This is a genomic window from Lewinella sp. W8 (genome assembly GCF_004375085.3).
Classification (GTDB): Bacteria; Bacteroidota; Bacteroidia; order Chitinophagales; family Saprospiraceae; genus Neolewinella.
The window spans coordinates 57,672-115,342 of the sequence record NZ_SNAQ03000009.1; the positions used below are offsets into that span (position 1 = coordinate 57,672).

General features: G+C 57.4%; 45 protein-coding genes (2 of these 45 cut by a window edge). 24 read left to right on the forward strand and 21 right to left on the reverse strand.

All coding sequences use genetic code 11. The annotated features are described in order from the left end of the window. The 4 genes from E1J53_RS11605 to E1J53_RS11620 all read right to left on the reverse strand — a co-directional run. Positions 1-2,926, reverse strand: the 5' portion of a protein-coding gene (locus E1J53_RS11605; RefSeq protein ID WP_134273117.1) for a S8 family serine peptidase. The gene continues 5 nt to the left of window position 1, outside the view; the window shows 2,926 of its 2,931 coding nt (coding positions 1-2,926); it begins with the start codon at positions 2,924-2,926; its stop codon lies beyond the left edge, outside the window. Positions 2,927-3,095: 169 nt separating this feature from the next. Next, entirely contained in the window at positions 3,096-3,530 is a 435-nt protein-coding gene (locus E1J53_RS11610; protein ID WP_173021455.1) for a DUF1801 domain-containing protein, read from the reverse strand. 212 nt (positions 3,531-3,742) lie between these two features. After that, positions 3,743-4,246: a hypothetical protein gene (locus E1J53_RS11615; protein ID WP_134273119.1), complete on the reverse strand. Its 504-nt coding sequence runs from the start codon at positions 4,244-4,246 to the stop codon at positions 3,743-3,745. A gap of 66 nt (positions 4,247-4,312) precedes the next feature. Beyond that, positions 4,313-7,312, reverse strand: a complete 3,000-nt coding sequence (locus tag E1J53_RS11620) for a M1 family metallopeptidase (protein WP_134273120.1) — start codon at positions 7,310-7,312, stop codon at positions 4,313-4,315. 164 nt (positions 7,313-7,476) lie between these two features. Here E1J53_RS11620 and E1J53_RS11625 point away from each other — a divergent pair, with 164 nt between their 5' ends. The 7 genes from E1J53_RS11625 (at position 7,477) to E1J53_RS11655 (ending at position 16,738) form a co-directional block, all read left to right on the forward strand. Next, positions 7,477-9,012 (forward strand): trypsin-like peptidase domain-containing protein, encoded by a 1,536-nt coding sequence (locus tag E1J53_RS11625; protein ID WP_134273121.1) that lies wholly within the window; start codon positions 7,477-7,479, stop codon positions 9,010-9,012. A 320-nt stretch (positions 9,013-9,332) separates the two neighbouring features. Next, positions 9,333-9,797 (forward strand): DUF2141 domain-containing protein, encoded by a 465-nt coding sequence (locus tag E1J53_RS11630; RefSeq protein ID WP_216650039.1) that lies wholly within the window; start codon positions 9,333-9,335, stop codon positions 9,795-9,797. 15 nt (positions 9,798-9,812) lie between these two features. Further along, positions 9,813-10,385, forward strand: coding sequence for a pentapeptide repeat-containing protein (locus E1J53_RS11635; RefSeq protein WP_134273122.1), 573 nt, complete (start codon positions 9,813-9,815; stop codon positions 10,383-10,385). Between the two features lie 60 nt (positions 10,386-10,445). After that, positions 10,446-11,093 carry a TetR/AcrR family transcriptional regulator gene (locus tag E1J53_RS11640; RefSeq protein ID WP_134273123.1) on the forward strand — a complete coding sequence of 216 codons (648 nt, stop codon included), beginning with the start codon at positions 10,446-10,448 and terminating at the stop codon, positions 11,091-11,093. 14 nt (positions 11,094-11,107) lie between these two features. Then, positions 11,108-12,475 (forward strand): TolC family protein, encoded by a 1,368-nt coding sequence (locus E1J53_RS11645; protein WP_134273124.1) that lies wholly within the window; start codon positions 11,108-11,110, stop codon positions 12,473-12,475. A gap of 34 nt (positions 12,476-12,509) precedes the next feature. Beyond that, positions 12,510-13,613, forward strand: coding sequence for an efflux RND transporter periplasmic adaptor subunit (locus E1J53_RS11650; protein ID WP_134273125.1), 1,104 nt, complete (start codon positions 12,510-12,512; stop codon positions 13,611-13,613). Positions 13,614-13,681: 68 nt separating this feature from the next. Further along, positions 13,682-16,738, forward strand: a complete 3,057-nt coding sequence (locus E1J53_RS11655; protein WP_134273126.1) for an efflux RND transporter permease subunit — start codon at positions 13,682-13,684, stop codon at positions 16,736-16,738. Positions 16,739-16,849: 111 nt separating this feature from the next. On the opposite strand, the gene E1J53_RS11660 is transcribed toward E1J53_RS11655, so the two are convergent. Beyond that, complete coding sequence (locus E1J53_RS11660; RefSeq protein WP_134273127.1) at positions 16,850-17,929, reverse strand: quinone-dependent dihydroorotate dehydrogenase; 1,080 nt, start codon at positions 17,927-17,929, stop codon at positions 16,850-16,852. A 202-nt stretch (positions 17,930-18,131) separates the two neighbouring features. Then, entirely contained in the window at positions 18,132-21,110 is a 2,979-nt protein-coding gene (locus E1J53_RS11665) for a PQQ-binding-like beta-propeller repeat protein (protein WP_173021456.1), read from the reverse strand. Positions 21,111-21,308: 198 nt separating this feature from the next. Here E1J53_RS11665 and E1J53_RS11670 point away from each other — a divergent pair, with 198 nt between their 5' ends. Then, complete coding sequence (locus E1J53_RS11670; protein WP_134273129.1) at positions 21,309-22,742, forward strand: hypothetical protein; 1,434 nt, start codon at positions 21,309-21,311, stop codon at positions 22,740-22,742. A 194-nt stretch (positions 22,743-22,936) separates the two neighbouring features. On the opposite strand, the gene E1J53_RS11675 is transcribed toward E1J53_RS11670, so the two are convergent. Continuing rightward, a complete protein-coding gene (locus E1J53_RS11675) occupies positions 22,937-23,749 on the reverse strand; it encodes a universal stress protein (protein WP_134273130.1) in 813 nt (270 codons plus the stop codon). Between the two features lie 407 nt (positions 23,750-24,156). On the opposite strand from E1J53_RS11675, the gene E1J53_RS11680 reads away from it, so the two are divergent. The 4 genes from E1J53_RS11680 to E1J53_RS11695 all read left to right on the forward strand — a co-directional run bounded on the left by E1J53_RS11680 (position 24,157) and on the right by E1J53_RS11695 (position 29,680). Further along, positions 24,157-25,302, forward strand: coding sequence for a hypothetical protein (locus tag E1J53_RS11680; protein ID WP_134273131.1), 1,146 nt, complete (start codon positions 24,157-24,159; stop codon positions 25,300-25,302). Positions 25,303-25,322: 20 nt separating this feature from the next. Next, on the forward strand, positions 25,323-26,684 hold the full coding sequence (locus E1J53_RS11685; RefSeq protein ID WP_134273132.1) for a regulatory iron-sulfur-containing complex subunit RicT: 1,362 nt from the start codon (positions 25,323-25,325) through the stop codon (positions 26,682-26,684). Between the two features lie 63 nt (positions 26,685-26,747). Next, positions 26,748-28,151 carry a dihydrolipoyl dehydrogenase gene (lpdA, locus tag E1J53_RS11690; protein ID WP_134273133.1) on the forward strand — a complete coding sequence of 468 codons (1,404 nt, stop codon included), beginning with the start codon at positions 26,748-26,750 and terminating at the stop codon, positions 28,149-28,151. A gap of 890 nt (positions 28,152-29,041) precedes the next feature. After that, a complete protein-coding gene (locus E1J53_RS11695) occupies positions 29,042-29,680 on the forward strand; it encodes a porin family protein (RefSeq protein ID WP_134273134.1) in 639 nt (212 codons plus the stop codon). Between the two features lie 445 nt (positions 29,681-30,125). On the opposite strand, the gene E1J53_RS11700 is transcribed toward E1J53_RS11695, so the two are convergent. The 8 genes from E1J53_RS11700 to E1J53_RS11735 all read right to left on the reverse strand — a co-directional run bounded on the left by E1J53_RS11700 (position 30,126) and on the right by E1J53_RS11735 (position 41,474). Next, the gene (locus E1J53_RS11700) at positions 30,126-31,178 is read right to left on the reverse strand and encodes an endonuclease/exonuclease/phosphatase family protein (protein ID WP_134273135.1); all 1,053 of its coding nucleotides are present in this window, start codon (positions 31,176-31,178) and stop codon (positions 30,126-30,128) included. A gap of 5 nt (positions 31,179-31,183) precedes the next feature. Further along, the gene (locus E1J53_RS11705; RefSeq protein ID WP_134273136.1) at positions 31,184-32,179 is read right to left on the reverse strand and encodes a rhomboid family intramembrane serine protease; all 996 of its coding nucleotides are present in this window, start codon (positions 32,177-32,179) and stop codon (positions 31,184-31,186) included. Between the two features lie 309 nt (positions 32,180-32,488). Next, positions 32,489-33,355 (reverse strand): rhomboid family intramembrane serine protease, encoded by an 867-nt coding sequence (locus tag E1J53_RS11710; RefSeq protein ID WP_134273137.1) that lies wholly within the window; start codon positions 33,353-33,355, stop codon positions 32,489-32,491. A gap of 265 nt (positions 33,356-33,620) precedes the next feature. Then, positions 33,621-35,537 (reverse strand): DNA mismatch repair endonuclease MutL, encoded by a 1,917-nt coding sequence (gene mutL / locus E1J53_RS11715; RefSeq protein WP_134273138.1) that lies wholly within the window; start codon positions 35,535-35,537, stop codon positions 33,621-33,623. A gap of 88 nt (positions 35,538-35,625) precedes the next feature. Then, entirely contained in the window at positions 35,626-35,964 is a 339-nt protein-coding gene (locus E1J53_RS11720; RefSeq protein ID WP_134273139.1) for a hypothetical protein, read from the reverse strand. 560 nt (positions 35,965-36,524) lie between these two features. Continuing rightward, entirely contained in the window at positions 36,525-39,428 is a 2,904-nt protein-coding gene (gene clpB / locus E1J53_RS11725; RefSeq protein ID WP_134273140.1) for an ATP-dependent chaperone ClpB, read from the reverse strand. Positions 39,429-39,529: 101 nt separating this feature from the next. After that, positions 39,530-40,879 (reverse strand): hypothetical protein, encoded by a 1,350-nt coding sequence (locus E1J53_RS11730; RefSeq protein ID WP_134273141.1) that lies wholly within the window; start codon positions 40,877-40,879, stop codon positions 39,530-39,532. Between the two features lies 1 nt (position 40,880). Further along, a complete protein-coding gene (locus tag E1J53_RS11735; protein WP_134273142.1) occupies positions 40,881-41,474 on the reverse strand; it encodes an RNA polymerase sigma factor in 594 nt (197 codons plus the stop codon). A 239-nt stretch (positions 41,475-41,713) separates the two neighbouring features. Here E1J53_RS11735 and E1J53_RS11740 point away from each other — a divergent pair, with 239 nt between their 5' ends. Next, positions 41,714-43,315, forward strand: a complete 1,602-nt coding sequence (locus E1J53_RS11740; protein ID WP_253931540.1) for a TonB-dependent receptor — start codon at positions 41,714-41,716, stop codon at positions 43,313-43,315. A gap of 985 nt (positions 43,316-44,300) precedes the next feature. Here E1J53_RS11740 and E1J53_RS11745 read toward each other — a convergent pair. Continuing rightward, the gene (locus E1J53_RS11745; RefSeq protein ID WP_134273143.1) at positions 44,301-44,813 is read right to left on the reverse strand and encodes an RNA polymerase sigma factor; all 513 of its coding nucleotides are present in this window, start codon (positions 44,811-44,813) and stop codon (positions 44,301-44,303) included. Positions 44,814-45,246: 433 nt separating this feature from the next. Between E1J53_RS11745 and E1J53_RS11750 the strand changes: the two genes are divergently transcribed. Both E1J53_RS11750 and E1J53_RS11755 read left to right on the forward strand, forming a co-directional pair. After that, positions 45,247-45,573 carry a thioredoxin family protein gene (locus E1J53_RS11750; protein ID WP_134273144.1) on the forward strand — a complete coding sequence of 109 codons (327 nt, stop codon included), beginning with the start codon at positions 45,247-45,249 and terminating at the stop codon, positions 45,571-45,573. Positions 45,574-45,588: 15 nt separating this feature from the next. Beyond that, on the forward strand, positions 45,589-46,122 hold the full coding sequence (locus tag E1J53_RS11755) for a response regulator (protein ID WP_134273145.1): 534 nt from the start codon (positions 45,589-45,591) through the stop codon (positions 46,120-46,122). Between the two features lie 75 nt (positions 46,123-46,197). Here E1J53_RS11755 and E1J53_RS11760 read toward each other — a convergent pair whose 3' ends face one another. Beyond that, positions 46,198-46,758 carry a helix-turn-helix transcriptional regulator gene (locus tag E1J53_RS11760; protein ID WP_173021457.1) on the reverse strand — a complete coding sequence of 187 codons (561 nt, stop codon included), beginning with the start codon at positions 46,756-46,758 and terminating at the stop codon, positions 46,198-46,200. Between the two features lie 220 nt (positions 46,759-46,978). Here E1J53_RS11760 and E1J53_RS11765 point away from each other — a divergent pair, with 220 nt between their 5' ends. From E1J53_RS11765 to E1J53_RS11785, 5 genes are all read left to right on the forward strand, one after another. Further along, positions 46,979-47,377, forward strand: a complete 399-nt coding sequence (locus tag E1J53_RS11765) for a hypothetical protein (RefSeq protein WP_134273147.1) — start codon at positions 46,979-46,981, stop codon at positions 47,375-47,377. A gap of 122 nt (positions 47,378-47,499) precedes the next feature. Next, on the forward strand, positions 47,500-47,886 hold the full coding sequence (locus E1J53_RS11770) for a hypothetical protein (RefSeq protein ID WP_134273148.1): 387 nt from the start codon (positions 47,500-47,502) through the stop codon (positions 47,884-47,886). After that, positions 47,879-48,382, forward strand: coding sequence for a hypothetical protein (locus tag E1J53_RS11775; protein ID WP_134273149.1), 504 nt, complete (start codon positions 47,879-47,881; stop codon positions 48,380-48,382). Before E1J53_RS11770 ends, E1J53_RS11775 begins: the two co-directional genes overlap by 8 nt. Before the next feature lie 136 nt (positions 48,383-48,518). Further along, complete coding sequence (locus E1J53_RS11780; RefSeq protein ID WP_134273150.1) at positions 48,519-48,890, forward strand: PRC-barrel domain-containing protein; 372 nt, start codon at positions 48,519-48,521, stop codon at positions 48,888-48,890. Positions 48,891-48,989: 99 nt separating this feature from the next. Next, positions 48,990-49,727, forward strand: coding sequence for a phenylalanine 4-monooxygenase (locus E1J53_RS11785; RefSeq protein ID WP_134273151.1), 738 nt, complete (start codon positions 48,990-48,992; stop codon positions 49,725-49,727). A gap of 144 nt (positions 49,728-49,871) precedes the next feature. Here the strand turns inward: E1J53_RS11785 and E1J53_RS11790 are convergent, their stop codons facing one another. Genes E1J53_RS11790 through E1J53_RS11805 form a run of 4 tightly spaced genes read right to left on the reverse strand, consistent with a single transcriptional unit; the run spans position 49,872 to position 52,867 of the window. After that, a complete protein-coding gene (locus E1J53_RS11790; protein ID WP_134273152.1) occupies positions 49,872-50,642 on the reverse strand; it encodes a hypothetical protein in 771 nt (256 codons plus the stop codon). 4 nt (positions 50,643-50,646) lie between these two features. Continuing rightward, on the reverse strand, positions 50,647-51,462 hold the full coding sequence (locus E1J53_RS11795) for a hypothetical protein (RefSeq protein WP_134273153.1): 816 nt from the start codon (positions 51,460-51,462) through the stop codon (positions 50,647-50,649). Positions 51,463-51,482: 20 nt separating this feature from the next. Beyond that, positions 51,483-52,304 (reverse strand): hypothetical protein, encoded by an 822-nt coding sequence (locus tag E1J53_RS11800; RefSeq protein ID WP_134273154.1) that lies wholly within the window; start codon positions 52,302-52,304, stop codon positions 51,483-51,485. After that, positions 52,301-52,867: an RNA polymerase sigma factor gene (locus E1J53_RS11805; protein WP_173021458.1), complete on the reverse strand. Its 567-nt coding sequence runs from the start codon at positions 52,865-52,867 to the stop codon at positions 52,301-52,303. The genes E1J53_RS11800 and E1J53_RS11805 overlap by 4 nt, the downstream gene beginning before the upstream one ends. A gap of 179 nt (positions 52,868-53,046) precedes the next feature. Between E1J53_RS11805 and E1J53_RS11810 the strand changes: the two genes are divergently transcribed. The 4 genes from E1J53_RS11810 to E1J53_RS11825 all read left to right on the forward strand — a co-directional run. Further along, on the forward strand, positions 53,047-53,610 hold the full coding sequence (locus E1J53_RS11810) for a TetR/AcrR family transcriptional regulator (protein ID WP_173021459.1): 564 nt from the start codon (positions 53,047-53,049) through the stop codon (positions 53,608-53,610). Between the two features lie 10 nt (positions 53,611-53,620). Next, entirely contained in the window at positions 53,621-54,577 is a 957-nt protein-coding gene (locus tag E1J53_RS11815; RefSeq protein ID WP_134273157.1) for an alpha/beta hydrolase, read from the forward strand. 583 nt (positions 54,578-55,160) lie between these two features. Then, positions 55,161-55,811 (forward strand): peroxiredoxin, encoded by a 651-nt coding sequence (locus E1J53_RS11820; protein WP_134273158.1) that lies wholly within the window; start codon positions 55,161-55,163, stop codon positions 55,809-55,811. Positions 55,812-55,987: 176 nt separating this feature from the next. Continuing rightward, positions 55,988-57,671, forward strand: the 5' portion of a protein-coding gene (locus tag E1J53_RS11825; protein ID WP_134273159.1) for a zinc-dependent metalloprotease. The gene runs 761 nt beyond the window's last position; 1,684 of the gene's 2,445 nt are visible here — the first part of the coding sequence; the start codon lies at positions 55,988-55,990; its stop codon lies off the right edge, out of view.

The window sequence follows — 57,671 nt, forward strand, 5'->3', positions numbered from 1 at the left end:
TTTTAACCACCACCTTACGCACACCGCTACGCCCGTCTGCGGTGAGGAGACGAACGAAGTACAGACCCGCAGGCAGTGCGTCCACCCGGAAAGCTATCCGGTCAGTCTCCCCTCCCGGAAGAAAATTCAGTAGCCGTCCGTCCGGCGCGTAGAGATAACATTCCGGACGGAGAAGGTCGTGCCGCCAACTGACCGTGAGCTGGTCAACGGCGGGATTGGGGCCCAAAGACCAACTGGAGGGATTCAGCGCAAGGTCACGGGTAAAGGTGCAGTCGTCCATGAAGCGGAAAAGGCGAAACTCTCCCACGGCTTCGTCGCACTGACTGGCCACTTCCACTTCGTAGGCCGCGCATAAGTTAAGGCCCGCAATGACCACCTGGTTGGTGCTCACGCTTAGCTCCGTCCAGGCGTCGGTGGTTCCACGCAGCCGGTAGCGGGCCACGTATTCACTTCCGGGTGCCGCGGAGGCTGACCAGACCAGGGTGGTAGTACCGTTGTCTTCGTCGAAACTTGCCGTCAGGTTTCGGGGGGGTGGGCACCCATCCACGGCCCCTACCCGAATACAGTAATCTTCAATTTCTCCTTCCCCGGAAATATTCGGGCAGGCACCTCCCCTAATGGTGGGGTACTGCATGACGATTCGCATCCGCGTCAGGCCCGGGTCCGCGTTCTGCGGAACGACGATCTCTTGTTCAAAGGAGCCTCCGAGGGGATTGTTCCCCTCCGCCGCGACTTCGTTGGAACTGAAAAATCCGTCCTGGTTCCAGTCCACGTACACCCGGAAAGCCTCCGATTCCTCATTTTCGGAAAAGCCCGGGGTGACGGTAATCGGGTACACCCCTCCGGGTACCAGCAACTGCGAGGATCGCTCCCCGAAATCACCGTAGCCGTTGCCGTTGGCTCCACTGTTGTTGTTGAACAAGTTGGCCAGATTGACGGACTGAATCCACTCCCGGTTGTTGTCAAAAGGTACGGGCTGGCAGTAGTCCTCTTCGACGCAGGCACCACAGCCGGTGGACAGTAGCTGCTGCCGATCGCCAAACGCCAACACGGTGGTGTCACAGTCGGTACTGAACTCTAGTTCGTATTCCGTGCAGGCCTCCAGGCCGGAAATGATCAGGATGGACTGCGTGGTAATACTCGTATCCCACACCATGGTGCCGACGGGTCGGTAGCGCACGCGATAGCGGCGGGCCGCCAGCAGATCCGTCCAGCTGGCAAAAAACCGCTGGTCGGACAAAGCCTCCACCCGAAAATCTTCGGGGATCACGCAACACCCGTCGGTGGAAGCGGTGATAATTTCCGTGGCGACCTCATCTTGTTCGCAGGCCCCGAGGAGCTGTACGTCATAGGAGGTACAGGTGGGTAATTCTTCGATTAGGAAGGGAGCCGTGGCGTTGGCCACGGAAGTCCAGTCTTCCGTCCCCGTCAGGCGGTACCGTAGGGTGATGGGCTCCACGTCTTCAATCGCACGCCAATCAATTACTAACCCATTGGGCGAATCCGTAACGGGTTGTACGGTAAAGCTGGTGGGCGGCAGGCAATCGTCGCAGCGGCTCATCATTTCGGTCATGGCAGCTCCCAGGTCAAGTACTCCCTCCGTGACGGTCAGCCCCGCCAGATCAGCGTTCTGTCGGGTAGTGGATAGGATAACCTCCCGTACAAACAGGGCCGCAGCGGGAGGGTCAGCACGAAGCAGTTGCTGAAAGCGATCGCAGGGCGCGGAAAAGAGCAGGCCAGCGGCCCCGGTGACCATGGGCGTGGCGAAAGAGGTGCCCGTTTCGTTGCCGTAGGTGTTTCCGTACTGTAGGGAGAACACGTCCCGCCCGTAGGCCGACAGATCGATGGATACCGCACCGAAGGCCGAACCATTTTCCCGTTCGTCGAAGGTCGTCACGCTGGATACTCCGATCAGGTATTCGGAGGGACAGGTGGTGGGCAAATCACCCTCTACCTCCACGTCCAGGTTAATGTTGGCCGCTGCCCCCATATTCAAAATCCCCCTCCGTCCGAGAGAATCGTAGAGCGCACACCAGATCGGACTTTCGTCGGCCTGTCCCCGGTTACGCCCCCAGCTGGCGTTGGTGGCCACCACGTAGGCTCCGGCCGTTCCTCCGCTGGCGTCATAATCTTTCCGGGCGTCCAGGGCATAGCTGTAGGCTTCCACCACCTCGCTTTCCGAGGAATTGAAGTTGTTCCGTACCTGCATCACCTTTACCGTCCAGTTGATGCCCGCAATGCCAATGGAATTATCCCCGCGGGCACCAATGATGCCCGATACGGCACTGCCGTGGCTGTCTCCTCCCGCATCGACGTTGTTATTGTTGTTGGCCGTGTTCCAGCCAAAGACGTCGTCGGCATAACCATTGTTGTCGTCATCCATTCCGTTGCCCGGAATTTCGTCGCGGTTGATCCAGGTGTTGTCCACCAAATCTTCGTGGTCCAGGTCAATACCCGCATCAATCACGCAAATGACGATGGTGTCTCCGGCTCCGGTCAGCCCTCCCGTCGTGGTATCCCAGGCAAGTTCCGCGGCAATGTCGGCACCGGTAACGCCGCCGATCTGGCCGACGTTCCGGAAGTACCATTGATCATTATAACGCTGATCGTTGGGGCGGCGGCGCATCTCGACCAGATGATTCAACTGCACGTTGACTACCCCCGCGTCGCGCCAGTAGCGCTCCCGGAGGTGGCGCTCCCCGAACCGATCGTGGTCGAAGTACACCAAATACGTATTCATCGTCCGGCCAAGGAGCCGCCAGTCGTCAATTTCGGGATGCTGTACGATCCAGGTTTTGCCGTCTACGTCCGGTGAGAACTGGACGATGAGCTCTCCCTGGCGATAGTCCAGCTGTTGAGCCGTCAGGGCAGGTGCGGTGAAGAGGAGAAGTAAGAAACCGAGAGCGACCGATAGACGCAAATACATGAGGGAAGAGTTAATAACGGTTCATGGAACGCTGGTGACCGGAAAGACAAATACTTGTACACCATCTGCGGCGCACTTTGTCACTTGGCGTCGTGGAAAAGTAAGACAATTGAGGACAATTCCCACCATGGATTACCGCTTGTGTCCTGATTATGACTCGGAAACCTCATCAGTCTTTGGGCCTTCGCGTAACCCGGTAGGGGGTGGTTTCGTCCAGAAGAACGGCTTCGTGGATGACTTCGATCATTTCTTCGCGGGGAAAATCCGCCAGTTGGTAAACTTCGATACCCGCCACCTGTACTCTCTCCCGATGATCCAGCACCCCCTGGTGATTGGACAACTCCTTACCCCGGACGAAGGCAAATTCAATACCCTCATTTTTGATGGGGTTCAGGTAACAGATCCAGGTGCGGCCGTAATAGAAGGGAATCTTGTACCGAATTTTTGCCTCCAGATGAAATTCCTCCGTCAGCAATTCATGCAGGTACCGCAAAATCTTGCGCTGGGCCCCGTCGAACCGATAAATGAAATTGTCCACCTGTTCCATGGGCGCAAACATTTTTACCGTGAGGATGGCCCCCTGGCGACACTCAAAGGACCTCAATATCTGTGATTTTTCGGACGCTTCGAGAACGCAATCAATCGTTTGGTTTGTTCTCGATAATCCTTTGATGGCCATCTACCCCCTAACCTCAAATCGTTTAGGATTACCCGAAAATACTACGGCCGCCGGAAGAAAGCTTGCACCGGTACCGGCTGAGCCGAGTATTCCGTTTCACTTCACACCCCGTGCAAAAAAATACCGCGGGGAATCCCCTACTTCGCCATGCGGCGCCAACCAAACCGAATCAGGAAAAGCAGCACCAGGAAAATCAGCAGTAAGTACTGGATGGGCATGTAGCTGAACACGACGATCCGCACCCGTTCGATGAACCACATGATGGCCAGCGCGCCGGCGATCATCATCACCAGTCCGCCAAGCCGGTTAAACCCGGGCAGCGCTTCGATCCGTACCTGCCGCTTGACGATGTAAAAGGTGAGCAACATACTGGCCAGGGGAAGCACCTGCACGAGAAGATTGGCGTTTAGAATACTGCCCCGCTCAAACAGCCACTTGTAGACCGTGAAGGCCAGCGACAGGATGGCCGGAACGGCCACCAGGTACACTAGGGTGCTGTAGAGGTAATTCCAGGGGGGAAGGTGTCCTTCTTCACGCTCCATCCATCCAGCCAGCAGGGCCGCGAACGGGATGAGGCAGAAGTAAAACACGACGTTAGCGGGGTGGTCGAGGGTGTACTGAAAAAAATCGTTGATGGTCATGTCGAAGTGTTCGGTGGCTTGGCGAGGCGCTTTTCTGGCCCGAAGATAGCCACGGAGCCCACTATTCTAAAAAACCTCATCCATCCACTTCCAGGGAAGCCAGTCGGCGAGGCTGATCCGGAAACTGATTCGCTCGGACAGCCCGCCCCGTTGTTCCAATAGTAGTCGGGTATCCGGATCACTAACCAGGGGCAGGTAGGCGCCAATTCGGCCGTCCAGTACCGTCACCGAAAGTCCTCCGACCCAGCGAAATTCTCCCCGAGCGGGTTCCGAGCTCGTGGGGCGAAAGCCGTAGGTGCCCGCGTCGAGAAAGACGCCGAAGGGAAAGCGCTCGGGCTGGAAGGGAAGCGTGGCGTCCAGGTTGACGGCCAGGAGGTAGTCGTTACTGCGGCCGAAGGTGAAAGCCGGGGCAATCGGTGCCCGGAAACCTCCCTGCCGGGTTTCCAGCTGCTGGGCGTAGATACCCGTTCCGCCACGGCCCAGGAAAAGGCCGTCGGCGGCGTAATCACTGCTGGCATTATCCACCAGCGACAGGGCCGTATTGGGATAACTTGCCCGCTCCCGGAGGTCATTGTCCAGGAAATACCCGCCGTAGAATCGCCAGCGAAAGAAGCGTTCGGGCTCGTACTGGTAGCCCCCGCTCCATTCCGTATCCAGGCGGAGGTGAGCAGTCTCCAGCGGGGAATCGCGGCGTGAATCTTCGGTTTTGTACTCCAGGCGGATTGTCCAGCTCCTCGAGTTGATCTCCCGGTCTTTCCTTTGCGCGTAGGCCAGTCGGAAGAACTGGTTCTCCCGGCGGTCGGTTCCGATCAGGTTGCCGCTGTTTCCGAAGCGGGGGCGGAATCGGGAAAGGTTAATCAACTGGAAGCTCAGCTGCCGGTGACGCTCCGTGAGGGGATGGTCCCTGAAGGTGAGCTCGGCCCGCAGGGCCGCACGGGTATAGTGATAATTCTCCTCCGCAAAGCTGAAGTCGTGAAATCCCTGGGTTCCCGCCGAGAGCATCAACTGTCGGGCGAAGGGGAAGGGTTCCCGCAGGCGCCACCGCAGTCCGGCAAAGCCCACCAGGGCGTCGCTGGCGAAACTGTACATGGGCGCCAGGGCCCATTCGAGGCGTTTGGGTTCGAGCGTGCGGTTGTGCAGCCCCGCCCCCAGCATCACCCGATCGGTGGCGTTGTAGCCCAGCAGCGGGGTGACAAACAACTGTCGTCCGCCGGGGCGCTCCGGGGCGGTGAGCAGGCTCAGTCGGAGCGCATTGTTTCCCTGGCGGTTGTTGTGCAGGTACAGGTCCAGGGGATTCAGGGCGGCCGGAAGCTCCACCCCGAGAGAAAGGGGGAGGTCCTCGGCCAGGTACTGCTCCTGAGGATCGACCGTGACGGTAGACCCCGCTCCTTTTTCGGCAAGAATTAGTTGCGCGGTCGCAGGTGCCATGCGGTCCCCGAGTTGCCAGAAACGGGCGGTGGACGGATCGCCCGGCGTCCAGTCTGCGACGTTCCAGTCGCTGATCTTACGGGTGGCCATCGCGTCGCGGAAGGCCCGGCCCAGGGCCGGGCTCAGGGTACCCTCCAGGGTCCGGAAGAAGTCCTCGGGGCCCGGGTGACGAAATTTCCAGGTGGCGTAGTAGAAACGCATCGCCTCATCCAGGGCATGCTCCCCGGTGTAGGCCGCGATTTCCTGCAGCGCCAAAGCCGGTTTGCTGTAGGCGGCAATCCAGTAGTGCATGTCCACGAGGCTGTCGCTGCGGGTATCGGGCGCCAGGTCACGTCCCAGCAACGCCATATAGCGGTATCCCAGGCGGTGAAAATCGACGGGTTGCCCCAGGAAGTCGAGGTCCCCTTCTTCCTCCGGATAGTATTCCCGGAGGTACCGCCATTCGTAGTAGCTGTTCAGCCCTTCGTCCATCCAGGGGTGGTCCCGTTCGTTACTCCCCAGAATACCGTAAAACCAGTTGTGCCCCACTTCGTGAGCGAGTACCTGATCCAGATCTTTTTCCGTATCGTTGAGGCCGATGACCGTAATCATGGGGTACTCCATCCCCCCTCCGGCGCTGAGGGCCGATTGCACCCCGGTCACCTGGGGGTAGGGATAGACGCCAATGTGGTCCGAATAAAAGCGGGTGGCGCGCTTCAGATAGGTCAGAGAATTCTTCCAGTAGGCGGCTTCCGTTTCGGTGAAGAACGACCAGACGTCCACCGCACCGGCCCTCTCCGTCAGCTGCAGCGTATCGTGGAGCACCTTGAACCGCTTGTCGGCAAACCAGGCAAAGTCGTGTACGTTTTCGGCCGAATACCTGATGGTTTTTTGTTCCCTTTCCGAAGCGGGGAAGGCTTCGTAGAGGAAGTAGTCTTCCAGGTCCTGCCGGACCGCCAGGTCCCGGCGGTCGGCGACGGCCAGCTCCCGCAGCCACTGGCGCTCCGCTGCCGTTTCCAGCGTGCCCGTGGCCGCCACGCGATAATTTCTCGGTAGCGTAATGGATACGTCAAAGGAGCCGAATTCACCGTAAAACTCCCCCCGGTCCAGATAGGGCATTGCGTGCCAGCCGTCCCGGTCATACACGGCGGGTTTGGGGTACCACTGCGTCATTTGGTAGGAAGTTTCCACGTGGCCGAGCCGGGAAAAACTCTCGGGGATTTTGACCCGAAAGGGCGTGGAAAGGGCAATTGAGGTACCCGGCAGCAGGGGTTCGGGCAGGGCAACCCACACGATGTCTCGGTGGGTTTCGTCCGTGGCGTGCTCCGCCGGCCGGCCATTGGCGGTGAAGGAGAGGCTGTCGAGGTTTCCCCGCGCGGAGGGCGGGGCGAAGTGGAAGTCAGTGTTGCCCTGTCGCAGCAGTTGGGCGGCCAGGGCCGTTTCGTCGGAGGCGTAGGCCCGCGGCCAGCAGTGGAAGGCGATTTGCCGCAGGGTGTCCGGAGAATTGTTTTCGTAGGTGAGGTCCAGTTGGGCGTGCAGCAGGTGCCGCTCATCGTCGAGCTCCGCCTGGATGGCGTACGCAACCTTTTGCTGGAAGTAATCGTCGTTCTGAGCGTAGAGGTTGGCCGTCAGAAACAGGAAAATCAGTAGCGTCCGCATGGATGGATATTGGGTAGCTGCGAAGGTAGTTCCCGGAGAGAAGACCCCCGGGCGTTAAATATTGTTAATGAACCTTAAGGAAACCAACCAAAAGGCCGATCAAATGGTCTTACCCCTGTGTTTTCTATTGAGATTCCCCACTTAAGGAAAATAAAACCAATCAAATGAAAAAATTTCTGTTCATCGTGCTGGCCGCCGTAGTCGGTGGTCTCGCCGCCCTCGGCGGCGCTCAGTTATTTGGCTGGAACGAGCAGGTTAAATACGTGGAGGTGGCCCCCCAGCCCGCCACGAACTACGCCAACTTTGCGGACCCCGCCACCACCGTTAACGTTAATCCCGCCCCCACGGAAGGTTTTTCGGTGGCCGCCGAAAAGGCCGTACCCGCCGTGGTGCACATTAAGGCCAGTAAGCAGGCCTCCGGTGGACGGGGCAACGGGCTGCCCTTCGGCATGACGCCCGACCAAATTCCCGATGCCTTCCGCGATCTCTTCGGCAATCCCGATAGCGAGGGCCGCAGCCCCCGCCGGGAAGCGCCCCTGCAGCAGGGGAGCGGCTCTGGTGTGATCATCAGTCCCGACGGCTACATCGCCACCAACAATCACGTGGTAGAGGGCGCCGAAAACCTGGAAGTAGTCCTGGACGACCAGCGTACCTACGAGGCTGAAGTCATCGGCACGGACCCCACGACGGACATCGCCCTCATCAAAATCAAGGGGGAGAACCTGCCCACGATCAAGTTTGCCAACAGTGACGAAGTCAAGATCGGTGAATGGGTCGTAGCCGTGGGCAATCCCTTCAGCCTGACGAGTACGGTGACGGCCGGTATCGTCTCCGCCAAGGGGCGGAGTATCGACATCGTTCGCCGCAGTGGCGGCGAGCTGGCCATCGAATCCTTCATCCAGACGGATGCCGTGGTCAACCCCGGCAACAGTGGTGGTGCCCTGGTCAACATCAACGGTGACCTGATCGGCATCAACACCGCCATCAGCAGCCCGACGGGCGTATTCGCGGGCTACAGCTTCGCGGTGCCCTCGGCCATCGTAAAGAAAGTCGTGGAAGACCTACGCGAATTTGGTGTCGTGCAGCGTGGACTGCTCGGTGCCCGCATCATTGAACTGAACACGGCCTTTGCCGACGAGCAGGGCATCGACCGCGACAACGGCGTCTACATCAGTGAGGTAACCCCCAACAGTGCCGCGGAAGAAGCCGGACTACAGACGGGCGACGTCATCCTGGGGGTCGACGGGGTTACGACCCTGCGCAACAGTGAACTGCTGGAGCAACTCGGTCGCCGCCGTCCGGGTGATCAGGTGACCCTGACCTACGAGCGGGCCGGCAAGGAACGCACCGCCGTGGCCACGCTGAAAAATGAAGACGGCACCACGGACGTAGTTCGCCCCAAGGCTCCGGAAGAGGAAGTCATGGAACTGGGCGCTGAATTCGTTAACCTGGATGAAGATACCGCCGAAGAAATCGGCGTGGTTGGCGGCGTAACCGTAGCCGACATCAACGAGGGCATCATCTCCGAGCAGACCAAAGTCCGCCCCGGATTCGTGATCACCAAGGTGGATGGCCGCAACGTAAAGGACGTTGAAGACTTCCAGAAGACCATCAAAAACCGCCGTGGGGCGATCCGCCTCGAGGGCGTTTACCCCGACGATCCCGATCGCACGGTCAGCTACGCCATCGTAAAACAGTAAATCCCGCGAGGATACTAAAGATCTCAAATGGTTTGTTGCGCCCCGTTCCGTCCCGGAACGGGGCGCTTTTTTTGCCTGCTTCAGGGATAAACGCGGCATCCTGCGCTCCGTCGCCAATCCAAAAAAAATGGAGCATGACTCAAGCCCCCTTACTCAGCAGGAAAGGTCAATTACTTCCAATCACGTAAACGTATTGTTTCAGCCCATGTGGGGCCTTTAGAAAGATCTTTTTGCTGCTAGCCGGGTGTTTCCGTCGTTAAATGACATATTTCATCCCGACCCCACGCATCCATTTGGCCCAATTTCCCGTACTTAGTAGTATGCGATCAAACGCCGCTTTTTTACTGACCTGCCTGGGTATGATGACCCTGTTTTCCGTCTTACCACCGGAGAAAGAAGGTCGTGTTGCGGCTACTGGAGCTCTGGCCCTGGCCGTCACCAACGTACAACAGGCCAGCGGGACCATCTGGGTGGGCGTCTACGAATCCAGCGAAGACTTTCTGAACCGCGACAAGGCCCGCCTGGTGGCCTGCCGCGTCAACGCTACGGGAAGCGTAACCATGGACATCGACGGACTTGTGGAGGGTAAGGAATACGCTCTGGGCCTTTTTCACGACCTGAACGACAACGGTGAACTGGACACCAACTGGCTTGGCCTTCCCGCCGAACCCTGGGCCTTCAGCGGTCAACTGCGCAGTAAGTTGCGCCTGCCCCGCTTCGGGGAAGTCAGCTTCGTCTACCGCCGGGATAACCGGCACCAATTGCTGCGGTTGCGCAAGTGGTAAGTGGTATCTTGCCGCATGTCCCAGCCGTTCATCGCCGACCAGACCTTCCACCAACAAGACTACACCGAACGGGCCCTCCCGCCCGGCAAATACGATAATTGCCGGTTCACCCACTGCCGCTTCGGAAATGCGACGCTGGACGGACGGGAATTCTCCGACTGCACCTTCGACAACTGTGACCTCACCGGGGCAACCGTCGGGGGCACCGCCTTCAAAACCGTGCACTTTCAGGATTGCAAATTACTGGCCCTGCGGTTTGAGGATTGTCGTGATTTTCTTTTTGCCATCCACGGCAGGGGCTCCACCTTTGACTACAGTAGCTTTGTGGGCCTCGACCTACGGCAATCGAGTTTCAGCCAGTGCATCTTCCGGGAAGTCGACTTCACGGAGGCCAATCTGCGCAAGTTATCGCTGGAGGAATGCGACCTGACCCGCGCTACCTTTCAGGATACCGATCTGCGGGATACCGACCTGTCTTCCGCCCGTGGCTTCGACATTGATCCGCGGCAAAACCGGATTCGCGGGGCCGTTTTCTCCTCCGACGGGCTATCCGGCCTGCTACAATCCTTTGGCATCGTCATTCGCTAGGACGAAAAAAAATTACCCGCTAATGAACGCTGTTCATTTTTATAGCGTTGTTCAGGGCAAATGGGTATACAAGAAAGAAAAGAACGGGAAAAAGAGGCCCTCCGCCGTCGCATCATTGAAGCGGCAACGGGACTCTTTCGCGAAGAGACTTACGCCAACGTCAGTATGCGTAAGATCGCCGCGCGGATTGAGTACAGCGTTGGCACGCTATACCTCTATTACCGCGATAAAGACGAGCTCTTTCTTGCCGTGCAGGAGGCCGCCTTCGAACGGGCCTTCGACTTTATTCAGCGCTTACCCAATGCCGAAGACCCTCTGGAACGCCTGCGGGGACTTGGGGAGCGGTACATTCAATTCGGACTAGAAAACCCGGATCTGTACCGACTGATGTTCATGATGGAACACCCCATGCAGGCGCTGGAAGAAAGCGATGGCTGGCGAGCCGGCATCAAGCTGCATTCTCTACTTTCTTCCCTGGTGGAAGAATGTATGCAGAAGGGGCGTTTGCCCCAAAAGGACCCGCTGAAGATGAGTTTTATGTTGTGGTCCATGGTACACGGAATGGTTTCCCTGAAGATCACCTGTCGGCTGGACATCTATAACGGTACGCATTTACCCGGTTGTGAGAACCTGAATCTTGACGTTGACGACATGATTCAGGGCACCAACAACATGGTGATGGCCCTACTGAATGACCTTGCAGAATAAAAAATTTTGGCACAATGCTGAACACTGTTCATAAAATGATTGCCGTCCATTTGCTGGCGATTTTACCGCTGTTGCTCTTTGGACAATCGCCCCAAATCGACGGTTACGTCGAGCGGGCCCTCGCCGAAAACCCCACCCTGCTGGCCCAACGGCTGGTGGAAAATGAACGGGCACTGGCCATCGAACTGGCCGCGGCCAACAAACGGGCTACGGTCGACCTCAAATCGGACTACCTGATTTCGTTCGGGGGCCGCCGCATTAACTTCCCGGTGGGCGATCTCTTCAACCCTACGTACGCCACGCTGAACCAGCTGACCGGGGAGGAACGCTTCCCGACCAACCTGGAAAACGTCGACGAGCAGCTTACCCCCAGCAACTTTCACGACACCCGTCTGGAGGCACGCCTGCCGCTGCTGCAGCCGCTGATTGGCCGGGAAATTGCCCTGCGGGAAGCCCAGCTGCTGGAAGCCGGCAGCGCCACTAAAGTGCTCGAAAATCAGCTACGACTGCAGGTCAAGGACTTATACTTTGCCCACCTCCAGGCCAGAGAGGGTCAGCGCATTATTGACAGTTCCCGCGAAGCCCTGAATGAGCTGCTGCGGGTCAACCGGGTGCTGGTGAGCAACGATAAGGCCACCCCGGAAATCGTCTCGCGTACCGAAGCCGAAATTGCCCAGCTCGACGGGCAACGGGCCACCTACGAACAAAGTGCGGCGGTAACCGCCGCGGCCCTCAACCGCCTGCTCAACCTCCCCGCCGAAACACCGCTGCAGGACGAGTTTGCCGCTACGGAAATTGACACCAGTTTGCTGCTGCTCGAATACGCATCCCTCAGTGAGCTGGCCCGGCGGCAGCGGCCCGAGCTCGCCCAACTCCTGGCCGGACAGGAAAGCCTCGTTCGCCTGGAGGACCTCCAGGATGCTGAACGCCGCCCCACGCTGGGCGCCTTCGCCCAGGCCGGGGCCCAGGGCTTCCTCGACGGAGACTTTGGTGATCAGCCCTACTTCACCGTCGGACTGGGCTTCACCTGGAACCTCCACGACGGCGGAAAACGCAACCTCCGCAAGCAGCAAACCCGGATCCAGCGGCAACAGCTGGCCCTCCGCCAGCAAGACACGGAACGCGCCATCGACCTGGAAACCTGGCGGGCCTGGCAACGGATTCAGAGCGAACGCCTTCAGCTGCGGGCCGCCCGCAGCGGATCCCGCGCCGCCGAGGCCACCTACCAGATCATTGATCAGCGTTACCGCAACCAGCGGGCCATCCTGATCGAGCTCCTGGACGCCCGCCAGCAGTGGACCACCGCGCGGCTGCGAGAAAACCTGGCACTCTTCCGCTTGCTCCAGGCCTACGCCGCCCTCGAAGCCGCAACGGCTTCCTGATCTCCTCCTTCCCATCGCCCAAAATTTATTCTTCGTGAAAACGCCATCCTCACTCCCCTATCTTTCCCTCAGCGTATTTGGCCTCCTGCTGTTCCTCTCGGGATGCAAAACGGATTATCCCGGGCAGGAACCCGAAGTGGCCGATCCCAATGCCCCCATTCCCGTACGGATGACGACCATCGCGCCTTCTTCCGCCCCCATCCCGATTGAAGTAGGCGGCACCATCGGTGCTCGGGAGGAAGCTCGCCTTTCCTTTAAAATTGGCGGCATCGTCAATCGGATCAACGTCGGGGAAGGCGACTACGTCCGGCGGGGCACCACCCTGGCGAGTCTCAAGACCACCGAAATCGACGCCCAGGTACGAAAAGCGGAGCGCGCCGTTGATAAATACCAACGCGACCTGGAGCGCACCAAAAACCTCTACGCCGAAAAAGCCGCGACCCTGGAGAACGTGCAGGATCTGGAGACGGCACTTTCCGTCGCCACCTCCGACCTGGAAATTGCTCGCTTCAACCAGCAGTACGCCCGAATCGTAGCCCCGGTCAGTGGCCGGATCGTGAAGCAATTTGCCGAACGCGGCGAGTTGGTCGGACCAGGCAATCCCGTATTCTTCCTGATCGGGGAGGGGCAGCGCAGCTACGTCCTGCGGGTCGGGGTAGCGGACCGCAACGTCCTCCACCTGGCCGAAGGGGATCGGGCGGAGGTTCGCCTGGACGCCTATCCGGAAGCCCCGATTGCCGCAACGGTAACCGAAATTGCGGCGGCGGCGGACCCCAGAACCGGCACCTTTGAAGTGGAACTTACCCTGGATGCACAGGGAAAAACCCTGCGCAACGGCTTCATCGGCCGGGCGAGCATCTTCCCCTCCCGCCAGCCGGCACACTACCGGCTGCCCCTGGATGCGCTGGTGGAAGGAAACGGTCAGAAAGTCAGGATTTTTTATCCGGACGAGAACGGCCAGGCCGCCAGCAAAGAAGTCCGGGTGACTTCCCTACTCGATCAATCGTTCGTCGTTCCGGCCAGTGAGCTGGCCGGCATTACCCAAGTCATTACCAGCGGTGCGGCCTACCTCCAGGAGGGCAACGCGCTGAGCATTACCACCACAGAGACCAACGAGACCCAGGCGGCCATCCAGTAGCTCCCCCATTACCCCGCTCCGCTTCCGCAGGCCAGGGGCCTGCCCCATCAATTTAAATGCTTCGAACCATGACTTTGCCCAACTGGTCCATACAAAACGGTGCCTTCGTGCTGGTACTGACGCTGATTGCCACCACGATCGGTCTGCTCTCCTACCGAAGTATGCCACGCTCGGAAGATCCCAGCATCAACCTGCCCACCTACATCCTAACGGTGGTTTACCCCGGCACGAGTCCGGAAGACATGGAAGAGCTGGTCGTCGACCCCATCGAGGATGGCATTGAAGAACTGGACGACATTGACGTCGTCGTCACGGAAATCTTCGAGGGGGTTGCCCTCATCCGGATTGAGGCGGACTTCGGCATTCCCGACTGGGACGATAAGTACGACGAAATTGTCCGGGAACTCGGTCCGCTGCGGGATGAGCTTCCCGCCGGAATTGTGCTTTACGAAATCGAGCAATTCAAGCAGGAAGACCGCGCGGTTGTCCACCAGATTGCCCTTACTTCACCGGCTACCCCCTTCCACCAACTGGAAGACATTGCCGAGGAAATCGAACTTGGGGTGGAACGCACGCCGGGGGTAAAAGAAGTAAAAATTGAGGCCTTCCCGGAACGCCAGGTACGGGTCAGCGTTGACTTCCAGCGTTGCGCCGCCCAGAACATCCCTCCGACCTCCATTCTGAACATCCTGTCGAGCAACAACGCCAACGTCCCCGGCGGAGACATCAACGCCACGGACCAGAACTTCAGCATCAAAACCAGCGGCAGCTTTGAGACCCTGACCGAAATTCGCGAGACCGTCGTGGGCAGTGCCGAAGGAAAGCTGGTGTACCTCCAGGACGTCGCTGACGTCCGCTTCGCCTACGAAGACGAGCGCTGGCGGGCGCGTTATCGGGGGGAACGGGCGCTGCTCCTCTCGGTATTCATCGAAAACACCAGCAATATCGTGGACGTCAATGCGGGCATTCACTCCGCCCTGGACGAACTGCGCCCCACCCTTCCCCCCACGGTGCAGCTCCATACGGCCTTTGAGCAGGCCCCCGCCGTGAGTGCCCGGATTACCGATTTCTTCGGTAATCTGCTGCAGGGGGTCATCCTCGTTGGCGTCATCATCCTGCTCTTTCTGGGTTTCCGGGCCGCAGTAATCGTGATGACGGTCATTCCGCTCTGCATCCTGATCGCCCTGGCCCTGCTCAACGCCAACGGCTTTGCCATCCAGCAGATCAGCATCGCCGCACTCGTCATCGCTCTGGGTTTGCTGGTGGATAACGGCATTGTGGTCATTGAGAACATCAATCGGTACTTGCGGGAGGGGCTGACGCCCGCGGCCGCGGCCGCGAAGGGTACCGCGGAGGTCGGTTGGGCCATCGTAAGCTCCACCGTTACCACCCTGCTGGCGTTCTTCCCCCTCACCCAGCTGGGGGGTGGCCCCGGTGAGTTCCTCATCTCCCTGCCCGTCACCGTGATGCTTACCCTCGGCATCTCTCTGCTCCTGGCCCTGAGCTTTTCTCCCTTACTGGCCAGTAAGATTCTTAAATACCGCGCCGACCGGAAGTCCCCCGCCCCCCAGCGGGCCCTGGAGTACGTGGTGGAGAAAATTTACCGGCCGGTCCTGGACTTTAGCCTCCGCCGGGGTGCCCTGATCGTGTTGCTGGCCGTAGGCCTGCTGGTCGGTGCCGTATCCCTTTTCCCCAGTATCGGGGTCAGCTTTTTCCCCACCGCCGACAAGCCCCTCCTCCTCGTAGACATTTCGACCCCGCCCGGCAGCAGCCTGGACGCCACGGATAAGGCCGTCGCCTACGTGGAGTCCATCCTGGATACGACAGACTACGTGCGGGACTACACCGCCAACGTCGGGCACGGTAATCCCATGATCTACTACAACCGGATTCCGGAGTCCTTTCAGAAGAACAAGGGGCAGGTACTCGTCAACTTTCGGGAGTGGGACCCCGGAAAATTTTACGCCACCCTGGCGACCTTCCGCAAAGAATTTTCCGCTTATCCGGGCGCAGAAATCCGGTTTCAGGAGCTGAAGAACGGCGCTCCGGTCAAGGCCCCCATCGAGTTTCGGGTCAGCGGCCCCCAACCCGATACCGTTGCCCGCATCGTCAACGACATCGAAAAACTAATGCGCAACACCGCCGGAGTAATCTCCGTGGAAAATGAACTCCTCGACCGGAAAACCGACCTGAGCGTAGAGCTCAACCGGGACAAAGCCGGGCTGATCGGGCTGGCCACCCTTGACTTTGATCAGACCATCCTGGCCAGCCTCTCGGGTTTAACTTTTGACCAGGTCAGCCTCGAAGACGGGAAAGAATATCCGCTGAACGTCAGAATTCCCTTTGACGAAGCGCCCGGCATCGAAGACTTCGACCAGGTCTACTTTACCACCCAGACCGGCGCCCAGGTGCCCCTCCAGCAGGTGGCCGACCTCCGGTTTTCCTCCAGTCCCGCGGTAATCAACCACTATCAACTGGAGCGCATTGCCAGCATCACGGCCGACGTAACGAATGCCGACCAGACGGTCCCCATTACCCAGGCCCTCATCGACGACATCGAGCAGCTGAACTGGCCCGCGGGCTACCGGTATTCGGCCGGAGGGGAATACGAAGATCAGCAGGCCACCTTCGGCACGCTGGGCATCATCCTCGTGCTGGCCATGCTGGCCATCTTCGCCGTCCTGGTACTCCAGTTTCGCTCCCTGTTGCAACCATTAATTGTCTTTTCCGCCATTCCCCTTGCGGTAACCGGCAGTTTTGTGGCCCTGTGGCTCACCGGATGGTCCTTCAGCTTCTTCGCCTTCGTGGGCTTCATTTCCCTGGTGGGCATCGTGGTCAATAACAGCATCATCATGGTGGACTATATGAATCAGCTGCTGGAGGAAGGCCTCCCCATCGGCGAAGCCATTCGCCGGGGCAGTGAGCGTCGCTTCGCCCCCATCGTCCTCACTACCCTCACGACCATCCTTGGCTTGCTGCCGCTTACCGCCCAGGCCACCAGCCTCTGGTCTCCGCTGGGTTGGACCATCATCGGGGGCATGATCAGTTCCACCCTACTCACCCTGCTCGTCGTTCCGGTCCTCTACGGCTGGCTGAGTAGAAGAAAGGCGGTGCGGGTGGAGTAGATGATCATCAGGGCGTGGCCGCAGGTGCCGGGGAGGTTCCGGAGGAGCAAGGCCCCGGTGGCTTCCACCCCGGCATGCATTAGCCCCAAAAGACTACTGGTTCTTGAGAAATTACAGCAGCGACCGCTTGATGTCCCGCACCAGTCCCGGTCCGGCGTATACCATCCCGCTATATACCTGAATCAGTTTGGCTCCCGCGTCCAGCTTTTCCTGAGCGGATTCCGGGGAGTCAATTCCTCCCACCCCGATGATGTTGAGGTGCCCTTCGCTCTTTTGGTGGAGGTATCGGATCACTTCCGTGCTCCGGTCCCGCACGGGCGCTCCGCTCAGGCCACCGGCCCCGATGGCGGCCACCGCCGCCTGCGGAGTGGTCAGGGGCTCCCGGGCGATGGTCGTGTTGGTGGCGATGATGCCGGCAATACCGGTTGCTTCCACGATGGCCAGGATGTCGTCTAACTGCCCCTCCGTCAGGTCGGGAGCAATCTTCAGCAGAATCGGCTTGGCGTGCCACAAATCCCCGGGCTTTCCGAGATCTTCCATCGGACGAAGGCTGGACTTCACCATCCGCTGGTTCAGCTCCTGCAGCGTCGATAGCAGGGCCGTTAGGGGTTCCTTGTCCTGCAGCGCCCGCAGATTTGGGGTGTTGGGGGAACTTACGTTGACCACGAAGTAATCCACCAGGGCGTATAACTTCTTGAAGCAGTCGACGTAATCGTCTACGGCTTGCTCGTTGGGCGTCGTTTTGTTCTTGCCGATGTTGCCGCCCAGAATCGTCTTTCCCGGCCGGCCATATCGCAGTAGCCTTCCGGCCAGAGCATCCACCCCCTCATTGTTGAAGCCCATCCGGTTGATCAGCGCCCGGTCCTTAGGTAATCGGAACAAGCGCGGTTGCGGGTTCCCGGCCTGCGGCCGGGGCGTGACGGTCCCCAGCTCCAGGAAGCCAAACCCCAGACTCGCCATGTGACGGTAGTACTTACCGTCCTTATCGAAGCCCGCCGCCAATCCGACCGGATTGGGAAACGGCAGCCCGAATACCTGCCGCTCCAGCGAAGGATCCTCCAGTCGATAGGTAGCCCGAAAGGCGTGGCTCAGGCCGGGAACGGCCAGGGTCGCGGCCAGTCCCTTTACGGTCAGGTGGTGGGCCCGCTCGGGGGCTAATTGAAACAGCGCGGGCTTGAGCAGCTGGTACATGACGGGGGTTTCTCGCAAAGGTAGAACAACTTCCACGCCACGCCCCCTTTCCGGCGGGCAAAAAAAAAAGCCCGACTGCATAGCAGTCAGGCACAAACAATCATAATCTCATGAAAAAAAGACGACCTAAAAAAGTTCTTCTGGCGGGCGCTGCCGCCGATTTATCTTAATTAACACCTTAACGATCAAATCGTTGGGTATATTATGGCAATATTAAGCTTCCTGAGCCGATCAGGTAGCCTCCACCGGTCACCTCATAAAAGTAACTGCCGGAAGCAAGCTTTTGACGGAGGAATTCCATTTGGTCACCGCGGAACCGTTGTTCGTGGACCGTTTGCCCGCTTGCACTGAAGAGGCGGAAGGTGAATTCCGTGTCAATTGTAGTCCATCCTTCGAGTCGTACCGTTGTACGCTCGGTAGCCGGATTAGGACTAAGGTATAGTTCAACACCCGTCGCTCTCGGTAAGTTCCGCGTGGAAGTCAGCAGGCAATCTTCGGCTAAGAAGTTGTCACAGCCGACTACGTGCGTCACCACCTCGGAGAAGATTGGTGTTTCGTAGTCAAAATAAACGGCAGCACGATTTCTGATTACGGCACCCCTTGTAGTATTCGGTTTTTGGGATAGTCGAAAAGAGACATAGCCCCTTTTGAGTGCCGCGTCAGCTTCCCCCGCGCCGCCGTCTGAAAAAATTCGGATTGAATCAAACGTGATCTTAAGGATACCGTCCTGGTAAAGGACGAAATCATAGGGATGGCTCGCAGCACCCATCTCCAGGCTGTTGAAATCCAACAGGTCGGGAAGGGTATCGCGGATGACCACGCGTTCAAATGTATCGTTGGCTGGTGGTGCAAAGAAAATGGTATATTCAATGTCAGTTTTTGGGATAATGATCGAGTCTCGATAGCCTCGGGGATAGGCCGTCAAGGAAACGGGGGCACCATCATCCAGCACAACGATTTCCTGGGTTAGTATGTCAAGGTTAAGGTTCCCGTCGTTATCGGGAAACTGAGCCACCTGTCCGGTGGTAAACGGCTGACCTTCCTCCACGTTACATCCTTCCGCCACTGCCGTGGGAAAAAGGTTGCCGGGGTGGCCGGGCGATTGCTCGGCGATCAGTCGGTAAGTACTCAATGGTCCGTCCTGGAGATTGACTGGCACCTCAATGTCTTGGCCTCCCTCAAGAAGGAAGTCTGACCGCTGAGTGAGCACGATGTCCTCCACCACTACGTAGCTGGCAGCCTGCGTCATCGGATTATCACTCACGTTTTGAATCGTGAAGGTCAATCCGGTTTCGGGGTCGCAGCGACTCGTAACTACGATGCTCGATCCGTCCCAGTCGGGATCTACCGGTGAGCAATCATAGATTGGGTAAACGTTGGCCGTGGTCTGAAGGGCTTGTCCTTCGACAACTCCGTTACAGGCCATTTGCACCCGAATCGTGATGCTTCCTCCCGCGCCGGGCTCCAGATCACCGAGTTCGTAGCTCAGTAACTGTCCGTCCCGTACGGTTGGTGCAGGTTCCGCCTCCACGAAGGTGAGGTGGGGATCCAGGGTTAGTTCGACACGACTATCCGTCGAGGTAGCGGCTCCGGTGTTTCCGAAGGTTACCGTCAGAATCTGGTCTTCACACTGGATGGCCGGGGTTGCGCTGACCGACACTTCGAGAAGCGGGCAGTCAATCGCGGGCTGCAGGGCGAAGTCGTGGAAATTACTGTCGTAAGGCTCGGTAAGATCCACCACCAGGGGCTCGGGGTCGCAAAGATTCCAGCGATCGTTCTTGCGCAGCAGGCTCAGGGTGTATACGCCGCGGTCAACCCGCAGATCATAGTTACCCAGTGAGTCCGTGCTGCCAAAAAAGGTAGCCGTGTCACTTTCTGCCCGTACCAGCCAACCTTCTAAGCCAAGATCACCCTCCTGGTAAGGAGCGCAGTCATTTGCGGCGGGGTAGTACACCTTACCGCGCAGGTAGTTGGTTTGCAGGCCTCCGAGGTTGTCCGTTTTAAACAACGTCATGTCGTTGAAAAGGACCGTACCCCGAGAGTTAAAGGCAGCCAGGGCGTAACCTCCGTCCAGCGTGGGTGCCAGATCTTCCGCTACGTCCAGGGCGTCGTCGTCACCCAGTCGGCGCTGCCAGAGCAGTTGGCCGTCCGAGCTACGAACTTTAACCATTAGTACGTCAAGGTTGGCACCGGTGGGAACCGTTTGGCCAACGGCCACCAGGTTTTCCCCATTATCCTCCTCGATCACTCCCCGTAACTCATCGTCAAAGGGGGCCGCATCGATTTGGCGGTACCAGAGCGTATCTCCGTTGAGATCCGCCTTAGCAATTAATGCTTTATTGAATCCATCCGTCGACCCTACGAAGACCAGTTGGCCGTCTTGGGTGCGGATGATATCCTCAATTTGTTCGTTTTCCGTAGTCGTTCCGTAAACCTTCGTCCACAGGGGCTCGCCGTTGGCGTCCAGGCCATAGAGGGCGATGTCGCTGTCTACTCCGATGAAGTCCTGGATGTTGGCCCCGATAATGTAGGAGCCATCATTGCCAGCCACCGCACCGATGGCTTCTCCCGAGCGGTAATCGCCGAAGGTGCTGCGCCATTCGATCTGTCCGTCCTCGTCAATTTTGGTGACCAGGATGGCATTCCGACCGGTGGCGATGTCCTGGCGGTACCCCGTGATGAGGTAGCCATTGCCGGGGAGCCGGATAATCTGCCGACCGCGCTCGTTGCTTCCAGCTTCACCGTAACTTTCGGTAAACTCCTTTTCGCCCCGACGATTAATCTTTAATAAGAAGGTCTCTTCTTCGGAGGAAACGGTGGCTTGCCGAAATCCGACGATCAGGAACCCGCCGTCGGAAGCCTGGGTAACGTCAGTACCCTGCTCAATGAAGCCTTCGTCGTAAGTCTTGGACCATACAATGGTTCCGTCAACGTCCGTACGAACTACGAAAATGTCAAAGTCATTGTCGTCCCCGAGTTCTCCTTCCGAACCACCTACCTCTAGGTAACCGTGATCTTTTGTTTGGAGCACTGCCCGACCGAAGTCGTCTTTTGGGCCGCCGAATGATTTTTCAAATCCTCCTTGGGCACCGATCGGAAAACAAGCGCAAAGCAGGGCCAGGGCCAGGAACGCGCGGCGGACCTGACGACCGATGGCCGTTACCTTAGGTCGCTGTTTCATTTTCGATGTTTGAGGATGGCTATCCGTTGATTGCATGACAAAGATGAAGTCAGAATGAAGCGTCACAAAGAACACAATCGTTCACTTGTTGAAAAAAAAGTCCTATTTTTAAGTCGTCAATCTCTCGGAAAAACCGTGAAAGCCCCATAAATACTGGCTTTCTTGAGCCGTTGGCTAAATATAATTCGTTGAAAATCTATGCAGGGCTCCGTTGAAAAAAATCCGCTTATTTTAATTTATCGATCCCTGAATAAGTCGGAAAGCCGACGCCTGGGCAAGTGGCTGGACAGCCCGGCCCATAACCAGCGAGACGACGTCAAAGCGCTACACGCCTATCTGACTGGGGGCGAAGACCGCCTGGAAAAGGCCAGTGCACTGGGAAAAGAACGCATTTATCGACGACTTTTCCCGGGAACGACCTACGATGACGCCCGCCTGCGCCAAACTTTCCATTGGGCCCTCAAAGCTACGGAAGGTTTTTTAGCTTACGAACAATGGAGCAGTAAAGAAATTGATGCCCAGCTGTCATTAATCGCCGCCCTGCGCCAAAGAAACCTCTCCTCTCCCCTCCAGCGGAGCCTCAAAAAGGCGGAACGGATGCAGGAAACCACCCAGATTCGTAACGAAGACTTCTACCGCAGCCAGTACCGGCTCGAGCTGGAACTGGACGAATACCGGGTCTACCACAAACTGAACGAAGACCCCAACTTCCAACAGATCGCCAACAACCTGGACGTGGCCTACCTGATCGAGAAACTGAAGGTAGGCTGCAATATGCTCTATCAGACCCGGGTGTTTCGTACCCAGTTCGACCTGCGGTTCCTCGACGAAGTGGTCAGCTACGTCGAACAATATGACCTGGATCAGTATCCGGCCCTCGCCATCTATTATTACGTCTACCGCGGATTGACGGGACAAGCCGAAGAAGAAGGGAGTATTTCGCGCCTACGGTCACTCATCCTGGAGCACGGCGGACTGCTGAAGTCAAACGGCCGCCGCTACGTCTTTCTGATGGCCATTAACATTTGCATCTCCCACATGAACCGCGGCCGGGAGCCCTACACCCGGGAGGCCTTCGAATTCTACCGCCTCGGTTTTGCCGAAGGCATCATTTCCGAAGACGGCAAGCTCACCCGGGAAACCTACCTCAACGTCGTCAGCATCGCCCTCAAGCTCAAGGAATTCGACTGGGCCGAACACTTCATCCGCGAACAGGCCAGTGCCCTGGAAGCCGACATCCGGGAAAACACCCAGCGCTTTGCACAGGCCCGCCTGGGATACGAGCAAAAGGATTTCGACACCACGATGCGCCTACTCGTCCAGGTCGACTTCCGTCACCCGGTCTACAACCTGTTGGCCAAAACCATGCTCCTCAAAATCTACTACGAACTGGATGAGTTTGACGCTCTGGACAGCCTCCTCGACAGCATGACCACCTACATCCGCCGGAAAAAACTCTCGGACCTCCACCGCGATCACTTCGGTAACGCCGTCCGCCTGGTCCGTCAACTCAGCCGGATCAACACCCGCGACGAAAAGAAAATCATGGCGCTGCGGACAAGAATAGAAACCACCAGTCCGCTGGCCGAAAAGAAGTGGATGCTCGAACAACTCGCCCTGCAAACGGCCTGATCTCCGTGTCTCCATCCCCGCTCGGCCGACCAGTCAGCTCGTGCCTCGCGCCTGGGCGGACGAGCTCTTCTCCCTCTTCTTTCTTCTCCTTCAGCCTAAATCCTGAATCCTCAATCCTGAATCCTAATTCCTTAAGCCTATCCATTGCACCTGCGCGCCGCGCCCGCTTTTCCTTCGGCGGCCACCGGTGACGATTACGCCTGATCCGGAAGCACCAGCAGGGGCGCATCGCTGGTGAACACGAAATCGCTGACCGTACTGCGGTTGAGCAATTTGGCGAAAAAGCCATGATTGCGGAAGACCATCGTTAACAGGTTCGCCTTCTGGCTCTCCATCGCCCGGCCGATGCCAGCGGCCACCGAGCCGTCTCCGATGCTGATCTGGAAACGGTAGGGGACCGACATCAGGTAATTCTCCAGGTTCTCATCGTAGGTACTCTTCCCCTCCTCATTGGCTTCGTGGAAGACGATAACCTCCGAGCCGAAGGCTTCGGCCAGCTGCACCAGCGGTTCCACCAATTCGGGACGAATGGGTTTATCGTCGGCGGCCAGCAAAATTCGTTTCGGGGGCACGTACTGGGCCGCCTGCGGGATGATGAGCAGCGGCACGGTTGATTTCTCCAGGGTAGCGTTGGCCACGCTTCCCGTAAAAAACTCCTTGGCCGTGGAGGACCCCTTGGTGCCCATCACAATCAGCTCGTAGTCCTTGGCCAGGGCAATCCGCGGCAACACGACGTCCGGGTCACCGTCAATGGTCCGGACTTCCACCCGGGCGCCGTTGATCAGTTTGGGCTGAATGCGCTCCACTACCCTTTCCATCACCTCCCGCGCTTCGTCGCGCATGTGTTCCTTGAGGCTTACCAGGGAACCAGCCCCACTGGAATAGGGCTCATCAAGGGCGGATACCAGGGTGAGCAAACTGCCAAACTGATTGGCCAGTTCCACGGCATAGTCAACCGCATTACCCGCGGCTTCAGAATTATCGGTGGCTACTAGAATCTTTTGCATGGGCTTTCTTGATAAAACAATTTTCGTGACGGTGGGGTTGGGCGATCAATTATCGGGTCTCCTTGCCCGCATTACATCTCCATGGCTTACCTTTGGTGGTGAGTATACGGAAGTCTTACCAAATTCCGTTTGCTCCGGGGAATCAGGTCCAGACGGACCGGGCATCCCGGTAGTGACCAACAGGTCCAGGTTAATAAGCAATCGCTTCCCTCAGGAAGCCTTGAATATAACATAGGTCCGGCGGGCTTTTTGGGCCCACCCACCATTCCTTCGCGTCTTTTGCCACTTATTTTGGCGAGGTCGCAGGTGCCGGGTACCGCCCGGGGAGCCAGGCCATGATGGCTGCTACCGACTTCGTCCGATCCGATCGGGCCAGTATCCTCCGAGGACTACTGAGTACCGCATCGATGAATTTCGACCAACTTATTCACCAGCCTCCGGGCCTTCACCAGTTGCGACGCATGGCGGCGGCAGACCGCCTGCCCCACGCCAATTTGCTGCTGTCCGCTCCCGGCACCGGCGGCCTGCCGGCCGCCCTGGCCATCGCCAACCTGCTGCTCTGCGAAAATCGTCAGGGTGAGGGAGGCGACACGGCCTGTGGCAGTTGTCGGGCGTGCCGCAAAACCAAAGGGTACGTCCATCCCGATTTTCATTTCGCCTTCCCGACCGTAGGCAGCAAAATGACCAGTGACCCCTTCCTGCCCCAGTGGCGGGAAGCGCTCCAGGAGCGCCCCTACCTGGAAGCCAACGACTGGCTGCAGCGGATCGGCGCGGAGAACAAGCAGGGCAACATCACCCGGGAAGCCTGCGCCAACATCATCAAGAAACTCAACCTGAAAATTTTCGAGGGCCGCTACAAGATCATGCTGATCTGGCTGCCCGAGTACCTGGGCAACGAGGGTAACCGGCTGCTGAAGATGATCGAGGAGCCCCCGGAAAACACCGTCTTCTTTCTGGTTGCCGAACGGTCCGAACTGATTCTGAACACCATCCTCAGCCGCTGTCAGCTGACCAAGCTAAGTCCGCCCACCGACGAGGAGATCGTCGCCGGCCTCGGCCAGGTCGGCATTGATCCAGCGGCGGCGGCGGCCGCCGCCCGGCTGGCCGATGGCAACTTCAACGTGGCCCGGGCCCTGGCCGATGGAGACAGCGTCAACCACGGCGAGCGCTTCCTGGCCTGGATGCGGGTGTGCTTTCAGGGCAGTGCGGCCAAACTGACCGACTGGACCGACGACTTTGCAAAACTCGGCCGGGAAAACCAGAAGCATTTTTTGCGCTACGCCCTTCACTTCTGGCGGGAGTTTCTCCTCCTCAGCGTTACCGACAACGCCGCCGGGCGGGTACGCCTACCGGAAAATGAACTGGCCAGTGCACGAAAAATGCTGCCCCTCGTATCTCACGAACAACTCGCGGACATCAGCGAAATCCTCAGCGAATGCATGGAGCACGTCGAACGCAACGCCAATCCCAGAATTCTTTTCCTCGACGCCGGTATTCGCCTTCACCAAATATTCCGCCAACCCAGACCCGCCGTCGGGACCGGATCGGCGTAAACCATATAATGCAGTAAACTATGGGATGTAAATCCTGCGGAACAGGAACGGACGAAAACGGAGTGCCCCGCGGCTGCGGCAGCAAGGGCGCCTGTGGCACCGGCTCCTGCAATAAAATGAGCACCTACGACTGGCTGGCGGATCTCGGCATCGACGATCCCTACGCCACCAACATTGTGGAAGTCAGCTTCAAGGATGGTGCCTCCAAAGACTTCTTTCACGCCCCCCGGGAACTTCAGGTATTCACCGGAGATAACGTCGCCGTTGAAGCCAAAAACGGCTACAACATTGGCCGGATCACCCTCAGTGGAGAACTCGTCCGGTTGCAGATGAAAAAGAAAAGGGTCAAGGAAAGCAAGGTCACCGACTCCGTCCTCCGGCGGGCCAACCAGCGCGACATGGAAAAACTCGCCGCGGCCCGGGAGCTGGAGAAGGAAACGCTGGTCCGCGCGCGGGCCATCGCCCGGTCTTCTCACCTGAACATGAAGATTTCCGACGTCGAATACCAGGGCGACTGCCGCAAAGCGACCATTTACTACACCAGCGACGAGCGGATTGATTTCCGGGAGCTGGTGCGCCAGTATTCCCATCAGTTCCGGGTGAAAATTGAAATGCGGCAGATCGGCCCGCGGGTCGAGTCGGCCCGCCTCGGCGGCATCGGCAGCTGTGGGCGAGAGCTCTGCTGCTCCACCTGGCTGAGTGACTTCAAACCCGTCAACACCGCCGCGGCTCGCTACCAGAACATCGCCATCAACCAAACCAAACTCTCCGGGCAGTGCGGCCGCCTGAAGTGCTGCCTGAACTACGAGTTGGACACCTACATGGAAGCCATGGAGGCCTTCCCGAAAAAGGCGGACAAGCTGCGCACGGAGGCCGGACTGGGCATCCTGATCAAGACCGACATCTTCAAGGGCATCATGTACTACACCTACAAGGAAAACCGGGGGGCGCTGTTCCCGATTCCGGTGGCCAAAGTACACGACATCATCGCCCTCAACAAAGCCGGCCAGAAACCGGAGAGCCTCAAGGCCTTCCAGCTTTACGAAGAGGAGACCGAAGAAATCTTCGGCTACGAAGACGTCACCGGAGCCGTGGAACTTCCCGCCGAGAAGCGGAGTAAGCGCCGCCGAAAGAAGAAATCCGGCCGGAGGCCCTCCGGCAAATCGGGGAATAAACCCTCTGCGGGCAAGACCCCCGAAGCCAAAACCACGGGCAGCGAGGGAGGTTCCCCGGCAAAACGGAGCCGCCGCCGCCCCAAAAAGAAATCCGCCAATCAGGGAGGAGAAGCTTCCGCTAACGGACAAAACACCGGCCGTAAGTCGCGCAAATCCCGCCGCGGACGGCGGAAAAAATCCGGCGGACAAGGAGACAAGAAGGACTAACCTTTCCTCCGTCTGAGCTGTTTACCCAATGCATCCAACGACAACTGACAACTGATTTTTCCTATGCAATATGACGTAACCGTTATCGGTAGTGGCCCCGGAGGCTACGTTGCCGCCATCCGTGCCGCCCAACTGGGGCTGAAAACGGCCATCGTGGAACGGTACAACAGCCTCGGAGGCACCTGCCTGAACGTCGGCTGTATTCCTTCGAAAGCCCTGCTCGACAGTTCGGAGCACTACCACGCCGCTCACGAAAAATTTGCGGAACACGGCATCAAGATTAGCAATCTCGGGGTAGACATGCCCCAGATGATCAAGCGGAAAAATGAGGTCGTGGATCAGACCGTCAAGGGCGTACAGTTCCTGATGAAGAAGAACAAAATCGACGTCTTCTACGGTCACGGCACCTTCACCAGTCCCACGGAACTCCACGTGGCCATGAACGAAGGCGAAGATCAAACGATCAGCAGCGACAAGTTCATCATCGCTACGGGGTCGAAGCCCATCACCCCGGACTTCATGAACTACGACAAAAATCGGGTCATCACCAGTACCGAAGCCCTCAACATCGACAAGGTACCCAAGCGGATGGTCATTGTCGGTGGCGGCGTGATCGGCCTTGAGCTGGGTAGTGTATACGCCCGACTGGGCACGGAAGTGGAGGTCGTCGAGTTCCAGGACCGGATCATTCCCACGATGGACAAGGACTGCTCTAAAGAACTGATGCGGGCCCTGAAGAAGACCGGCGTCAAGTTTCACCTGAAGCACAAGGTGACCGACGTGAAGGGGTTAAAAACCAAAGTGAAGGTCTCCGTGGAAAAGCGTGACGGTGGCGAGGGTTTTGAGATCGACGCCGACTACTGTCTCATCGCCATCGGCCGACGGCCCTACACCAACAATCTTGGCCTGGACAAGGCCGGCGTTGCGCTCGACGACCGGGGTCGGGTAATCGTGGATGATCACCTGCGGACCAACGTGCCCAACATCTACGCCATCGGTGACGTCATCCGGGGTGCGATGCTGGCCCACAAGGCCGAAGAGGAAGGGGTTTTCGTAGCCGAAACCATTGCCGGACAGCGCCCCCACGTAGACTACAACCTCATTCCCGGGGTGGTGTACACCTGGCCGGAAGTCGCGGCCGTGGGGCAGACCGAAGAGCAGATCAAGGAGGCCGGCATTCCCTACAAAGTGGGTAAGTTCCCCTTCAAGGCCCTCGGCCGTGCTCGCGCCAGTACCGACACCGAAGGCATGGTCAAGGTGATCAGCCACGCCGACACCGACGAAATCCTGGGCGTCCATATGGTGGGCCCCCGCACGGCGGACATGATTGCCGAAGCCGTTGCTCTGATGGAGTTCCGCGCCAGCGCCGAAGACGCTGCCCGCATGAGCCACGCCCACCCCACCTACACCGAGGCATTCAAGGAAGCGGCCCTGGCCGCGACGGGAGACCGGGCACTGCACGTCTAAACCTTATGCATTTCCGTGAGATTTCATTAGCGATTCCTGCGGAATCGCGGCCGTTCAGTGGGGCAAACAGTAGCGGCAAGGCATGTGTTGGTTAGCACAAAGTTGTAACCCATGTAGTGGCGTTGAGTTACGACTGTATATTGCATTGTACTCTGTGTCCCATGAAGTATTTCCTTTGCTACCTTCAGGTGTGTCGGATCGTCAGTGAACCGTAGCCATTAGTCTAATGAGTTAATCACCTATTCTGAATTATTCCTCTTGAGGAAATTAGCAAATAATTGAGGTTAAATGGTGTTTCCTTTCCCCGAAAGGAAACCGAATCAGACTGGGACAACTAAAGGACCTTCCGCAAAAGAATGTGACAAATCGATCTTGTCTAATCTTATTTTCTTTGCTGGTGTGGTCGCCTTTCGGGGAAAGGCGACACCAAGATTTTCCAAAGGGTGGGTGATTTCGACCTTCAGATGATCATACCTATCAAGACGCCCGGAACCTAAAAATTTAGACTACAATATTACTGGACGCAATTTAGCCTCTAGAAGGTGTATAACTCTAGGCCATCCCATACATGCCTTGCCGCTACTAGAAAATTCAAGGGATTAAAGGCCAAATGATTAATTCACGGAACAGCCTATGTCTAAATTCTTTACCCGAAGGATCGCCCTGAAATCGGCTATCCTGCAGTTCGCAGGGATGGCCGATTTTCGTTTTTCCTTAACGCCACGAAGTAATTGCGGTCTGCAGATTTACGCTATCTTTCGACCAGCAATTCATTCACCAACCCAGAGGTTGAAGGCAACCTGCTTGTCCTCAAAATCTCCAACAATCAATGATTTTGAGCCCCTGCGAGGGTTCCTGGCCTTAGCCTCACCTTTTCCAAACACCCTTTCATGCGTAAATCCCTATGCTTTTTCGCCCTGCTGTGCCTCACCACTGCGGGCCTATCCGCCCAGTCCTTCGGTCTGCGGGCCGGCGTTAACTTCACCAACGTCAACGTAAGCGCCGAAGGAATATCCATTTCCTTTGACAGCGAGACCAACCTGATGGCCGGCGTATTCCTTGATCTGCCCGTTGGGCAGAGCGGCAAATTCATGCTTTCGCCGGAATTGAGTTACGTCGGTCGCGGCTACGGAATCAGTATTGACTTTTTCGGCACCAATACGGACCAAAGCGTTACCGTAAACTACGTAGACCTCGGATTCCTCGCCAAGTACATGCTGCTCGACAACGGTTCCGTGGGTCTCTACGCTGCGGCCGGCCCCGTACTCGGCTACGCCCTCGGTGGCGAGGTAGACACCGACGGCATGGTCGAAGACATTGAATTCTCCGAAGAAGATGGGTTCAACCGGACCTCCCTTCAACTGGCCCTGGCCGGTGGACTGACCTTCGGCCAGAAGTTCTTCGCCGAGGTGCGCTACATGAGGGGCCTCAACTCCCTCAACGATGAAAGTGCCGATGATGAGGGCACCATCCGGTGGACGTCCTTCGGCGTAAACGCCGGCGTGCGGCTTCCTCTCGGCGGGAATTAAGGCCCTTTACCCTGAGAGCATTCTACCCATGAGTCATCCCGAATTTTGAGCCCACGTTAATGGGAAGCTAATTGATGGCCATGCTAAATCCGTAGAGCGGTACTGAGTTGCCTCGGTACCGCTCTAGTTATTTTTGAATACACCGTGACGAGTGACCAGCGATAACTGAAGGTCTTCGGTAGCGACAAGGTATGTATGGCGGAAGAAGGATTGTCAGCTTCCCTACTACGACCTCTCCCCTCCCGCGACTCCCCCACGCCATTGATTCAGTAGCGCCGGATTTATCCGGCGAAAGGTTCTCGTTCAAACCAGATGCCGTCGCTACAGCAATCATTCTACACTTCGCAGAAAGTGAGGCGGATTTCCCGCTTCGGAAGGACCGGGTGTGGTCACCTTTCGGAGAAAGTCGACACCAGGAAAATTCGGGATAAATCTAATTTATTTTTCACTCATCGCCCGCCTTCTCCAGGACCACCTTCAGCGGGCGGTGGTCGGAATAGCCCTCGCTCAGCCGCTCTATCGACCGCACGGAGAGGCTGGTGTCCGCCAGGACGAAGTCGATCCGGAGGCCGGGTAGTGGGCCGGTGAAGGTGGTCCCCAGGCCGAAGCCCCGCTCGACCCAGGCGTCCTGCAGTCGGGGCGTCCGGATGCGCTGGTAGGTATAGGAGGAGGGTACGTCGTTGAAGTCGCCGGCTACGATTACCGGATGGGGGCTTTCCTCCACGTAGGCCAGAATTTCCGCCGCCTGCCGGGCCCGGGTGCGGGCTGCGTTTCCGTAGCTTCGAAACATGGCCTGAAGCCGGTTGGCCCCGGCTTCGATGGTACTGTCCTGCCGCAACTCCCCGGCCATCCGGGTAATGCGGTTAGACTGCAAATGGACGTTGATGACCCGGAGCTTCCCGACCGGCGTCCGGTGATCGGTTACCGTAAAGCCGTTGTAGCCCTCAAAGTGAATAGCGACGGTTTCCATGGGATGGTTCCCGAAGGTGGCCAGTGTTTTTTCCTGGGGGTGCAGGCGGCTGGCGTAGTCGCCCGCCACCTTCACGGCCTCCGAGCGGGAAGCAGCGCCCCGTGGCCGACCGGCCTCCTGCAGCAGCAGCAGGTCTGCCCCGAAGGCTTCAATACTGTTCCGGACGGTACTTTCCGGCAGCGACTTCCAGGCATCATCTTTGAACCCCCGCACGTTGGCCGTCACGACCGTCAGGGATTCAGCGTCTGCGGAGGGTTCTGCTGCTCCGCCGAGCGCGACGGCAAAGAGTTTGGAAAGGGTGGGCAGGGCAATGATCATCACCAGGCCGGGCAGGGCCGCCGCCGCCCAGCGGCGGCGATAAAGCTGGTAGGCCAGGAAAAGCCCCGTGACGAGCAGCAGACCCGGCAGCAGCAGGGCCACAATCGCCGGCGGCCAGATGATGTCCGGAGAAACGTAACGGGCCAATAAGCCGAAGCCCGTCAGCAACGCTAAGGCGTAACCGATCCATCGTCCTAATCGCCGCAACACGGTCCTTAATTTCGGTTTGATGCCCGGAAGAGGAAGTCCTTTTCTTCCTTGGATAGCGAGTTGTACCCCCGGTCCTTGATCTTGTCCAGAATGGCGTCCAGCTGCTCCTGGTGGCTGGCCTCGGGCTTACCGCCGTCGTCGGATTTTCCGGAGCCGGATTTCTTGCCGCCCGCCTTGCGCATGAAGGAGGGACGGGAGGACTTCTCGGCGGTTTCCTTGACCGATTTACCGCTGCGGTAGGCCGCCCGCGGACCGGGCTGATGTTCTTTGCTGGGCTCCAATAAGTTGCGGTACTTCATCTGCACCCACTCGATGGCCTTCGCTACCGGGTCGGTCAGGTCCGTTCCCCGCTTGAGGTAAAAGGCAAACAGGAAGCCCATCACGATACCCCCGAGGTGATCAAAGGTGCCGCCGATGTTGTTCAGGGAACCCAGACCGATGATTTGGGCCACCACGGCAAAAAAGACGATGTACTTCAGCCGGATAGTACCGAGGAAAAGCAGGCGAATGCCGTATTCGGGGGCGAAGAGCCCCGCCGCCACCAGGATACAGAACACCGAACCGCTGGCCCCGAGGGCGTAGTTGGTCGCGTCGCTGATGTCGATCAGGTTATAGGCCAGGAAGTAGGCCACGAAGCCCGCCAGTCCGCCGAGGATGTACAGGGGAAGCACGCGCCGGTCGCCGAGCAGGTCGCCAAAAATGCGGCCAAACCAGAACAGGTAGAGCATGTTCCAGAGCAGGTGCCAGAAGCCCTCGTGCATGAACATGTGGGTGATCAGCGCCCAGGGGTGGGTCAGGTTATGCCACCAGCTGCTGGAGATCATGAAGAACTCGATGATGTCCTGGTACAGGCTGGGCGTGTTCCAACCGTTGAAGATGCGCAGGAACACCCAGGCCAGGTTAATGACCAGGAACACGGCTACGTTGACGATGATGATCTTGTTGATCATATTGCCATAGTCAAATTCCCGGCGAATGTCGTCCCAGATGGATTGTAGCATAGTCTGACGGAAGTGCGCACTTCTAAAAACAAAATAAAAAAGAATAGTTGTATGCGGTGGTCGGGATTTTTGTCCGATGGGGGGCTTAGATCGCTAAACCTACCAAGGACATGCCGAAAAGTAGGCTTAAGCAGCGTGGCCTGCGGCAGGTGCCGGGGTCCGCAGTAAGGTGCCGAGTAAACGGGAAGCAACGCTGCCCAGTGCACGTTGGCAACGACGCTTCCTACCCGGAGTCATGGCCCAACCCACCAGGCTGGCACCCGCCCGCCGGGCCCCAAATCCCCCGCATATCCGGAGGACAACCTCAGGCTACTCCCGCGGCACCCCTTCGTCCCAGCGGCGTACGCCCGGGGGCATACTCGTCCGCTTCCAGTAAAAGGCCAGCAAACCGCCGACGATGGCTCCCCCCAGGTGGGCGAAGTGCGCCAGTGGATCCCAGGCTGGCTGCACGATGCCGAGGACCAGCTCAATGACCAGCAGCACGGGCACGAAGTAGCGCGCCTTGAAGGGAATGGGGAGGAAAATGAGGGCCAGCTTGAAGTCCGGGTAGAAGATCGCGAAGGCCGCCACGATGCCGTAGATGGCCCCCGAAGCCCCCACTACGGGAATGTCCGGCAGGTAATTGATGTACTCTTGCATCGCCGAAGCGCCCTGGGCCACGGTAAATTCAAGGTTCTTGTTCATGGCCAAATCGCCCTGCAGCTGCTCTACGATAGAGGACAAGGTTTCCCCATTATCCAGGCGCAGCGCTTCCACCGGAACCTTCTCAAAGAAGGCATTAAAATTTTGCAGGCTGGGGTCAACCCGGAAGGCCTCCAGCATGGCCTCGAACTGACTGATCTCAAAACTGGCGTATCCGAGGTGGAGCGAAAAGGCCCCCACCGCCGCCAGGGCGTACAGGATCAGAAAGCGTTGCGGCCCGAAGCGGGCCTCCAGGATGGGTCCGAACATCACCAGCCCGAACATATTGAAGAAGATGTGCGTCAGTCCGCCGTGCATGAACACGTGGGACACGAGCTGGATGGGCTCAAACAGATCACTCTTGGGGTGGTGGAGGGCCAGGTAGCTGTACCAGCTGTTGGGGTCATAAATCTGACCGCCGATGAAGTACATCAGGGCAAAGACCACAACATTGATGATGAGCAGGCTCCGAACAATCGGGGTTAAGGGAGGCATAAGCTGGATGGATTAGCGCCGGTTCTCGTGGAAAAAATGCGTTCCGGTCCGGGCCATTTCACCGGCGACCATTGCCGGCCGTTCCGGACCTTACCCAACGCTTAGAGCTTGTTTGGACTTTAGTAATCGACCTCCATTTGGCCTTTTTTGGTACTAGCTGCGTTGGGAAAATCCTCATTTAGCGCTGCTAAACTCCGGCTTTCCCGCCTTGCTACTACCAAAAAATTCTCAAATTCGGCCAGACGACCAAAATCCAAATAAGCTCTTAGCTTTCAAAACGACGCGCCACTTCGTCTAGTTCATACTCAACGAAACACTTCCGACCATTGGGCGCCAGTCGGGGCTGTTCACAGGCAAACAATCGATCAATGAGGCTGCGCATTTCGGCCTCGCCGAGTGATTGTCCCGGCCGGATGGCGCCGCTGCGCGCCAGGGCGCGCGCCAGTCGGGTGTGGCCGTCGCTCTCCATGTCCACGTTTTGCTTGAACTGCTCGAGCAGTTGCTCCAGCAGCTCCTTTTCGTTGTTTTCCTCCGCCAGCTCGGCCGGCACCCCCCGGACGATGAAGGAATTGCCCCCAAAGGCTTCGATGTCGAAGCCCAGCGACTGCAGATCCGGCAGGATCGTCATCATCATGTCGGCGTCGGCGTGGGGCAGTTCTAAGGTTTGGGGAAAGAGGGATTGCTGACTCGCAGCGGGTGTATTACGGAGGTTGTTCAGGAAACCTTCGAAGAGGATGCGCTGGTGGGCGGCCTGCTGGTCGATCAGCAGCCAGCCGCTCTTGATGGAGGAAACGATGTAGCGCCGGTGCAGCTGAAAGGGAGCGCGGTCCACCTTTTCCATCGGGGTTTCGTCCGCCTCCTGGCTCATACGGCTAGGAAGCAGTTCTCCTTCGTCGGTGGCGTCAACGGAGAAATCGAGTTCCGGTGGTGCATCACCCGTGGCCGGTCCCTCCACGCTTCCCAGACCTTCGTACAGTTTCTGCCAGTTGCGCAGGTTGCGGGCGTGACGGCTGGCCTCGTCGGCGCTCATGCCGGTGGCGGCCGAATTGCCGCCACTACTGGCCCGGTAATCGGGGTTCATCTTACTGGGCAGAGCCTCCCCCTCGTCCACCGCCTGGGGCGCCGACCGGATGCTGGTCCGGGAGGGGGAGAAGAAATTGTCCGCCTCGAAGTCGATCGAGGGCATGATGCTGGCCCGGCCCAGGCCGTGCCGGATCGTGGCCTTCAGGTAGTTGTAGATGATCCGCTCGTTGTCAAACTTGATCTCCTGTTTGGTGGGGTGAACGTTGACGTCGATCCTTCCCGGATCGATGTCCAGGTAAATGCAGTAGAACGGATAGGTGTCCTTGGGTAGTAGTTCATCGTAGGCGTTGACCACCGCGTGGTGCAGGTAGCTGCTCTTGATGAAGCGGTTGTTGATAAAAAAGAACTGCCCCACCCGCGACTTGCGGGCCGCTTCGGGCTTACCGACGAAGCCCGATATGGCGAGCACGTCCGTATCCTCCTCAATGGGCACGAGGAGGGTATCGTATTTTTTGCCGAAGACCTGCACGATGCGCTGCCGGAGTTTGCCGGCGGGGAGGGAGAGGTCCAGTCGGTCGTTGACGTACAGATCGAAGCGAATTTCGGAATTGGCCAGCGCGATGCGGGTAAATTCATCCCTGATGTGCCGCAACTCCACCGAATCGCTCTTCAGGAACTGCCGGCGGGCCGGTACGTTGAAGAACAGGTTACGGACGGCAATGCTGGTGCCCGGTGGCGTGGCGATGGGCTCCTGCACCTTGATTTCACTGCCCTCCACCAGCAGGCGGGTGCCGAGCTCGTCGGGTGCCCGACGGGTTTTCATCTCCAACTGGGCGACGGCCACGATGCTGGCCAGGGCTTCCCCGCGGAATCCCATCGTCCGGAGATTGAAGAGGTCATCGGCCGTCCTTAGCTTACTGGTCGCGTGGCGCTCCAGGGACATCCGGGCGTCCGTCTCCGACATTCCACAACCATCGTCCACTACCTGAATCAGGGTCTTTCCACTGTCCTTGATGATCAGGTCAATCCGGGATGCTCCGGAATCGACGGCATTTTCCACCAGTTCTTTCACCACACTGGCGGGCCGCTGGATTACTTCACCGGCGGCAATCTGATTGGCAATGGCATCGGGGAGAAGATGGACGAGATTGTCCGACATATTCAAGTTGGTGTATCAGCTCGTGAGTGCGCCAAAATACGGATTCCGTCGGGGAATACAAGTCGGCTGCCCGGCGGAGACGCCTGGTCTACTCCGGCGTTTCGCTGGTGCCCATCATGATGGACAGGTCCGGGAAATATACCATCAGGGCGAAATAGGTCAGGGCGGCCAGGACGATGAGCACGAGGAAGAGGTTGCGGTTTGACTGCCGCACCCGGCGGTTACGGTAGGTTCCGGCGGCCTCGCCGCCAGCGCCCTTGCGGAAACCGCCGCTCAGGCGGGCCTTCATGGCCTCCACCCCACCCGACTGAAGCGTCTCAATGCGCTTGCGGCGTTCCTCGGCTTCCTCCTTTTTGGGGTCCCAGTAGCGGGGCTTGTAGTTGAAGCGTTGGTGAGAAGGTGGTTTGAAAAGACGAAGAAAACCCATGGTGAATCTGCACTTTTAGAGTATTAACGACGGAAGGTATCAGAAAGATGCGCAAGACGGGAGGCATGGTGGGCCAGGCAACCCTTATTCAGGACCGGGCGATCACCGCAGGTGCAGTGAATCGGAATCCTCGTGCTTTGCCGGGATGCAATGTAATGGAATCCTCGCGCTCTCTGCCCGCTCGGCCGGCCAGTCAGCTCGTTCCTCGCGCCTGGGCGGACGAGCTTACGTCAACCTATTTTTTAACGTCCTCAGACTTCTTCCCACCTCTCTTGCCTCTTCAATACTTCGGCAACCTTCTGCAATCCACATCTTTTCAGTAGCGCCGGCTTTATCCGGCGAATGCCTAATTCAACGGCTAAAGCCCTCGCTACTGGGATAGATTGAGGTTTTCGGAAAGGATATGCCCGCTTGACCGACCAATAGCTCGTTCTGACTCAGTCTGCGGAGAAGGTGTCCTTACGGGATCAGCTCGACGTGGAACGTCTCGACCAGTTCATGCCCGCTCGGCCGGCCAGTCAGCTCGTTCCTCGCGCCTGGGCGGACGAGCTTACGTCAACCTATTTTTTAACGTCCTCAGACTTCTTCCCCTTCTTATCCTTTTTTACCGCTTCCGTAGCCTCCAGTAATTCCTGGGTGGCTTTCTTCAGCTCGGCTACATTGGCATCGGCTTCTTCCTCGGACTTCTCCTCCGCCTTTGGCGCAGCTTTTTTGCGGCTACTGCCCCGACGGCTCCGCTTCCGCGGAGCCTTGGCGGCTTCCTCCTTGGCTTCGGCCTTGGCCTTTTCTTCCACCACGGCCGCCGCTTCGGCGGCGGCCTCGGCGTCTACTTCGGCGGCGGGCTCCTTATCCGGGAAGGGTTCCTTGCCGAAGGTGAGTTTGTCCTTATCGGCGTCGACGTAGATGGTGTCACCGGCCACGAAGTTACCGGCGATCAGGTCCTTGCTGAGTTCGTCGGCCAGGTCGGCCTGTAACACCCGCTTCATCGGGCGGGCACCAAATTGCGGGTCGTAGCCCCGCTCGGCCAACCAGTCCAGGGCACGGTCGCTGATCTTGATGACCATCCCCTGGCGAGCCAGCATCTTCTCCGTCTTGCGCAGCAACAGACGGGCGATCTTTTTGATCTCCGCCCGCGTCAGTGGCAGGAACATGATGCGCTCGTCAATACGGTTGAGGAATTCCGGCCGGAGGTTATCCTTTAAGGTGTCAAAAACTTCCTCTTTGGTGGTGTTGATGATGTCGGCGTGATGCTCCTCCTCGACGTTGGCGAGATCTTCAAAATTTTCCAGGATCGTATCGGCTCCCATATTGGAAGTCATGATGATGATGGTATTCTTGAAGTTGGCTACCCGTCCGCGGTTGTCGGTCAGTCGGCCATCATCGAGCACCTGCAACAGGATGTTGAAGGTATCCGGGTGCGCTTTTTCGATTTCGTCCAGCAGCACGATGGAATAGGGCCGCTGGCGCACCGCTTCGGTGAGCTGTCCGCCCTCGTCGTAGCCCACGTATCCCGGAGGGGCGCCCACCAGTCGGCTGACCGTGTGTCGCTCCTGATATTCGCTCATGTCGATGCGGGTGATGGCCCGCTCGTCGTTGAAGAGTACTTCGGCCAGCGCCTTGGCCAGCTCCGTTTTACCGACTCCGGTGGGGCCCAGGAAGATGAAGGAACCGATGGGACGGTTTTCGTCCTGCAGCCCGGCGCGGCTGCGCCGCACGGCGTCGGAGACCGCCGTTACGGCTTCGTGCTGACCGATCAGGCGCTTGTGTAGTTCATCCTCCAGCTTGAGCAGTTTCTCCCGCTCACTCTGCAGCATCCGTTGCACGGGAATTCCCGTCCAGCGGCCGACTACCTCGGCGATGTCGTTGGCCGTCACCTCTTCGTTGGTGAAGCGCTTTTCGTCGGGCAGTTCTTCCAGTTCCTTTTCGGCCGCTTCGATCTTCTTCTGCAGATCCGCCAGCTGTCCGTAACGGATTTTGGCCACCGTTTCGAAATCGCTGTTGCGCTCGGCCTTTTCTGCCTCCAGCTCCAACTCTTCCACCTGTTTTTTCAGGTTCTGGCTGTTGTCCACCAGTTCTTTCTCGTTGCGCCACCGCGCGCGCAGACTATCCCGTTTCTCGCGGGCATTGGCGATCTGTTCTTCGATCACCTTGAGTTTGGGGGCGCTGTTCTCACGTTTGATGGCCTCCCGCTCGATTTCCAGCTGGCGTACCTTCCGGTCCGCTTCGTCAATTTCTTCGGGGACCGAATCCAGTTCCAGGCGCAAGCGAGCGGCCGCTTCGTCCATCAGGTCGATGGCCTTGTCCGGAAGGAACCGATCACTGACGTAGCGGTTACTCAATTCCGCCGCCGCCACGAGGGCTTCGTCCAGAATCTCGATTTTATGGTACACCTCGTAGCGTTCCTGCAGGCCGCGCAGGATGGAGATGGTGTCTTCTACGCTGGGCTCCTCGATCCGCACGGTCTGGAAACGACGAACCAAGGCCTTGTCCTTTTCGAAGTACTTCTGGTATTCGTCCAGAGTGGTGGCCCCGATGGTCCGCAGGTCTCCCCGCGCCAGGGCGGGCTTGAGGATGTTGGCCGCATCCATGGCACCGTTGCCGCCTCCGGCACCGATGAGGGTGTGAATCTCGTCCACGAAGAGGATGTAGCGACCGTTGCTGTTGGTTACTTCCTTGATGATGCCCTTGAGGCGTTCCTCGAAGTCCCCCTTGTATTTGGCACCGGCGAGCATGCCGGCAATGTCGAGCACGAAAATGCGCTTTTCCTTCAGGCTCTCGGGAACGTCTCCCTTCACGATCCGGTGGGCAATACCCTCCACGATGGCCGTTTTACCCACGCCGGGTTCCCCGATGAGGAGGGGGTTGTTTTTCTTGCGGCGACTGAGAATCTGGAGCAGTCGGCGAATTTCTTCATCCCGCCCGACGATGGGGTCCAGCTTACCGTTTTCGGCCCGCTCGTTGAGGTTGATGGTAAATTTCTCGAGCAGGTTATACGTGTTATCATCTCCCGGATCGGAGACGGTCTTTCCTTTGCGCAGTTCCTGAATGGCGCCGCGGATGCCGTCGTTGGTCGCTCCGAGTTCCTTCATGATGCGGGCCCCCTTGTCGCTGGCGCCCTGGATAATGCCCAGCAGCATGAGCTCAATACTGATGTACTGATCTCCGAAGTCCTTCAACATCTTCTTGGCGCGGGCCAGGGCGCGGTTGGCGTCGTTGGTCAGGTACTGCTTCTGGTTCCCCTTCACTTTGGGGTAATCCATGATGACCTCCTTGAGCTCCCGGCGCACCGCGCCGGTGTCTACGCCAACCTTTTTAAAGATAAAGTCCGCCACACTTTCGTCCACGGTAATGATTCCCGCCAGGAGGTGGGGCGTATCCACCTGTTGCTGATCCATTTCCTTGGCGATTTTCTGCGCCTGAATGATGGCTTCCTGGGCTTTGGTCGTAAAATTCTCGTACGTCATATTTCAGTTGGTAGGATGGAATCCTGATCGGTAGGGGTCGCTGCGGCGTCGTGAACCGGGGTCCTAACGCCCATTTTTCAACGAAACGCGGTGAAGATAGGCTACTCGAAGCGCAACTTAAAGTGAACCCGGACGGGCTTTTCCCCTTTAACGACATTCCAGGAGGATGTTTCGACGAGCGTTCGCCCGACGTACTCCATGGTTGCCGAATCGGGGCGGCCACGGAAGCGAAAATCCGTGAGGCTACCGTCCAGATTAACCAGAAAGCTCACTTTCACCTTACCGCTGGGGAGCCCCTCCGGCCGGTTGGCTTCGATGCGCTTGCGGAGATCTCCGTAACCTTCTTCCGGTCGGGCGTAACCCGGACTCTTATCAATCTCGATTTTCGTCGCCGCGGCATCCTGCGCCCAATCGTGGCCGCTCTCCCGTTCTTCCGGCGACATACTCACCTGAAGGTCCTGCCCCGCCTCGGGAACTTCCAGGTCCTCGTCTTCGTAATCGGGGTGAGAAATCATCAGGCGGGAGATTGTCTGATCGATCTGAATCTGAAAGGACCCGTTGGAGTCCGAACGCTCCCCGAGCGGCAGCCCCGGAATCCGGACCAGGGCATTCTGGATGGGGGCACCGTTCACCGTCGTCACCCGACCACGGAGATACTCCGCCTCCGGAGCATTACCCGCAGCTTCCGGTGCGGACTGCCGTCGCCTCATGGCAGTAGGTTCCATCTTCTCCCGGTCCGTGGCGGTTGCTTCGGCGGAAGGCGTCACCCCGGGAAGCGCATCTTCAACCGCTGGTGGTTCGGCCTCCGCGTATTCTTCTTCCGTGGCGAGCTCTTCCACGGGGGCCGGCGGTGGCGGCGGCGGTGGCGGAGTGGAGGCCACAACGGGTGGAACCACCGCGGGTTCCGTTCGGTCAGCCGCTAAGGACTCCTCCATCAGGTCGTCTTCCGGATCAGGACGATTGACGGAACCGACGGCTTCGGAGGTGGGGGCAGGGGACTGCAGGTCCCGTGTTTGCGGGATTGGAGCCGGCTCCTCGGGAGCAGCTTCGTCCAGCAGGGCGGGTTCGGGGACAGTTGTTGCCGGGGCATCGGGGGCCGGGGCGGATTCCATGGCCATGGAGTCTCCCGCCGCATCGAAGGCCGTGGGTAACCAGAAGGCGGCAACCCCCAGGAGCAGAAGCAAACCGGCCGCAATGGACCAGCGCTGCCAGTTGATCTTCCGCACCCTGGCTCCCGTCGGTGGCGCCTGTTGTTGTCCGGCACCCGCCAACATTCGCTGCACGCGCAGCGCGTGATCTTCCTCGGGAAACATCCGCAGCCCCTCCATGGCTTCGGCCAGAGCGGGATCTTTCCGGGCACGCCGTTCCAGTTCCGCCTCCTCCGGAGCGGTGATCGCGCCGCTCAGGTAGCGGCGCAGGAGGTGATCGGTACGGTGATTAGCGGCAGACACTTTACGGTTCTTTTGGCTGCCCTTCCAGGCAGATTTTCAGGTTTCGGCGGCCGTTCTGCAGATGAGAACGTACGCGCCCCACACTTAGATTCATTTTTTCGGCAATACTTTGGTAGGACTCCCCCTCCTGAAGGTAAAACAGTTGCACGCAGCGACGCTGTTCTTCCTTCAATTGCTTCAGACAATGGTATAAGGGCCGGGGGTCCGGCGGTTCTGATGACGTTGATTCACTACTTAGATGAAGTAAATGGTCGGATTGCATAAGGTCATCACCGGATTGCTCCACCGGGCTGCGTTTTTCCCGGCGGAGCTGCATCAGGCAATGGTTCCTGACCGTGGTCTGTAGCCACGACCGGAAGTTGGTAATCTCGTGCCGGGGAAGTTTCTCCATCAGGACACCCCAAATTTCCATGCCCGCGTCCTCCGCCCGCTGGGGGGCACTCAGGTAACGAAGACACAGGGCGTAAATCAGCTCCGCGTGCCGGGTGTAGAGCGGCAACAAGTCTTCGCCCGTACCGGTTTCCCGGAACCGTTGCAGCAGCTCGGCATCCGTCAGTTCTTCCGTTTCCACCTTATTACGCAAAGAGCGAAGCATACCTTCGCAAGATAAGTGCTTGTCTGGACTTTGGTAGCCGGCCTCTATCTGGCATTTGCCACGCTCGCCAGCTGGTTTAGACTCGGTAAAATTCCCGACAAATCAGTGGAGGCAGTAGCGTGGGATCGTCCTTTCCCAAAAGGCGACCGGAAGATGCGGTCATTGCGCCAGACCCGGAAATTTTGGGCTTTGGGGATCGTGCATCCCAAATTTGAAGCGGGCGTGGCTTCCTTTCGGGCTTGCCCGGCTGGCGAGACGGGGAAAGGCAACACCAGGGTGGTGGTGCGGCGGGGATGCCCGATAAGTCTGCTTTTTCCCGTTTCTTTGCACCTGCGGCCCCTCGCCCCGAAAAAATGAAGGTCCGGAAGAAAAAAGGCCGGGCGGGAAAGCGCTCCTTTTGGCCCCTTCAGCTCGAAAACCACGCCATGCGTCAACTACTTGAAACGGAACAAAAAGCCCTTGAAATCAACCTGGAACCCTCGATTTACGGCACCTTCGCCGAAATTGGGGCCGGTCAGGAAGTGGCGCGTCATTTCTTTCAGGTAGGCGCAGCGGCGGGCACCATCGCCAAGACGATGAGTGCCTACGATAAAGTGTATTCCGATCAAATCTACGGTGCCGAACCTTCGGGGCGGTACGTGACCGAAAACCGGATTCACCGGATGCTGGACCACGAATACGGGCTGATGGTGGACCGGCTCAGTCACGACCGGCCCGACACCAATTTCTTCGTTTTTGCCGATACCGTGGCGGCCATCAACTACTCCCGCACCATCCGGGGGAACGGATGGCTCGGACTGCGGTTCCAACTAAACCCCGGCAAGGGCAGCAATGACTTGCTGCTGCACGTGCGGATGCTCGACAACGACAACCAGCTACAACAACAGGCCATCGGTATTCTGGGGGTTAACATGATTTACGCCGCCTACCGCTACCACGACACCCCCGAGGATATGGTGATCAGCCTCCTTGATGGCCTCAAGGGGCGGGTAGCCGTGGACATGATTGTGCTGGAGGGGCCGGATTTCACGGTTGACAACCGCCTGCTGAGCCTCTGGCTGGTAAAGCACGGGCTCACCGACATCACCATGTTTGATCCGCGGGGCAGGAGCATTCATCCCAGTGAATTCCTTTATCGCAAATCGGTGATGGTGGTGCGGGGGAGCTTCCGTCCGGCGACCCTGGTAAACGAGGATATGCTGCGCACGGCCTACAAGCAATTCCGGGACAGTAACCAACTCGACCCCGCCAAGTCGTTCCTGCTCACGGAATTGACGCTGGACAATCTGCAGGAGAGTGCCAAACTCAACGAAAGGGATTTCCTGCACCGGGCCACCCTGCTGAATGCCCTGGGGCAAACGGTCATCATCAGCAACTATAAGCGGTATGGCGACCTGATCGAATACCTGAGCCTGTACAAGGTCGCTCCGGTGGGGATCGTGGTGGGGGTCAACGAGCTGCTGGAGCTGATCAGTCGGAAATACTACCACAATCAGGACGGACGGCTGCTGGAGGCCTTCGGGGAAATTTTCACCAGAAACGTGAAGATTTACGTTTACCCCGCCCAACAGGAAGGCAGCGAAGACCTGATGACGGCGCAGAATGTCCCCATTCCCGAAGGCGTCAAGTTCCTCTACAAGCACCTGCTCGACAGTGGTCAGATCATTGACATTGAGGACTTCAAGGCCGAAAACCTGCACATTTACTCCCGCCAGGTGCTGGAAATGATTCAGGGGGGAGAAGACGGTTGGGAAAAAATGGTGCCGGAACAAGTGGCCCGACTGGTGAAAAAGGAATGCCTGTTTGGTTATCCCAGCGAAAAAATCGCCTTTGACTACTGAGGACTTGCCCGTAGTAGGGTGATAAAAATCCACTGTCCTGATCGGGGCTAAACCGTGGTCGGAAGCCTGTTTCGCGAAGGCGTAGCCGAGTGAAATGGCGTCCGAACACCATTAGACGCAATAGGTCAAGCGCGAAATTTTCATCACCTAAACCCGCAAAGTGTTGCGGGCATCGGTTAATCATCAAGTAGTATTTTCCGACGGAGGAACATCGACCATCCCGAATCCCGCCCCATTTGCCCCGGCGAGTAGCCTTCCGGGCCGCCGAAATTCAAGGATTGCACGGCAACATCCTGGATTTTTTTTAAAATCACGGGTTCAAGCTGCAGGGCACCTGGCAATTGATCATTTGCCGCCACAATGGGGACCAGTGCATCAGTCCAGGGGACAAAACCACTTCTTTTATCCTTGAGTGGTGATAAATTAATCCCGGAGGTTTGAAATAGAATCGCAAATATGGGCGGGCTCCACTGGCCGCAACATTAAAAACAAAGGCAAAAAAATCAATTCATTTAATCAACATAAATTACTGACAACCAATTATTTAATTCCTAATGACTTATCAAGATACGCATACTACACCCTAACAAACTTCATTTTTTCGCCTCAAAGTCGTTTCTTAGTAGCCCTATATTTGAATCATCAAACAACCACAGGGGTTGATTTTTGATCGGCGGGACTCACCTTCCCGGTAAAAAATGGGTGAAAATTTATGTGTTGTTCATAGCATTTTATCGCCGTGCCATGGCCGATGTTTACTCTGAGGGATATTGATAAACACCTTTCCGGCCATGGCACTTTTTTCTCTTCTTACATCATCTTCCTTCCGGTAAAGGCAGTAGCGTTTATCGGATTCCTTGCGTCTCCTCCCCGCGGACGGCGCCTTTCCTCCGTTTCCCGGGAAGGATCCGAGGCAGTAGCACAAAAAAAGGCCGGCTCCAAAGGGGAACCGACCGGTCTAAGTGTACGTTAGTCAATAATATCTTTATACCGCGATGGAGCGATCTCCAATCAGCGCCTTAAGCTTTTTGCGGGCCAGGAAAATCCGGCTCTTTACCGTACCGATGGGGATATTCAGGTACCCGGCAATTTCTTTGTATTCATATCCGCGGTAAAACATCAGGAAGGGCACGCTGTACAGCTCATTAATCTGCCGAAGCTTGCTTTCCAGCTCCTCCATGTGCATGTTCATTTCTCCACCGTTGGCGATGGCGGCTTTATCTTCAACGGCAAAGAGGAAGGTTTCTACCGGTTCGTTAACGTGGCGGCGGTTTTTCAGCTTACGGTAGCGGTTAATGTAGGTATTCCGCATAATGGTAGACGACCAGCTTTTGAAGTTGGTACCTACTTCGTATTTATTACGATGCTTGTAGGCCCGCAGAATGGTTTCCTGCATCAGATCCTGAGCGTCTTCGTAATTCCGGGTGAGTCGAAGAGCAAACGAAAACAGGATGTTTTCCAGGCGGTCCATTTCAGAGAGAAACTGCTTGTTCGTCATAACTTAGCGTAAAAGTGGATGTAGTAAAATTTGGTCGCAACTGCGAGACGGCCTCCATTATTCAAGAACCGTGCCAAAAAGATAAACGCTTGTAAATCAGCAAAATAAAAACTCAACGATCCCAAAACCCCTTACGAAATATCGCCAACGGATGAAATACAGTAAGGAGAATCCAGCCGCTGATTGAAATTTATCAATGGGCGAAAAAAAATATCTATTTCGAATAAACACGGAGGGCAACAATGCTTTCTACCTTAAGCGTGCGGGAAGGTGCTTTGCCGCCAGGGAAAGTCCTGGGATTTGTACCGATCACCTTCAGGAGGACGTATTTCCAAAACCGAAAACGAAGACCACCGTCAGTGTGCTTCGGCAACTCCAGCAGTTTTCGATCCGTTAACTAAACAGTACATTCAACTTGGTACCCATTTTCCCGATGAGCAAGCAGAAATTACAGCAAATAGGTGATGACCAAATCGGCGCCCTTCTCTCCCGTAGTGGAGTTACGGTGGTGCTGATGTCTTCCCCCTGGGATGGCAATGGGGTCATCATGCGAACCATTGTGGAAAATATTGCGGCCCGATTCAAGATGGTGAATTTTGCTACTGCGGACTACGAGTCTTCCCCCAGATTAGCCAAACTATTTAACTTACTGTCCCCTCCCGGATTACTTTTCGTGAAAGATGGAGAATTGATCCATCGCATTACCAAGCCTACCAGTGCCGGCAAGATCAGTGAACTGATCCACGCCGCCGCTCAGTGATAAATTTCTCATCCCGTGTCCAACGAAATTTTCAAAGTCTTCATTCTGGAAGATATGCCGGCTGACCTGGCACTCACCAAACGCCAGGTAAAGCTTTTTAACCCATCCGTGTTATTTTCCGTGGCCAGGAACCGTACGGAATTTGAAGAAAAGCTCATTGATTTCCAGCCCGACATTGTGCTCTCTGATTACAACCTGCCCGACATGAACGGGCTGGAGGCATTACTCTACGTCCGGGAGCACCTGGACGGTACGCCCTTTGTATTCATCACCGGAATTCTTAACGATGAAGAGCGGGTAGCCGAAACCATTTTGCAGGGGGCCTCGGGCTATTTGCTGAAGGAGAACATCAAAAAATTACCGGAGCTGCTCGAACAGGTCATCACCCAGAATGCGAAAATCATGCGACAGCGGGAGGCGGACTGGGAACGTCGGCGTAACAACCAGCTGCAACTCCAGAAAAGCATTGCCCACCTCAGAAATCAGGACTTTGACCAGCGGGATCACATTGTTGCGGCCCTGCAGTCGGTTGCGGATAATTTGCAATAAGGAAGTAAGTATGAGTAGCGGGTAGTGAGTAGTGGGGAGCAGGTAGTGGGTAGCGGGAGCTAGGGGTATAACCGATTAGCGCTGATCCAGAGAGGATCTGGATCCCGGTTCGGACGTTTGACCGGCAGACCCAATTGTCCCCGTGCGACCAGCTCCATCGAGCATCTGAATGACCTGCTCGTTGTATTCCAGCATATGGTCAATGAAGATGAGGAAGTTTTCTACGTCGTGGTTGAGCCGGTCCTCCTGCGTTTTCTCGTTGATTTCCTTCTTGTACTGATAGAAAACCTTGAACCCATCGAGCATCTTGCGAATTCGCTCCGACTGCTCCTGGAATTCCTGAAGGTCCCGCAGGTTGACCATTCCGGTTTGTTGGCTATGTTCCGTATCCGTAATGGCGTTCCCCCCGAACTCGGCCACGCGTGCCCGCTCCTTCAAGTCTACCGATATGATGTCGGACAGGGACACCCCGAAATATTCGGCCATCGTATTGATCAGGGCGAGCCGGGGTTCAACGTTTTTGGTCTCGTAGGCCGCGATATTACTCCGCTTGATGTTGAGTATATCGGCAAACTGCTGTTGCGAGAGCTTTTTTCGCTTCCTTAGGTAGCGGAGATTACGGGAGAGATAGTTCACACCATTTGTATTCAGATGATCACAAAAGAACCTGGCACGAAAGTAGTACTTTCGAACGGAGCCAATTTGCACGGATTCTCAGCTTTGACAAAATTATGCACAAATTGTTCGTTCAAACACATGTTTTTTCTCCGTTTTTGAGTATGGGATAGAACAAAAGGGCCACAGAATTTGCTTTCTTATTGAACCATTTACCAAAAACCTTCAAATCGAAACCACCATGGATAATAATAATTCAGGAAAGGGATGGGCACTGGGCTTTGGCCTACTTGCCGGCATCGCCATCGGCTACTACCTTAACTCTAACGAAGGGCGCGCCGCCCGTAGAAAGGCCCGCGCTCAGTTTGACGAGTATGGCAACCAGATCAACGAATACGGACAAGAATTCTCTACCCGCGCCAATGAGTTCGTCAGCGACGCCAGACAGCGGGGTACCGAGATGATTGACCAGGTCAAGACCAGCGGACAACGGATTGCCGACGAGGCCAAGAGCAAGATAGATGCCAGCAAAGACTGGGCCAGTAACGTCGTTGACGACGTGGAAAGCAGCTTCAAGCGCGGAATGGAGAAAGCAAAATCCAACGTAAAGAACGCTGCGGACAAGACCTCCAAGGCCTAATATCAACCCTAACGGGCACAGCCATTTCCATGCACCACGTGTATTGGTACTGGCACAAAAATGGGAAAACGGCTACGGGGCACAGCACTTCGTAGCCGTCTTCCTTTTAACCCACATCAACTATGCAGGCAAAAGAAGAATTGCTGGAGCAACTGGGAGAAACTTACGGATACGTCAGTGCATTCGCCGAGAAGCGGCTCACCGTGCTGAAACTGAGTGCCGCCGAGAAATCAGCTTCCATCGTTTCCTCCCTCATTTTACTGTTCGTCATCATCATTATGGTCTCAGCAGTGAGCCTTTTTGCCTTACTCGCGCTGGCTTTCTTTTTCAGTGCCAAATTTGATAGCTACGTCCAGGGTTTCGGCCTGGTCAGCCTACTGCTGCTGGCCATTCTGGTACTCATCATCCTGCTGCGCAAAACCCTGATCGTAAATCCTGCGGTCAAATCCGTAATTGCCAGTTTCTTCCCGCCCGAAGAAACGCCCAACGCATCCGAACCTCATGAGTAGTCAGAAAGTCACCAACATCAAGAGCCTGCGGGAATTGCGGCTCGAAAAGGAGCGCCTGACCAGGGAAAGCGGACTCGCCAAACAAGCCTTTGGGAGAAGTCTGATCAAGAGTCAGAAGGTCACGAGCAGTTATCTGCTCAAAACCGTTGTTGCTCCCGTTGGAGCCGTCGGAGTAGCGATACTGGTGGCCAATCGTTTTTTCAAGTCAGATTCAGCTTCGGATACTCCGGCTAAAGAACCAAACTCCGTGGTCTCCGCTCCTAAGAATGCTGCTCCTACGCCCATCGGGCCTCTGGCCAATACTCCTCCGCCCCCTGCGCCGAAGCCATTAACTCCCCGGCAACGTCCCGAACCATCGCAAAAGAGAGGCTCTTCGAAGGAAGGAATTAACTGGTCAGCGCTGTTTAACGCCGGAAAATTCCTGGTGCCCCTGGTACAAATCGTCATCGGTATCGCCAATCAGGAAATCTCTAAAGGGGAGCAAAAAGGGGAATAAATACTGGCTATTTCCGGCGGGGAGTGAAGAATTTTACCACGCAGAGCAGGAATAAGGGCGCAGAATTGTGAATTATTTTCAACTTACCCTAACTTTCCAGGGCGCGTATTGTTACACACACATACTCCCCCCAACCATGCACCACCTCATCTTCTCAATTTCGGCCCTTCTTGGCACGGAAGTCGTCACGGCAAATTCAATGGATATCGGGAAGTTGGAGGACGTCATATGCAATAAGGACACCGGCAAAATTTCTTATCTGATCATCAGTGCGGGCAAACACCACGGAGATGATGATCGTATGTACGCCATTCATCACTCCTACTTCTACCTCAACGGTGACGACGAGCAGCTCATCTTCGACCAAAAGATTGGCAAGGAAAATCATGCCTTCTTTCTCGACCTCCCCGACCATTACGACGATGCGACCGTCCTCGATTACTCCTCCTTTGCCCGTAACGTGCTCCCCATGCTGAGCATTGCCGGTCACCGCAGCGACAACGAGTAAATAAACTAACCCGCGGGACTTGTTTTAAAGGAAGAAGTCCTTTAATTTCGCATTAGTTGTTTTGACAACATTTGCCCAACCATTACTTAGCCCGCCAACATGACAGCTTCCGCCACATCTCCCCAAAATTACAGTGCATACACCAAGCAGGACTACCGCGTATGGAGACTGCTGGCCGAACGACAAATGGCCGCGCTCAAGAAGGTGGCCTGTAAAGAATACCTTGAGTGCCTTGAGGCGCTGTATCCCGTTATTTCCCCTGATCATCCACCCAAATTCACTGCGTTAAACCGTAAACTGATGGCCGCTCACGGTTGGTCCATTGAGGTGGTACCGGGCTTTCTGCCGGTGGATGAGTTTTTTGAGCTCCTGTCCCGCAAGCGCTTTTGTTCCAGCACCTGGCTCCGTCGGGAAGACCAGCTGGATTATCTCGAGGAACCGGATATGTTCCACGACATCTTCGGGCACATCCCACTGTACATGAACGCCGACTACGCTGAGTTTGCGCAGCGCCTCGGCGAGCTAGGGGTGCGCTACCAGCACGACGAAGAGAAAATCAAGCAATTACAGCGCCTATACTGGTTTACCATTGAATTCGGCGTCATGAATACTCCGGAAGGTCGCAAGGTATACGGTGCCGGCATCTGTAGTAGCTACGGAGAGGTCAAGCACCTCAACCACCCCGACGTGGAGATCGTACCCTTCGTAATGGACGAGGTCCTCGCCCAGGAGTTTATCATCTCCGAAGTGCAGATGAAGTACTTCGCCATCGACAGCTTCCCGCAGCTCTTTGCCATGGTCGACGAGCTCGACCAGCGCTGGAGCGCCCAAGAATAGCTTTAACCAAATAAGCCTTTTACTACTTAATGTTTCCGTTCCGTTCAGGTCGCCTTTCGGCAACCGTGAACGGCGCGGGTTTTGGTCATTGCTCCTGATCACCACGCTGGCACCTGCCCTCCGGGCCCCTAAGCCAACGGGCAACTAAAAGAGTCTGCCCCGCAGCCCGAGCCGGAAACTTTCAAAGCGTAACCGGCTCCCCGGCAGCTCGTAATAGTCACGGTCCAGGCTATTCGTAACGCCGATTTCACTGGCCATAAAAACTTCGACTCCCTTACCCAATTCATAGCTGTAGGCAATGCCCAGGGAAAGGGAGAATCCCGGATTATCGGGCCGCTTATCGTCTGAGAAGAGGGGGTTCGAATTGTTGGCCCGCTGCTCCGGAAGCAGCACCCGCAGGGGCTCACTGAAGTCGCTGCCCAGGGGTTCCCCATCAAGGTTCAGGCTACGATAGGCCGAGGTGGACATCTCCCGCCCCCAGCGATAAAGGATAACGGAAGTCTGTAGTTTCACCCCCTTGATAAAGGAGCCCCCCCGAGCCCCCACCTCCAAAACCTGGGCGTTCCGCCCCTGCAGCACGTGGGTTACGCTCACGATCCGGTCGGGCACCCCGGCCGTGTCTACGACGGACGTCTTTGTGCCCGAAATGGCCAGTCCACGTTGCTGGTCGATGCCCAGTCCGATGACCACCTCCCCCGGTTCTTTGCCGAAGAAATTAACGGGAATTCCCAACGATAAACCGAGCCTTCCCCCGTAACCACTACCGGGGTTGATCGAAAGGCCGCCAGCATCGATGGTTCGCAGATTGTAGTTCACCCTTTGTCCCGCTCCCGTGGCGTAAACCGCCAATTTTTGGGCCTTCAGGGACAAGCAACTCAGGATCAGAAAAGCATAGAGGAGAACAGTCGTTTTCATGGTACTAGAGATTAAAGGTGAAGCCCAGGAAAAAATTCAGCGAGGGGGTAACGGAGGACATGGCCAGGATTCGGTCCGGTACTCCGGTAGGTTCGGGAATGGCAAAAACCGGCGAGGTATCGGCGGGAGTGGAACGATCACGCAGGACCAGGAACTCCTGATTGTCCAGTCTTTCCGTACCGCCCAGGGGAGCGATGGCCGAGAGGATGAAATTTCCGCCGAGCGCCATCCCGAAATCGGGGCTTAGCCAGTGGGTGTACTTTACCCCCAACCGTCCGCCAAGATGGAGCACCCCCCGATACCGTTCCACCAGTGCCCGCTCGGAAAAGGCATCCATGGAGGCCAATAATCCGGTGGGCAACTGACGGCGATACCAGTAGCGCCCGGGGCCAACGGAGGCACTCAGGGAAAGGTCCCCGGCGCCGATCCGCAGATTTCCCTGGAGCCCGACGAGTAACTCGTAGTGGGTGAGCTGTCCCCGGACGGGCAGGAAGTAGCTCGTCCCCCCAATGCCGTTAAAGCGCTCGTCGGAGAACCTCAGGCTTTGGGTAAGCAGGAAGGAAAATCCGGGGGCTCGTCGGGCCTCAAGCACCAGGTCATAGGCGTATCCTTCGGAAGCATCAATTCTGCCCAGGGGCATTCCATTGGTGCCGCCAAATTGCATGAAGTACCCCGTTTGGCCACTCAAACTCCAGTCGGTGGTTTTGACCTCTTTTTGGGCCGTCAGGGATACGGTGGTGCATAGCAGGGTTAACAGGACAAAGCAGGGGTATGGGAGCAGGAGTAAGCACCGCCGCTCCAGGTATTGATTTCTGGACATATACTGATTGTTTCTTGCGGTTAGTAACGGACCCTCACCCGGGGGTAAAGGCCATTATCTGCCTTGGGTTGTCGCTGAGGCTCTACCCGCAGTTTGGCGATTTGACGTTCGATTTTTCTCTTCCAGATCGCATCCGGGTCAAAATCCCGGGCAATTTGCGGCATCCACCGGGGGATTCTCCGCCGGGGCCGGGAGACCCGCTCCGGAGGAGTCGGTTCGGGCGGGCCATTCGCTGCACGTGGGACCGTCTCTCCCTCCGCTTCACCTCCTGCCTTTCGGTTCTCCGCCGGGCGTGTCTCACGTGGTGGTGGAGTTTTCCCGGCAGCGTCCTGCGGGCTGGTCCGTTGCGTTTCCGGAGGTGCATCCGGGGAGGGGCCGGAGGAGGCGGTGGCGCGAGCGCCGGATGCCGGGTTCATTCCCGAGCGCTGCCGGCTTCCGCCGGCGGACTGGCCGCGATCGTCCGATACGGCCTGCGGTGCCTGCTGGCGGCCGGAAGCTTCGTCAGAAAGCAGGAGAGTACCATCCTCCGCGTCCTCTGTGGCCCACCTATCGGCGGCCAGTTCCTCCCCGATGGTCGGTGTTGCTTCCCGCGGATACAGCCAGTAGGCCGTCGCCAGGGACACCGTAACCACAACGGGCAACAACCAGGGAAGAAAATTCCAGGTGGTCCCGCCAGCCGGTCCGGCCTGCGGTGGCGTCTCCGGCGGAGCGGCCGCGCCCCCCTCGAGCAGGGCGGACATGGACAGCCAGTCCTCCTCCGTGGCGGGGGCGGATTGGTGGTCGGTCATCGTATCCCGCCACTTCCTTTCCCATTCCGGGTGTTTATGGTCCTTCGGGCTCATGACCGTTGTTGATTGATTTCGTGAGTAGATAGGTAGGCATCCCGGAGCAGTTCGCGGGCTTTAGCCAGCCGCCACCGGCTGGCCACGGCGGTGATGTCCAGTTCGCGGGCGATTTCGGGATGGGAGTAGTCGTCAAAAACGTACAGGCTAAAGACCACCCGAAGGTAATCGGGCAGGGTCTCCAGTAGTTTCAGGATGTCTTCCGCCGCCAGGTTTTCCAGTCCCGTATTGGCCACACTGGTGGGGGCGGGATATGCTTCCGGGTGGAAGCGCCGGCGGGCTCGCCCTTCGTCCCGAATAAAGTTCAGCACCGTCCGCCGTACGATGGTGGCCATCCAGCCTTCCAATCGCTCCTGCTCCCGGTAGTCGGGCAGCGACTGAAAGATTTTCAGCATCGCCTGGTTGAGTACACTGACGGCTTCGGCGCGATCCCGCAGGTACCGCTGTACGAGGGGAAGCAAAAAGGGAAAACTTTTGCGGTAGAGCATCTCCTGCCCGCGGCGGTCCCCGCGACGGCAGGCCGCCAGCAGTTTGTTCCGTTCTCGGGCTGTGATGAATTGCATGATGGTTTTCCTTTCACCCCCATTAGCACCATGCGTCGCGGAAGTGTGAGCGCAGGGCACACTTTTTTTCCAAAAAAACCGGAAATCCATCCTTTATGCCGATAATCGGCGGGTTTCCGGCCGGAGATTTTCATAATTCAGACCAAGTCCCTACTTTTACCAACCAACCGATTGGTAAAATGCCAAAAACGAAAACCTCCCGCGAAGAAATTCTGCGCGCCACCTGGGCGGAGTTCCACCGCACGGGCTACGCCGACACTTCCCTCCAGCAGCTGGCGAACGCCGCCGGGCTGGGCAAGGCGGGACTACTCCACCACTTCGGCAGTAAGGAAGGCCTGATGCGGGCCGTGATCGAGTTCGTTGACAACTGGTACGGCGACAACGTCTTGGCCATGGTGGACGAACCGGGCACAGTGGAGGAACGTTTGGAGCGGTTTTTGCGGCGACACCTGCACTTTTGCCAGCTCAACGACGGCGGTGGCTGCTTTTTCGCCAACATGATCCTGGAGACCGGGGTGACCGGGCAGTTTGCCCCAACCCTGCAGAACTTCCACGCCGGCTGGGAGGCGGCCATGATCCGGCTGCTCTCCGAGCGGTTTCCCGCCGAGGAAGCCCGGGAGCGGACTTATCGTTTATTCGCCGATTACCAGGGCAGCGTCGTACTGTTCAAGCTTTACCGGGACCCCGTCCATCTGGAGCGCCTGGTTACCCGGAGCATCCGCGGCCTGCAACACCCCATTTAACCCCTACCCCATGAACGGCAAGCAACTCCTCTTCAAGGGCCTTGGCCACACCATCAATACGGTATCCTACCTCAGTCCGGACCGGGCGGGCCGAATCGCCTTCAAGATTTTTGCCACCCCACCGAAGCCCCGCATCCGCCCCAAGGAAGCGGCCTTCCTCGGGGCCGCCGATCGGCACGATCTGCTCTGGCGGCAGCACCGCATCCCAGTTTACAGCTGGGGAGAGAAACATCATCCCACCGTCTTTTGCAGCTACGGCTGGGGCTACAACGCCGGCCGCTGGCGCCACTTCGTGCCCGGTTTGCTGGAGGCCGGTTATCGTGTCGTCGCCTTTGATCCGCCGGGCCACGGGCTGGCCACGAAGGGTTCTTTGACCTACCCGGACCTGGTCGACCTGCAGCAGCACATCCTAGAAACCCTCGGGAAGATCGACCTGGTGCTGGCCCACTCCTTCGGGGGTGGTTGTCTGGTGGAGAGCCTGACGCGGATGCCGCGCGCCCTGCACCCGGAGCGGCTCTGTCTGATGGGCATCTTCTCGGAGGTGCGGTGGATCTTTGAGGTCTACGCCCAGGCCATGGGCCTGCGGCGGCCGGCCTTCCGCGGTATGGTTAATCACATCGAGGGCCTCACCGGGCGTTGCCTCGATGATTTTGACGTCGCACGCAACGCTCAGTCCCTAAGCCACCTACCCACCCTGCTCGTCCACGACCCCGAAGACCGCACGACGGCCTTCCGCAACGCCGAACGCAACCTGAGCCACTGGAGCGGCAGTGCCCTCTACGCGCCCCGCGGTGCGGGGCATCACCTGGGGACGGCGGAGGTCACCAACAAGGTGCTCCACTGGTTAATCGAGGCCCAGCTGCCCACTGGGGTGATCCAAAACTCCGGTAACCTGGACCCCATGCCCGCCATCGTGACCCGGGAAGACCTGATGGCCAGCGGTGGGGTGAGCGATTATTATCAGTAGTCCAAGCCGCCGAGACCTCGGAACAGCAGAGACATCTCCGAGGACCGGCTTAGCTTTCTCTTCTTCAACCAGCGCTCCTCCTATCCGTCGAGCGCAGCGAGCTGATCGGAGGTGTCGCGATGCCAAGTTCCCAGCGGAGCACCCAAAGGAACCGACGGACTGCGCCCGGCCGGCACGCTTCGAAGTCCGGCTAACTTCTTTCTTCCTTCTTCTTTCTTCCTTCTTCCTCAGCCTCAACCTTCTCCTCCCTCAAACAGCGCTCCTCCTATCCGTCGAGCGCAGCGAGCTGATCGGAGGTGTCGCAATGTGGTGAATTCTCTCCCTTCATTCTGTATTCTTCCTTCTTCTAGCTGGACGCAGGTATGCGTCGCTAGGCTACCCTCTACCATGGCACCCGTCCCGGCTGAGCCGAGTATTGCATGGCACCTGCGCTCCGTCGCAAAAAAGAACTCCCACCTGCTCGCGGTAATTATTCCATCTGGAGGAATAAGATTTCCACTACCCGTCGGACAAAGTGGGCAATCTCCCCTCAACTGTATTTTTTATCACCGCGTTACTAAGGAAAATCAAAACCCAAAAAACCATGCCATTACGATTAGGTGAAGTCGCTCCCGACTTCAACGCACAAACCACCGAAGGCAACATTAATTTTCACCAGTGGGCCGGCGACAAGTGGGTAATCCTGTACAGCCACCCCAGCGACTACACCCCCGTTTGCACCACCGAACTCGGGATGACGGCCAAGCTTAAAGAAGAGTTTGAACGCCGCAACGCTAAAGCCATCGCCCTGAGCGTGGACGACCTGGACAGCCATATGGGCTGGATCAAAGACATCGAGGAAACCCAGGAGGTGAAAATGAATTTCCCCATCATTGCCGATGAGGACAAAAAGGTCGCCATCGCCTACGACATGCTCCACCCCGAGGCCGATGCGAAGTTTACGGTTCGGTCCGTGTACATCATTGACCCTCAGAAAAAAATCCGTTTGACGCTGACTTATCCTCCCTCTACGGGTCGGAATTTCCACGAGATCCTCCGGGTGATCGACAGCCTCCAACTGACGGATAATTACTCCGTGGCTACCCCGGTAAACTGGGAAGACGGCGAAGACGTGGTGGTGTCTCCCTCCATCCCTACCGAAGACATTCCCGACCGGTTCCCGAAGGGGCACAAGGTTATCCGTCCCTACCTGCGGACCACACCTCAGCCCAACCGCAAGACTGACACCCTTTAAATTTCACCGGGCCGAATTGTCCGTATAGGACAATTCGGCCCTTCTTTTTGCCGTAACCAGCAGGAAATTTTGCCAAAACAACCTTTTCCGGTAAACACCAACCCGATTTTTTACTTTAGCAATAGGATTTGGCCTGACCTAAGCAATATTTTCGGGCCGCAAAACAAATAAGCCAAATGCAAAAACTACTTTTATTACTGGCCCTGCTGGTCAGTACTCCCGTCCTGTTTGCCCAGGCAGAGGAGGACCCCAAAGAGGAAAAAACCGAAGAAAAGAAGGAAAAAAAGGACCCTTACGAGGAGCTCATCAAGGACGCTGAGGTCCAGGAAGGGCTGTTTACCGTCATCAATAAGGACGGTAAGACCTACTTCGAAATTCCCGAAGACCTGCTGGAACGGGAAATCCTCATCGTCAGCCGCATCAGTGGATTCGTCAAGGGGCTCAACTTTGGTGGAGCCGGCACCAAGAGCCGTCCCCAGCAGGTGATCCGCTGGCAGAAGCACGGCAAGAAATTGCTGCTCCGTAGCGTCAGCTACAACAGCGTCGCCAGCGAAGAGGACCCCGTTTACGAATCGGTGAAGAACAACAACTTCGAGCCCATCATCGCCGCCTTCGACATCAAGGCCATGGGCGACGACAGCACCAGTGCGGTCGCCGACGTAACGAGCCTTTTCTCCACCGATATCCCCATGATCGGTGCCATGTACGACAGCCAACGTAAACGCTTCGGCGTCCGGGGGCTGGATAAGTCCCGGAGCATGGTCATGTACACCAAGGCCTTCCCCAAGAACGTCGAGGTGCGCCACGTACTGACCTACCAGGGAACCTCGCTCCCAGACAATCAACTGACCGGCACCCTGTCCGTGGAGATGAACCAGAGCTTCATCGTGCTGCCCGAAGACCCCATGCAGCCCCGCTACTACGACCCCCGGGTCAGCTACTTCAGCATCGCCCAGACCAACTACAGCCTGGACGCCCAGCGGGCAGAAACCCAGCGCTTCATCACCCGCTGGCGCCTGGAGCCCAAGGACATGGAGGCCTGGAAGCGCGGTGAACTGGTAGAAGTGAAGAAACCCATTATTTACTACATCGACCCCGCTACCCCCAAAGAATGGGCGCCCTACATCAAGCAGGGGGTGGACGACTGGCAGGTAGCTTTTGAGGCCATCGGCCTCAAGAACGCCATCATGGGCAAATACGCCCCCACCAAGGAAGAGGATCCCGACTGGAGCCCCGAGGACGTACGCTACTCCGTAATCCGCTACATCACCACGGACATCCAGAACGCCCAGGGCCCCCACGTTCACGACCCGCGCACGGGAGAAATTCTGGAGAGTGACATCATGTGGTACCACAACGTGATGAACCTGCTCCGCAATTGGTACCTCATTCAGACGGCCGCAGTCAACCCCGAGGCCCGGACCCCCAAGTTCAAGAAAGAGGTCATGGGCGAACTGATTCGCTTCGTAGCCGCCCACGAGGTGGGCCACACCATCGGTCTGCCCCACAACATGGGCAGTTCGGCGGCCTACACCGTGGAGCAACTCCGCAGCCCTGGATTCGTGCAGGAGAACGGTACGGCCCCCAGCATCATGGACTACGCCCGCTTCAACTACGTGGCGCAGCCCGAGGACAAAAACGCGGGGCTCCACCCCAAAATCGGTCCCTACGACATGCACTCCATCCGCTTCGGCTACCTCCCCATTCCCGAGGCCAGCTCTCCGGATGAGGAACGTCCCATCCTGAACGCCATGATCAAGGAGAAGGCCGACGATCCCGTTTACCGCTTCGGCCGTCAGCGCTTCCGGGGCCACGACCCCAGCGCCCAGACCGAAGACCTGAGCAACGACGCCGTGATGG

Excerpts from the sequence above, each read along its gene's own strand:
- E1J53_RS11615 (WP_134273119.1), bottom strand. The coding sequence starts at position 4,246 with ATGACCATCAACGATTTTTTTCAGTACACCCTCGACCACCCCGCTAAC.
- E1J53_RS11620 (WP_134273120.1), bottom strand. The coding sequence starts at position 7,312 with ATGCGGACGCTACTGATTTTCCTGTTTCTGACGGCCAACCTCTACGCT.
- E1J53_RS11625 (WP_134273121.1), top strand. The coding sequence starts at position 7,477 with ATGAAAAAATTTCTGTTCATCGTGCTGGCCGCCGTAGTCGGTGGTCTC.
- E1J53_RS11630 (WP_216650039.1), top strand. The coding sequence starts at position 9,333 with ATGCGATCAAACGCCGCTTTTTTACTGACCTGCCTGGGTATGATGACC.
- E1J53_RS11635 (WP_134273122.1), top strand. The coding sequence starts at position 9,813 with ATGTCCCAGCCGTTCATCGCCGACCAGACCTTCCACCAACAAGACTAC.
- E1J53_RS11640 (WP_134273123.1), top strand. The coding sequence starts at position 10,446 with ATGGGTATACAAGAAAGAAAAGAACGGGAAAAAGAGGCCCTCCGCCGT.
- E1J53_RS11645 (WP_134273124.1), top strand. The coding sequence starts at position 11,108 with ATGCTGAACACTGTTCATAAAATGATTGCCGTCCATTTGCTGGCGATT.
- E1J53_RS11655 (WP_134273126.1), top strand. The coding sequence starts at position 13,682 with ATGACTTTGCCCAACTGGTCCATACAAAACGGTGCCTTCGTGCTGGTA.
- E1J53_RS11660 (WP_134273127.1), bottom strand. The coding sequence starts at position 17,929 with ATGTACCAGCTGCTCAAGCCCGCGCTGTTTCAATTAGCCCCCGAGCGG.
- E1J53_RS11665 (WP_173021456.1), bottom strand. The coding sequence starts at position 21,110 with ATGAAACAGCGACCTAAGGTAACGGCCATCGGTCGTCAGGTCCGCCGC.
- E1J53_RS11670 (WP_134273129.1), top strand. The coding sequence starts at position 21,309 with ATGCAGGGCTCCGTTGAAAAAAATCCGCTTATTTTAATTTATCGATCC.
- E1J53_RS11675 (WP_134273130.1), bottom strand. The coding sequence starts at position 23,749 with ATGCAAAAGATTCTAGTAGCCACCGATAATTCTGAAGCCGCGGGTAAT.
- E1J53_RS11680 (WP_134273131.1), top strand. The coding sequence starts at position 24,157 with ATGAATTTCGACCAACTTATTCACCAGCCTCCGGGCCTTCACCAGTTG.
- E1J53_RS11685 (WP_134273132.1), top strand. The coding sequence starts at position 25,323 with ATGGGATGTAAATCCTGCGGAACAGGAACGGACGAAAACGGAGTGCCC.
- lpdA (WP_134273133.1), top strand. The coding sequence starts at position 26,748 with ATGCAATATGACGTAACCGTTATCGGTAGTGGCCCCGGAGGCTACGTT.
- E1J53_RS11695 (WP_134273134.1), top strand. The coding sequence starts at position 29,042 with ATGCGTAAATCCCTATGCTTTTTCGCCCTGCTGTGCCTCACCACTGCG.
- E1J53_RS11705 (WP_134273136.1), bottom strand. The coding sequence starts at position 32,179 with ATGCTACAATCCATCTGGGACGACATTCGCCGGGAATTTGACTATGGC.
- E1J53_RS11710 (WP_134273137.1), bottom strand. The coding sequence starts at position 33,355 with ATGCCTCCCTTAACCCCGATTGTTCGGAGCCTGCTCATCATCAATGTT.
- mutL (WP_134273138.1), bottom strand. The coding sequence starts at position 35,537 with ATGTCGGACAATCTCGTCCATCTTCTCCCCGATGCCATTGCCAATCAG.
- E1J53_RS11720 (WP_134273139.1), bottom strand. The coding sequence starts at position 35,964 with ATGGGTTTTCTTCGTCTTTTCAAACCACCTTCTCACCAACGCTTCAAC.
- clpB (WP_134273140.1), bottom strand. The coding sequence starts at position 39,428 with ATGACGTACGAGAATTTTACGACCAAAGCCCAGGAAGCCATCATTCAG.
- E1J53_RS11735 (WP_134273142.1), bottom strand. The coding sequence starts at position 41,474 with ATGCTTCGCTCTTTGCGTAATAAGGTGGAAACGGAAGAACTGACGGAT.
- E1J53_RS11745 (WP_134273143.1), bottom strand. The coding sequence starts at position 44,813 with ATGACGAACAAGCAGTTTCTCTCTGAAATGGACCGCCTGGAAAACATC.
- E1J53_RS11750 (WP_134273144.1), top strand. The coding sequence starts at position 45,247 with ATGAGCAAGCAGAAATTACAGCAAATAGGTGATGACCAAATCGGCGCC.
- E1J53_RS11765 (WP_134273147.1), top strand. The coding sequence starts at position 46,979 with ATGGATAATAATAATTCAGGAAAGGGATGGGCACTGGGCTTTGGCCTA.
- E1J53_RS11770 (WP_134273148.1), top strand. The coding sequence starts at position 47,500 with ATGCAGGCAAAAGAAGAATTGCTGGAGCAACTGGGAGAAACTTACGGA.
- E1J53_RS11775 (WP_134273149.1), top strand. The coding sequence starts at position 47,879 with ATGAGTAGTCAGAAAGTCACCAACATCAAGAGCCTGCGGGAATTGCGG.
- E1J53_RS11780 (WP_134273150.1), top strand. The coding sequence starts at position 48,519 with ATGCACCACCTCATCTTCTCAATTTCGGCCCTTCTTGGCACGGAAGTC.
- E1J53_RS11785 (WP_134273151.1), top strand. The coding sequence starts at position 48,990 with ATGACAGCTTCCGCCACATCTCCCCAAAATTACAGTGCATACACCAAG.
- E1J53_RS11790 (WP_134273152.1), bottom strand. The coding sequence starts at position 50,642 with ATGAAAACGACTGTTCTCCTCTATGCTTTTCTGATCCTGAGTTGCTTG.
- E1J53_RS11795 (WP_134273153.1), bottom strand. The coding sequence starts at position 51,462 with ATGTCCAGAAATCAATACCTGGAGCGGCGGTGCTTACTCCTGCTCCCA.
- E1J53_RS11800 (WP_134273154.1), bottom strand. The coding sequence starts at position 52,304 with ATGAGCCCGAAGGACCATAAACACCCGGAATGGGAAAGGAAGTGGCGG.
- E1J53_RS11805 (WP_173021458.1), bottom strand. The coding sequence starts at position 52,867 with ATGCAATTCATCACAGCCCGAGAACGGAACAAACTGCTGGCGGCCTGC.
- E1J53_RS11810 (WP_173021459.1), top strand. The coding sequence starts at position 53,047 with ATGCCAAAAACGAAAACCTCCCGCGAAGAAATTCTGCGCGCCACCTGG.
- E1J53_RS11815 (WP_134273157.1), top strand. The coding sequence starts at position 53,621 with ATGAACGGCAAGCAACTCCTCTTCAAGGGCCTTGGCCACACCATCAAT.
- E1J53_RS11820 (WP_134273158.1), top strand. The coding sequence starts at position 55,161 with ATGCCATTACGATTAGGTGAAGTCGCTCCCGACTTCAACGCACAAACC.